This is a genomic window from Pseudoalteromonas thalassia (genome assembly GCF_049257215.1).
Lineage (GTDB): Bacteria > Pseudomonadota > Gammaproteobacteria > Enterobacterales > Alteromonadaceae > Pseudoalteromonas > Pseudoalteromonas lipolytica_C.
Genome location: NZ_JBMMUE010000004.1, coordinates 57672 through 115342, shown reverse-complemented (window position 1 = coordinate 115342; position 57671 = coordinate 57672). Strand labels below are relative to the sequence as shown.

Annotated in this window: 54 protein-coding genes and 1 riboswitch (1 of these 55 only partly in view); of the genes, 36 read left to right on the top strand and 18 right to left on the bottom strand. The window is 41.6% G+C overall.

Annotation, left to right across the window (positions count from 1 at the left end; genetic code table 11):
* Window positions 1-600 precede the first annotated feature (600 nt).
* Window positions 601-1068: a hypothetical protein gene (locus AAEU31_RS06715; RefSeq protein WP_135926052.1), complete on the top strand. Its 468-nt coding sequence runs from the start codon at window positions 601-603 to the stop codon at window positions 1066-1068.
* A gap of 10 nt (window positions 1069-1078) precedes the next feature.
* Here the strand turns inward: AAEU31_RS06715 and AAEU31_RS06710 are convergent, their stop codons facing one another.
* Window positions 1079-2440, bottom strand: a complete 1362-nt coding sequence (locus AAEU31_RS06710) for a capsule assembly Wzi family protein (protein WP_421966831.1) — start codon at window positions 2438-2440, stop codon at window positions 1079-1081.
* Window positions 2437-2919, bottom strand: a complete 483-nt coding sequence (gene coaD, locus AAEU31_RS06705) for a pantetheine-phosphate adenylyltransferase (protein WP_135926050.1) — start codon at window positions 2917-2919, stop codon at window positions 2437-2439. The genes AAEU31_RS06710 and coaD overlap by 4 nt, the downstream gene beginning before the upstream one ends.
* Before the next feature lie 226 nt (window positions 2920-3145).
* Between coaD and AAEU31_RS06700 the strand changes: the two genes are divergently transcribed.
* A complete protein-coding gene (locus tag AAEU31_RS06700) occupies window positions 3146-3799 on the top strand; it encodes a TetR/AcrR family transcriptional regulator (protein WP_421966830.1) in 654 nt (217 codons plus the stop codon).
* Between the two features lie 109 nt (window positions 3800-3908).
* Window positions 3909-5366: a tRNA uracil 4-sulfurtransferase ThiI gene (gene thiI / locus AAEU31_RS06695; RefSeq protein WP_421966829.1), complete on the top strand. Its 1458-nt coding sequence runs from the start codon at window positions 3909-3911 to the stop codon at window positions 5364-5366.
* Window positions 5367-5456: 90 nt separating this feature from the next.
* On the opposite strand, the gene AAEU31_RS06690 is transcribed toward thiI, so the two are convergent.
* The gene (locus AAEU31_RS06690; RefSeq protein ID WP_421966828.1) at window positions 5457-6350 is read right to left on the bottom strand and encodes a ketopantoate reductase family protein; all 894 of its coding nucleotides are present in this window, start codon (window positions 6348-6350) and stop codon (window positions 5457-5459) included.
* Window positions 6343-6693, bottom strand: a complete 351-nt coding sequence (locus tag AAEU31_RS06685) for a VanZ family protein (protein ID WP_138557245.1) — start codon at window positions 6691-6693, stop codon at window positions 6343-6345. The genes AAEU31_RS06690 and AAEU31_RS06685 overlap by 8 nt, the downstream gene beginning before the upstream one ends.
* A 157-nt stretch (window positions 6694-6850) precedes the next feature.
* On the opposite strand from AAEU31_RS06685, the gene AAEU31_RS06680 reads away from it, so the two are divergent.
* The 3 genes from AAEU31_RS06680 (at window position 6851) to AAEU31_RS06670 (ending at window position 9910) form a co-directional block, all read left to right on the top strand.
* Window positions 6851-7333 carry a YajQ family cyclic di-GMP-binding protein gene (locus tag AAEU31_RS06680; RefSeq protein ID WP_063703177.1) on the top strand — a complete coding sequence of 161 codons (483 nt, stop codon included), beginning with the start codon at window positions 6851-6853 and terminating at the stop codon, window positions 7331-7333.
* 122 nt (window positions 7334-7455) lie between these two features.
* Window positions 7456-7695 (top strand): hypothetical protein, encoded by a 240-nt coding sequence (locus tag AAEU31_RS06675; RefSeq protein WP_421966827.1) that lies wholly within the window; start codon window positions 7456-7458, stop codon window positions 7693-7695.
* Window positions 7696-7866: 171 nt separating this feature from the next.
* Window positions 7867-8022, top strand: a riboswitch (cobalamin riboswitch).
* A gap of 34 nt (window positions 8023-8056) precedes the next feature.
* Window positions 8057-9910: a TonB-dependent receptor domain-containing protein gene (locus tag AAEU31_RS06670; protein WP_421966826.1), complete on the top strand. Its 1854-nt coding sequence runs from the start codon at window positions 8057-8059 to the stop codon at window positions 9908-9910.
* Window positions 9911-9970: 60 nt separating this feature from the next.
* Here AAEU31_RS06670 and msrA read toward each other — a convergent pair whose 3' ends face one another.
* The 3 genes from msrA to AAEU31_RS06655 form a co-directional block, all read right to left on the bottom strand.
* Window positions 9971-10504, bottom strand: coding sequence for a peptide-methionine (S)-S-oxide reductase MsrA (gene msrA / locus AAEU31_RS06665; RefSeq protein WP_135926043.1), 534 nt, complete (start codon window positions 10502-10504; stop codon window positions 9971-9973).
* 86 nt (window positions 10505-10590) lie between these two features.
* Window positions 10591-13689, bottom strand: coding sequence for an efflux RND transporter permease subunit (locus AAEU31_RS06660; protein WP_138557248.1), 3099 nt, complete (start codon window positions 13687-13689; stop codon window positions 10591-10593).
* A 3-nt stretch (window positions 13690-13692) separates the two neighbouring features.
* A complete protein-coding gene (locus AAEU31_RS06655) occupies window positions 13693-14745 on the bottom strand; it encodes an efflux RND transporter periplasmic adaptor subunit (protein WP_135926312.1) in 1053 nt (350 codons plus the stop codon).
* Window positions 14746-14986: 241 nt separating this feature from the next.
* Here AAEU31_RS06655 and AAEU31_RS06650 point away from each other — a divergent pair, with 241 nt between their 5' ends.
* The 4 genes from AAEU31_RS06650 to AAEU31_RS06635 all read left to right on the top strand — a co-directional run bounded on the left by AAEU31_RS06650 (window position 14987) and on the right by AAEU31_RS06635 (window position 18335).
* Window positions 14987-15697, top strand: coding sequence for a DUF2982 domain-containing protein (locus AAEU31_RS06650; protein WP_421966825.1), 711 nt, complete (start codon window positions 14987-14989; stop codon window positions 15695-15697).
* A 23-nt stretch (window positions 15698-15720) separates the two neighbouring features.
* Complete coding sequence (locus AAEU31_RS06645; RefSeq protein ID WP_421966824.1) at window positions 15721-16053, top strand: hypothetical protein; 333 nt, start codon at window positions 15721-15723, stop codon at window positions 16051-16053.
* Between the two features lie 85 nt (window positions 16054-16138).
* Window positions 16139-17815, top strand: coding sequence for an Lcl C-terminal domain-containing protein (locus AAEU31_RS06640; RefSeq protein ID WP_421966823.1), 1677 nt, complete (start codon window positions 16139-16141; stop codon window positions 17813-17815).
* 4 nt (window positions 17816-17819) lie between these two features.
* Window positions 17820-18335 carry an Lcl C-terminal domain-containing protein gene (locus tag AAEU31_RS06635; protein ID WP_421966910.1) on the top strand — a complete coding sequence of 172 codons (516 nt, stop codon included), beginning with the start codon at window positions 17820-17822 and terminating at the stop codon, window positions 18333-18335.
* Here AAEU31_RS06635 and AAEU31_RS06630 read toward each other — a convergent pair.
* On the bottom strand, window positions 18323-19432 hold the full coding sequence (locus tag AAEU31_RS06630; RefSeq protein WP_421966822.1) for a tRNA nucleotidyltransferase/poly(A) polymerase-related protein: 1110 nt from the start codon (window positions 19430-19432) through the stop codon (window positions 18323-18325). The genes AAEU31_RS06635 and AAEU31_RS06630 overlap by 13 nt on opposite strands.
* A 125-nt stretch (window positions 19433-19557) precedes the next feature.
* Between AAEU31_RS06630 and AAEU31_RS06625 the strand changes: the two genes are divergently transcribed.
* Complete coding sequence (locus AAEU31_RS06625) at window positions 19558-20478, top strand: ExeA family protein (protein ID WP_135926037.1); 921 nt, start codon at window positions 19558-19560, stop codon at window positions 20476-20478.
* Between the two features lie 13 nt (window positions 20479-20491).
* Entirely contained in the window at window positions 20492-21526 is a 1035-nt protein-coding gene (locus AAEU31_RS06620) for a general secretion pathway protein GspB (RefSeq protein WP_421966821.1), read from the top strand.
* Between the two features lie 20 nt (window positions 21527-21546).
* Here the strand turns inward: AAEU31_RS06620 and AAEU31_RS06615 are convergent, their stop codons facing one another.
* Window positions 21547-22755: a cyclic di-GMP phosphodiesterase gene (locus AAEU31_RS06615; RefSeq protein ID WP_421966820.1), complete on the bottom strand. Its 1209-nt coding sequence runs from the start codon at window positions 22753-22755 to the stop codon at window positions 21547-21549.
* Window positions 22756-22936: 181 nt separating this feature from the next.
* Complete coding sequence (gene putA / locus AAEU31_RS06610) at window positions 22937-26740, bottom strand: bifunctional proline dehydrogenase/L-glutamate gamma-semialdehyde dehydrogenase PutA (RefSeq protein WP_135926034.1); 3804 nt, start codon at window positions 26738-26740, stop codon at window positions 22937-22939.
* Window positions 26741-26906: 166 nt separating this feature from the next.
* On the opposite strand from putA, the gene AAEU31_RS06605 reads away from it, so the two are divergent.
* Window positions 26907-27389, top strand: coding sequence for a winged helix-turn-helix transcriptional regulator (locus tag AAEU31_RS06605; RefSeq protein ID WP_135926033.1), 483 nt, complete (start codon window positions 26907-26909; stop codon window positions 27387-27389).
* A 52-nt stretch (window positions 27390-27441) separates the two neighbouring features.
* Here the strand turns inward: AAEU31_RS06605 and AAEU31_RS06600 are convergent, their stop codons facing one another.
* Entirely contained in the window at window positions 27442-28038 is a 597-nt protein-coding gene (locus AAEU31_RS06600) for a TIGR04211 family SH3 domain-containing protein (RefSeq protein ID WP_135926032.1), read from the bottom strand.
* Between the two features lie 214 nt (window positions 28039-28252).
* Between AAEU31_RS06600 and AAEU31_RS06595 the strand changes: the two genes are divergently transcribed.
* From AAEU31_RS06595 to AAEU31_RS06585, 3 genes are all read left to right on the top strand, one after another.
* On the top strand, window positions 28253-29773 hold the full coding sequence (locus AAEU31_RS06595; protein ID WP_135926031.1) for a CYTH and CHAD domain-containing protein: 1521 nt from the start codon (window positions 28253-28255) through the stop codon (window positions 29771-29773).
* A gap of 5 nt (window positions 29774-29778) precedes the next feature.
* Window positions 29779-30420, top strand: a complete 642-nt coding sequence (locus tag AAEU31_RS06590; protein ID WP_421966819.1) for an START domain-containing protein — start codon at window positions 29779-29781, stop codon at window positions 30418-30420.
* An 80-nt stretch (window positions 30421-30500) separates the two neighbouring features.
* Complete coding sequence (locus tag AAEU31_RS06585) at window positions 30501-30905, top strand: diacylglycerol kinase (protein ID WP_235403578.1); 405 nt, start codon at window positions 30501-30503, stop codon at window positions 30903-30905.
* A 52-nt stretch (window positions 30906-30957) separates the two neighbouring features.
* On the opposite strand, the gene metK is transcribed toward AAEU31_RS06585, so the two are convergent.
* On the bottom strand, window positions 30958-32109 hold the full coding sequence (gene metK / locus AAEU31_RS06580; RefSeq protein ID WP_135926028.1) for a methionine adenosyltransferase: 1152 nt from the start codon (window positions 32107-32109) through the stop codon (window positions 30958-30960).
* A gap of 266 nt (window positions 32110-32375) precedes the next feature.
* Between metK and tkt the strand changes: the two genes are divergently transcribed.
* The 6 genes from tkt (at window position 32376) to AAEU31_RS06550 (ending at window position 38478) form a co-directional block, all read left to right on the top strand.
* Entirely contained in the window at window positions 32376-34367 is a 1992-nt protein-coding gene (gene tkt / locus AAEU31_RS06575; RefSeq protein WP_138557258.1) for a transketolase, read from the top strand.
* 471 nt (window positions 34368-34838) lie between these two features.
* On the top strand, window positions 34839-35150 hold the full coding sequence (ppnP, locus tag AAEU31_RS06570) for a pyrimidine/purine nucleoside phosphorylase (protein WP_135926026.1): 312 nt from the start codon (window positions 34839-34841) through the stop codon (window positions 35148-35150).
* A 182-nt stretch (window positions 35151-35332) separates the two neighbouring features.
* A complete protein-coding gene (gene hpf / locus AAEU31_RS06565) occupies window positions 35333-35689 on the top strand; it encodes a ribosome hibernation-promoting factor, HPF/YfiA family (protein WP_135926025.1) in 357 nt (118 codons plus the stop codon).
* Between the two features lie 240 nt (window positions 35690-35929).
* On the top strand, window positions 35930-37162 hold the full coding sequence (locus AAEU31_RS06560; protein WP_421966818.1) for an NRAMP family divalent metal transporter: 1233 nt from the start codon (window positions 35930-35932) through the stop codon (window positions 37160-37162).
* Between the two features lie 365 nt (window positions 37163-37527).
* Window positions 37528-38184 (top strand): hypothetical protein, encoded by a 657-nt coding sequence (locus tag AAEU31_RS06555; RefSeq protein ID WP_421966817.1) that lies wholly within the window; start codon window positions 37528-37530, stop codon window positions 38182-38184.
* Window positions 38185-38310: 126 nt separating this feature from the next.
* Window positions 38311-38478, top strand: coding sequence for a hypothetical protein (locus tag AAEU31_RS06550; protein ID WP_421966816.1), 168 nt, complete (start codon window positions 38311-38313; stop codon window positions 38476-38478).
* A 121-nt stretch (window positions 38479-38599) separates the two neighbouring features.
* Here the strand turns inward: AAEU31_RS06550 and AAEU31_RS06545 are convergent, their stop codons facing one another.
* The 3 genes from AAEU31_RS06545 to AAEU31_RS06535 are packed head-to-tail and all read right to left on the bottom strand — an operon-like array spanning window position 38600 to window position 40923.
* The gene (locus AAEU31_RS06545; RefSeq protein ID WP_063703231.1) at window positions 38600-39787 is read right to left on the bottom strand and encodes a vWA domain-containing protein; all 1188 of its coding nucleotides are present in this window, start codon (window positions 39785-39787) and stop codon (window positions 38600-38602) included.
* A 1-nt stretch (window position 39788) separates the two neighbouring features.
* Window positions 39789-40637: an AAA family ATPase gene (locus AAEU31_RS06540; RefSeq protein ID WP_421966815.1), complete on the bottom strand. Its 849-nt coding sequence runs from the start codon at window positions 40635-40637 to the stop codon at window positions 39789-39791.
* A 52-nt stretch (window positions 40638-40689) separates the two neighbouring features.
* The gene (locus tag AAEU31_RS06535; RefSeq protein WP_421966814.1) at window positions 40690-40923 is read right to left on the bottom strand and encodes a DUF1653 domain-containing protein; all 234 of its coding nucleotides are present in this window, start codon (window positions 40921-40923) and stop codon (window positions 40690-40692) included.
* Window positions 40924-40986: 63 nt separating this feature from the next.
* Here AAEU31_RS06535 and AAEU31_RS06530 point away from each other — a divergent pair, with 63 nt between their 5' ends.
* Genes AAEU31_RS06530 through rpoS form a run of 11 tightly spaced genes read left to right on the top strand, consistent with a single transcriptional unit; the run spans window position 40987 to window position 48562 of the window.
* The gene (locus AAEU31_RS06530) at window positions 40987-41469 is read left to right on the top strand and encodes a DUF2947 domain-containing protein (protein ID WP_135926021.1); all 483 of its coding nucleotides are present in this window, start codon (window positions 40987-40989) and stop codon (window positions 41467-41469) included.
* A 59-nt stretch (window positions 41470-41528) separates the two neighbouring features.
* A complete protein-coding gene (locus tag AAEU31_RS06525; RefSeq protein WP_135926020.1) occupies window positions 41529-42161 on the top strand; it encodes a hypothetical protein in 633 nt (210 codons plus the stop codon).
* A gap of 22 nt (window positions 42162-42183) precedes the next feature.
* The gene (gene ftsB / locus AAEU31_RS06520; protein WP_135926019.1) at window positions 42184-42474 is read left to right on the top strand and encodes a cell division protein FtsB; all 291 of its coding nucleotides are present in this window, start codon (window positions 42184-42186) and stop codon (window positions 42472-42474) included.
* Window positions 42464-43165, top strand: a complete 702-nt coding sequence (gene ispD, locus AAEU31_RS06515) for a 2-C-methyl-D-erythritol 4-phosphate cytidylyltransferase (RefSeq protein WP_135926018.1) — start codon at window positions 42464-42466, stop codon at window positions 43163-43165. The genes ftsB and ispD overlap by 11 nt, the downstream gene beginning before the upstream one ends.
* A complete protein-coding gene (ispF, locus tag AAEU31_RS06510) occupies window positions 43162-43641 on the top strand; it encodes a 2-C-methyl-D-erythritol 2,4-cyclodiphosphate synthase (protein ID WP_135926017.1) in 480 nt (159 codons plus the stop codon). The genes ispD and ispF overlap by 4 nt, the downstream gene beginning before the upstream one ends.
* Window positions 43641-44669 carry a tRNA pseudouridine(13) synthase TruD gene (gene truD, locus AAEU31_RS06505; RefSeq protein ID WP_421966813.1) on the top strand — a complete coding sequence of 343 codons (1029 nt, stop codon included), beginning with the start codon at window positions 43641-43643 and terminating at the stop codon, window positions 44667-44669. Before ispF ends, truD begins: the two co-directional genes overlap by 1 nt.
* Window positions 44670-45434, top strand: coding sequence for a 5'/3'-nucleotidase SurE (gene surE, locus AAEU31_RS06500; RefSeq protein ID WP_135926015.1), 765 nt, complete (start codon window positions 44670-44672; stop codon window positions 45432-45434).
* Window positions 45424-46062 (top strand): protein-L-isoaspartate(D-aspartate) O-methyltransferase, encoded by a 639-nt coding sequence (locus AAEU31_RS06495; protein ID WP_135926014.1) that lies wholly within the window; start codon window positions 45424-45426, stop codon window positions 46060-46062. Before surE ends, AAEU31_RS06495 begins: the two co-directional genes overlap by 11 nt.
* Window positions 46063-46073: 11 nt before the next feature.
* Window positions 46074-46652 (top strand): YqaA family protein, encoded by a 579-nt coding sequence (locus AAEU31_RS06490; RefSeq protein WP_135926013.1) that lies wholly within the window; start codon window positions 46074-46076, stop codon window positions 46650-46652.
* A gap of 41 nt (window positions 46653-46693) precedes the next feature.
* A complete protein-coding gene (locus AAEU31_RS06485) occupies window positions 46694-47518 on the top strand; it encodes a peptidoglycan DD-metalloendopeptidase family protein (RefSeq protein ID WP_421966812.1) in 825 nt (274 codons plus the stop codon).
* Between the two features lie 60 nt (window positions 47519-47578).
* The gene (gene rpoS / locus AAEU31_RS06480) at window positions 47579-48562 is read left to right on the top strand and encodes an RNA polymerase sigma factor RpoS (RefSeq protein WP_135926011.1); all 984 of its coding nucleotides are present in this window, start codon (window positions 47579-47581) and stop codon (window positions 48560-48562) included.
* A gap of 95 nt (window positions 48563-48657) precedes the next feature.
* On the opposite strand, the gene mutS is transcribed toward rpoS, so the two are convergent.
* Window positions 48658-51231 carry a DNA mismatch repair protein MutS gene (gene mutS, locus AAEU31_RS06475; protein ID WP_421966811.1) on the bottom strand — a complete coding sequence of 858 codons (2574 nt, stop codon included), beginning with the start codon at window positions 51229-51231 and terminating at the stop codon, window positions 48658-48660.
* A gap of 21 nt (window positions 51232-51252) precedes the next feature.
* Between mutS and AAEU31_RS06470 the strand changes: the two genes are divergently transcribed.
* Window positions 51253-51750, top strand: coding sequence for a CinA family protein (locus AAEU31_RS06470; protein WP_138558391.1), 498 nt, complete (start codon window positions 51253-51255; stop codon window positions 51748-51750).
* A gap of 58 nt (window positions 51751-51808) precedes the next feature.
* Entirely contained in the window at window positions 51809-52855 is a 1047-nt protein-coding gene (gene recA, locus AAEU31_RS06465) for a recombinase RecA (RefSeq protein WP_135926008.1), read from the top strand.
* 289 nt (window positions 52856-53144) lie between these two features.
* On the opposite strand, the gene AAEU31_RS06460 is transcribed toward recA, so the two are convergent.
* Window positions 53145-55268: a TonB-dependent siderophore receptor gene (locus tag AAEU31_RS06460; RefSeq protein ID WP_421966810.1), complete on the bottom strand. Its 2124-nt coding sequence runs from the start codon at window positions 55266-55268 to the stop codon at window positions 53145-53147.
* 180 nt (window positions 55269-55448) lie between these two features.
* The gene (locus tag AAEU31_RS06455) at window positions 55449-56615 is read right to left on the bottom strand and encodes a DcaP family trimeric outer membrane transporter (protein ID WP_135926006.1); all 1167 of its coding nucleotides are present in this window, start codon (window positions 56613-56615) and stop codon (window positions 55449-55451) included.
* Between the two features lie 282 nt (window positions 56616-56897).
* Between AAEU31_RS06455 and acs the strand changes: the two genes are divergently transcribed.
* Window positions 56898-57671 carry the start of an acetate--CoA ligase gene (gene acs, locus AAEU31_RS06450; protein WP_253038308.1) on the top strand. It continues 1167 nt past the right edge of the window, so the window shows 774 of its 1941 coding nt (coding positions 1-774); it begins with the start codon at window positions 56898-56900; the stop codon falls past the right edge of the window.

Genomic DNA, 57671 nt, shown 5'->3' with positions numbered 1-57671 from the left:
AAGCATTCAGCAATCATTCGGTACTTATCTAGCCACATTTATCATGTGGAGTTTTTTGATGGCTTTCTTATTCAATTTGGTTAAGAGATCATCACTTGTTCATACAGATAAAACATTGATGTGGATTTCTTTGGCGATTTTTCTGTCTTATTTAATGACAGATCCTTTAGTGTCTATGGCTTTCGAGATAAAGTTTCTAGAAAGTGCTTCAGGCTTTATTCTCTGGTGTTTTCTAGATTTAGCATGTTTATTCATCATTATGTTCGTGACTCGAGGTAGTTCTATTGAAGATTATCCCGCTAAGTTGTATGTCATTGTTGGGCTGCTCATAAATAGCACTTTGTTCTTTTTTTTATACATTGATGTTGATGTGAATGGTAATGATGAAAGGTGGTTTTTATGGGATTTATACACGGTCACTGTTAACTTGGTGGACATAACAATGTTAGTAGCATTACTAACTAACAAGGATTTTTTTAAGTTCGTGGCATTGTTCAAGCTTGTTAGACGTAGATTATTTAAAGTTAATATCGAATGCTTAAATTAATCCAAGAAAACTTTGGGGTCTATCTCGCCGCATTTATTATGTGGGGGTTTCTGATGTCTTTTTTATATAACATGGTGAAGAAGTCGTCTACGCCTAATGGTGACAAAACACTTATGTGGATGTCGCTGGCACTGTTTATCTCTTATATGATGAGTGATCCATTACTAAATATAGCGCTAGGCTATAATATTCTAGACTCGAGCTTTGCTTATATGATCTGGGCTGTTTCGGATCTACTAATACTTTTAATTATTAGCTTAATTGCTCGTGGCAGAAAGGTAACTTTGGTGCCAGCAAAGCTCTATATTTTTACTGGGCTTTTGATCAACACATCGCTTTTTTTAGGTATGTATTATGACATCAATTATGCCTATACGGGTGATTGGTGGTTCTGGAGCTTTTATACGGTTACAGTCAATGTCATGGACATCATGATGCTCATTGCACTTTTCTCTAATAAAGACTTTTTGGGGCTGGTGCGGCTATATAAGGGTTTAACAGGTCAAGCTAGGCTAGCTTGACCTCAATTAGTTAAAAGCGGTATTCCCAGCTGGTTCTGAGGGCCGTGTTGGTTTCGTTGTTATCGTTTAATTCATCTCTTGAAATTAATCCAGTTACTTTCCAAAGACCGCTGAGTAATGCTTGTTGATAGCCTACTTCTAACTGCAATTGGCTACTCTTAATGATATTTTCACTATCAATCCAGCGTAGTTTAGCATGTCCGCCATAGCCGTTGAGGGTGTGATAATAAGCCCCAAGCACTGCTGATTTACTTTGCTCTGGTGTTGAGCTGCCAATTAAACGCGAGCGCTGGGTATAGCTGCCTGAGCCATACACACAGTCTCTGGCAATATTACATTTTTGCTGAGTATTCGAGTATTCGAGATACGTTTTTAGCAAGCTATCAGTTGTACCAAAGTAGCTTTCAAAGCCAACGGTGTAAAACGGCTCACTTGGCGCCAAACCGCTTTCGTTGCGGCCCATTAATTCACCATATACGGCAATAGGAACCGACATTAAAGTGGTTGAGTATTTAATATCAATCCCTGTTAAACGATGCGTTTGCTCGTTATTCTCAAGATTAATAGGAGCTAATTCTGGAGTTGTTAAATAGTCAGAGCCAGCTGTACTAACTGCCACTTCTAAACCATTTAAAGGGGTACTAGCAAACCTCAACGCCCAATAATCACCTTTGTCGCTTGTATTCAAATATGGCTTTTGTTTGGCATAAATACCAGTCAGTTGCCAATTACCAATAAATGATAACCAACTTGGGCCTACATATTGAGTATTCGCTCTTGTGAAACGCAAACCTTTCATGGGAGCTGCATTATTTGAAAGTAGTAACGCGTTATCGTTACTTGGTCCCCACCAATGACTGACTTGCTCGGCACTGAGTGACCAATTACCAACCAACACCGCTAAATAGCTATCTTGGTAGTTTACATGCTGTTCGTCGAGTGCATCATCTGCGTAATTAACACTCACTTTTGCACTTACACGTTTACCCGTTATTGAACCGTAGCTATTAACACCGCTTTGCTGTTGATGGCGTTTACCAAACCCTTGTTGAGTATCAGTGCTGCCATTGTAGTTTAGTCGAACCCCTGAATCTGTTTTTTGCTTAGCAATATTTAACGCGTGTTTCACATGTTGATAAGCAAATTGAGACTGTTCATCAAGTTGATTGCTATCTACAAGGCTAAGATCGCGAGCAATACCTTGCCACATCAAAGGGTAGCTATTTATAGGCTGTTTAATCACACCTTGGTTAAATAACATCTCGATTGAGGCGCGTAATAATGGATCGTCACTTTCAACCCAAGGGCCTGCTATAGTCGGTGTCGAGACCATAAAAAAGGCCCCTAGGGTAAGTATTTTTTTTAGCTTCATCCGCGAATTTTTTCCTGTAAAGCTTTAGCAACAATAGGATCAACAAACTCGCTAACATCACCATTGTGTCTTGCTACTTCTTTTACTAAGGTTGATGAGATAAACGAATTTTTTTCGGCGGGTGTTAAAAATACACTTTCTAAATCAGGGTTAAGTCGACGGTTCATATTGGCTAATTGAAACTCGTAATCAAAGTCAGAAACAGCTCGAATACCGCGAATGAGCACTTCAGCTTTATGGTCGCGAGCTAAATCTGCTAATAGTCCAGAAAAACCAATTACACTCACATTATCTAGGTGTGCCAAGATGTTATTAGCAAGTTCAACGCGCTCATCAAGCGTAAAACACGGCTGTTTACTTGGGTTGTGCGCAATAGCAACGATGACATGATCGAACATTTTCGCTGCTCGGTGAATTAAGTCAGTATGGCCATTTGTAAGTGGGTCAAATGTACCCGGGTATATTGCAGTAACGTTCATAACTATCAGCGATTTAGAAATTTGCCTGCTATATTAACAGTGTTTTAGCCTGTCTGCAGCTTAGAAAATACGCGTATCTTATTAGATTGTAAAACCCATCTAAGGTACTGCACCGATTGAGGTTATTATTTTTCAAGGTAGTATTTAATTGTCACGCATTTGTTTATACTGCTTGGCTTAGCAGGGCAATAGAATGCAATAACCACAACAACAGAGTAAACAGCATATGAGTACAAAGGATAAAATCATACACACCAGCATCGAGTTATTTAATCGCCACGGTGAGCGTGCTATTACAACCAACCATATTGCTGCACATATGGGCATTAGCCCTGGTAACTTGTATTACCATTTTAAAAATAAAGAAGACATTATCCGTCATATCTTTGCTTTATATAGTGAACATTTACATACGCATTTTAAACCCTTGTCTCCTGATGATGATGCACTTGAAAACCTAGCAGGTTACCTTGATTCGCTGTTTGAACTGATGTGGCGTTATCAATTTTTTTATGACAACTTGGGTGATATTTTATCTCGCGATGAAGTATTAAAAAAAGATTACATTGATTTTCAAGCGGCGTTGCTAGAGCAAGTGAAAGAAGTTTTATTAGCACTTCGTGCTGGCGGTATCATCTGTATTGAAGATGATGATGTCACAGAGCTTGCACACATGTTAAAAATGACGGTTAGCTTTTGGACCCCGTATATAAAGGCGCGTCGCTTAAGTGGTGAGTTAGCAAGGGAAGATATCTACAATGGTATTTTAAAAGTGCTATTGCTGTTAAAAGCGCATTGCACAGAGCAGCATTTACCACAGGTAAATCAGCTAAGGGCAAAATATCTAGCACTCAGCGAAGCCTCAGGTCCTGAACAATAACCCCAGCCAAGCAGTTTATTTCCTAGACGCTATAATTTTTGTTATAATCGCGCGCCCTTGAGGTTGGTATGCCTCGGGGCGTGTGAATCCCACAGTCTAAGAGTGAACTATGCTTAAATTTATCGTCAAATTACACCCTGAAATCGCTATCAAGAGTAAATCTGTTCGTAAGCGTTTTACCAAGTTATTAGAAAATAACATTAAGATCGTCTTACGTCGTGTTGACGAAAAAGTACAAGTTAGAAACAACTGGGATAATATTTCGGTTGTGAGCCTTTTAGATTCTGAGCAAGTTCGCCTAGATATCATCGATGGCTTAAAACGCATTCCGGGTATTGTGCAATTTATCGAAGTTACAGAAACAGACTTTGATTCGTTAGACGATATTTATCAAAAAGCCCTTGAGCTAATTGGCCACACTATCGAAGGTAAAACATTCTGTGTGCGTTGTAAGCGTTCGGGTAAACACGATTTTACTTCTAGCGATGTAGAGCGTTATGTTGGTGGCGGCTTAAACCAGCATGTTGCAGGTGCAAGCGTAAAACTATCCCATCCTGAAGTAACCATTCGTTTAGAAGTGCGAGATGATAAAGCGTATATCGTTACTGAAACTCACTTAGGTATGGCAGGCTTCCCGTTACCAACACAAGAAGATGTACTGTCGCTTATGTCGGGTGGCTTTGACTCAGGTGTAGCAAGCTACCAGATGATCCGCAAAGGCGCGCGAACTCACTTCTTATTCTTTAACCTAGGTGGGGCAGCTCACGAAATCGGTGTTAAACAAGCCAGTTATTATATCTGGAAACAGTTTAGCTCTACCCATAAGGTAAAGTTTGTCACTGTAGATTTTGAACCTGTTGTAGCTGAAATCTTAGAAAATGTAGAAAACAGTCAAATGGGTGTGGTGCTTAAGCGTATGATGATGCGTGCAGGTAGCCAAGTTGCAGAAAAGTTAGGTGTGCAAGCATTAGTAACAGGTGAAAGTATTGGCCAAGTATCAAGCCAAACACTGGCTAATCTAAGCGTGATTGACCGTGTAACTGAAACTTTAATCATTCGCCCGTTAATCCAACACGACAAGCAAGATATTATTAATATTGCTCGTAAAATTGGTACCGCAGAAATGGCAGAAAGCATGCCTGAATACTGTGGTGTGATTTCTAAAAAGCCAACGGTTAAAGCCAAAATTAAAACGATTCTTGCCGAAGAAGCTAAATTTGATTTTGACGTGTTAAATACGGTTGTTGAAAATGCCCGTGTGATGGATATCCGTGATATCGACACCGAAGCTAAGCAAGAAGTAAATGAAGCCGAGTCTGTATCTGATTTACCAAAGGGAGCGGTTGTTGTTGATATTCGCTCACCTGAAGAAGAAGACGCAAATCCACTTGAGCTTGAAGGTATTGAAGTTGTGCATTTACCTTTCTTCCGCTTAGCGACTAAATTTGGTGACTTACCAAAAGATAAAGAATATTACTTATACTGTGCTAAAGGTGTGATGAGTCAGCTTCAAGCGCTGATCTTACACGAAGAAGGCTTCAGCAACGTCAAAGTGTATCGTCCGTAAGGGATGGTGATAAAAGCGCGACAGGTTCGCGCTTTTTTAATGCCTGAAATAATTGTCAGAAGCTAGTAACTTTACTCTTTCCTCTAGTAGCTAGCTTTTTATTTTTATCATACTCAGCATGGCTTGGTTATACGGTGTTTTTACACCTAGCTTAGCGCCTTGTTCACACACATAACCACAAATTGCATCTATTTCTGATTGTCGGTTATGGCTGATATCTTGCTGCATAGAAGAAAAGTTTTCTGCAGTTGCAGTCATCACCGAGTAGGCTTGATCAAGTGCCTCGCAAAGCTTTACATCAACACCTTGTTTATTGGCTACCAGACACGCTTCACTCAGTAAATTAATGATGCGAGTGCTAAATTGCGGTGCACGGAGTTGGCCATTTTTAACGTTATGGATTGCTGTTAACGGGTTAATGGCAATATTGACTAACAGTTTTTGCCAGCGCAATGAGTGAATATCATCACTCACTGAAAAGTGTGGCAGGCTGCTAAATAGATGTTCAAGTTCATTGAGTTTTTCAGTTGCTGCTGCATTACATGCGCCAAGCACACTTTCGCCATTTCCTGTGTGGTTTACACTATAGGGCGTTGCTTTAAAGCCAGCTAAACGAGTTGTTAGAAACGATAACCCTTGAGTGTCTAACAGTTGGGCATTAAGTTCATCGACATTACCCATACCATTGTGAGAAATAACAAGTTGGCAGTTTTTAGTAAAGTAAGGTTTTATTTGCTTAAAAGCTGCTTGCACCTGAAATGCTTTAACAGTAATTAATACCAAGTCAAAGGGCGGCGATTGATTTAATTCTGCATAATTAATAAGGTGCGCTTTAATAGGGTGTGATTTGCCATTACTTGCTTGATAAAAACGCGTGGTCAGGGTTGGCTTACGAGTCAGTAATGTGATGTCATGTTGTGCAGATAAAAAATGGCTAAATAGCAGGCCTATTGCGCCATCACCCACTACTAATAAATTAGCCATTACGTTGCTTACTACCTAAATGAAAGCCAAGCTTTATAGCAAAATAGCTTACAGCACCAATAAAGTCAGCGATAAAGTCACCAACTGAGGCTTGGCGATAAGGCAGCATATCTTGCATAAATTCAATGGCGGCTCCGTAGCCTGCTAACAGTAAAATTTGTACCATTAGAGGTAACTTAAATGCCTTGTCCATCACCAAAGCGAGTATGAAGAAAATACCAAAGTGCGCTACTTTATCGACGTGAGGAAACAGGTTGCCAACCCCTTTAATTTCTTTGGCAAATAAAATCGTAAAGCCAATAATGCTGGCTAAAAAGATAACTTGGTAAACACGCCTTGTCACAATAACCCCTAAAAATGCCGAAATTGAATGGCCAGTATATCAAACAATTTTTGCATCGCACCTGAACAAATCGGATAAAAATAGAAAGAATCGACAAATAAGCGTTATAATTGCCAACCATAAACGAATTTAAAAAAGACTATGTTAGGAGAACCCCATGCCTTCATTTGATATTGTTTCTGAAGTAGAAATGAACGAAGCGCAGAATGCAGTAGATAATGCAAAGCGTGAACTAGAGACGCGTTTTGATTTTCGTGGTGTTGATGCATCAATCGAACTAAGTGACAAAGTAATTAAGTTAAAAGCTGAAGCACCACAGCAAGTGATGCAACTTTTTGACATTCTTGCAGCAAAAATTTCAAAGCGTGGTTTGGATGTATCTAGCCTTGAATTAAGAGACGAGTCACGTAGCGGCAAATACGTAATGCGTGACGTTGCACTTAAGCAAGGTATCGAAAAAGACGTAGCGAAGAAAATCGTTAAGTTAATTAAAGACTCAAAAATCAAAGTACAAGCCGCGATTCAAGGTGAAGAATTACGTGTAACTGGTAAAAAGCGTGATGATTTACAAGAAGCAATGCAAGTTGTTCGTACTGCTGATTTAGGTCAACCATTCCAGTTCAAAAACTTCCGCGATTAAAACTTATAGCTTTAAGCTGTAAGCCAGTAAGTTTCTGAGCTTTACAAGGAGCGTATCATGAGACGAATATTAGGTTACAGAGAAAAAGATATCTTCTAGCTATTTTCAGCTAGAGGATATTTATGTCAGTAAAAAACAAAACAATTGACCGTAATAAATACGGTAAAATAAACAGAAAATACACAGGTCCACACAGTACTTATTTTTATCAACAAACACCAAGTTGGTGGGTAAAAATGACGATGACTAAGCCAAGAAGATGCTTAAATAAAGCACTTTGCAAGCGTGTGATGAATGGTGCTGACCCAGAAGGAATTGTTTTTCCGTTAGGAAACTCAAAACCCCATGAGTATTTCTGGTAATTATTTGTTTGATAAAAGCCAATCACCATGTGATTGGCTTTTTTACTTTCGGCTTACGGCTTACGGCTTACAGCTTAAAACTTGTCTTTAGCGGTATAGCCGTCCATTGACATTCTTCTCCAAAATCATCACAATAGCAGCCTATTTTCAAGGTGCTTGCTGTATCTACAAAGATACGTGTTATTTCAAAGGGTGAAATAGTTGCAAGATAATCGGGAAGTTGGTGCGTTTTCAGGGAGAAAACAATGCCAACACTGCCCCCGCAACGGTAATGTGTATGCCATACATACGCAGAGTCCGGAGACCGGCCTTGAAGTAACTTACTATTTGCGTGTGCGGTGGGCACAGGCTAGGGGATATCATGCTAAATAAATCTGCGTTAGGCGTAGCGATTGCTGCTGCGTTGTCTTTTTCTGTATCTGCTGACGAGCAATCAATCGAGCACATCACAGTTACTGCCAATAAATTCGAACAATCAATTAATGATGTATTAGCTAGTGTTACAGTTATTGACCGTGCTGATATTGAGGCAAGTTATGTTCGTGACTTACCAAGCTTACTGGCAACTCAAGCTGGCTTTCAAATTAATGCCAATGGTGGTTTTGGGCAAAGCTCAGGTGTTTCATTACGTGGCGCAAGCTCTCGCCATACGCTTATTTTAATTGATGGTGTACGTACAGGATCAGCAACACTTGGCTATAAAAGTATTAGCAATATTCCTTTAAACAGTATTGAACGTGTTGAAGTAGTAAAAGGCTCACGTGCTGCTGTATATGGTTCTGATGCGCTAGCGGGTGTGATCAATATCATTACGCGTAAAGCACAAAATACGTCTTTAGATGTCACTTTTGGCTCAGATGCTTATCAAGAGTATCAAGTGGCGACAGGCGGTCAGTTTGCGGGTGTTGATGTTGCTGTTAATGCTGGCTATGAAAAAACAGATGGCTTTGATGTGCTGCAAGGTTTAGCGCCAGATGAAGACGGCTACGAGAACAAAAACCTTGGCTTTAATCTAGGTTATCAAAATGAGCAACTAGGTGAGTTTTTAGCGCAAGCACAATACTCAGAAGGCGAAGCACAATACGATAGTGCCTATAGCCCAGCAGACAGCACGGTAGAAAAAGGTGAGTTCGAAAATTACCAAGCATCATTAGGCTGGAAAAAAGCTTTCGACAAACACAGCCATGCCATCGATATTGCCATATCAACTGATAGTTCAGATGATTCACGCATTGATTACACTGGCGCGACAGTAGTCGATAAGTTTGAAACTGAGCGTGAGCAAATTGATTACAATGGTCAATACTTTTTCAATCAAGCATTAACACTAAGCGGCGGTTTAAATTGGTATAAAGATGAAGTAAACACTAACTCAGGTACTTACTTAAAAGACAGCCGTGAAGTATTCGCTGCGTTCATTGGCGCTTATTATGATGATGAACAAGTACTTGCAAACCTAACTGTTCGCCAAGATGATGACCAGCAGTTTGGTGATGAAACAACTTACACAGCCGCTGTTGGCTATCACTTAAATGACATCGCTACATTCCGTGTAAGTCAAAGTACTGGTTTTAAATCTCCAACTTTTAATGACCTATATTATCCAGGCTCGGGTAATCCAGAGTTAAATCCTGAAACATCAGACAATCAAGAGCTAGGCCTATCACTCAATGTGAATGATATTAGCCTTGATATTGCGATTTTCCGCAGCGAAATCGACAACAAAATCGCCTGGGCACCAAATGCAGCAGGGCAGTGGATCCCAACTAATATAAACGAAGCTCGCCATGAAGGTGTTGAGTTTAGCTTTAAAAACCAAGTGTTTGGCTTTGATCACAGCTTTAACTTCACTTACCTCTCTGCTGAAGATACCGAAACCGGTCAGTCACTAACCTATGTGTCAAACCACAGTGTGAATTGGTCATTACATAAAGCATGGGGTGATTTTGATGCCGGTATTGATATGCAATACCGTGGTGACCGTGATGGCAAGCTAACTCACTTACCTTCGTATACGTTATGGAATTTAGTCGGTCACTACCAAGCGACTGACAACTTAACTGTGTCTTTACGAGTAGAAAACCTATTCGATAAAGAGTATAACGCCGTTGATGCCTATGGCACTGACTTAGATGGTGACTTTATCAACGACGAGTTTTATTACTACAACACGGCCGAGCGCCGCTTGTTTGTAGGTGCCCGTTATCAGTTCTAATAATAAGGAAAATTATTAGTTCTGCGTCTAAAAGCTCGCTACCTACTTAGCGAGCTTTTTTCATTTTAGTTTATCAGCGAAGTATTGACCGAATTTCTCAAGTTTAGGCGCGATAAGGATACTGCAATAACCTTGATTCGGGTTTTCATTGTAATAGTCTTGGTGATATTGCTCTGCTGGGTAAAAGTTCGATATTGGGCTAAGTTCAGTGACAATTGGCTCACGAATTTGCTTCTGTAAAGCTGCTATCATCGTTTGCGCTTCAGCTTTTTGCTGCTCAGTATGATAATAAATAACACTACGATACTGTGTGCCTACATCGTTGCCTTGTCGATTTAATTGTGTGGCATCGTGTAAAGTAAAGAACATTTCAAGAAGGGTATTATAGCTCACAATACTGCTGTCAAAATCGAGCTGAACAACCTCAGCATGACCCGTTAAGCCAGTACATATTTGCTGATAACTTGGGTTTTCAATTTCACCGCCTGCATAGCCAGAGCTGACATTAAGCACGCCTTTCACTCGTCTAAATGCGGCATCAATACACCAAAAGCAGCCACCGCCAAAAGTAGCTATTTGTATGTTGTTATCCATCGTTTATTCCCTCACTGTTTTGCTGACTATAGCTGAAAAAACAAAACGCCGTAAAGACGGCGTTTTATTGTTGCTTAAAGACAGTTCTAAATTTCTTCCAACGGTTTGTCTTTAGCTTGTTGCTCTAACTTGCTTTGTAAATACTCAGGCGACTGAGTATTACGGGCTAGGGCAGTATATGCTGCTGGCACAACAAATAGAGTTAGTAAGGTTGCCACTATTACACCTGTAAATACCACCACACCAATTACCATACGGCTCTCTGCACCCGGGCCACTTGCAAGTACCAGTGGTACCGAGCTCATAACTGTGGTCAGTGAGGTCATAATAATCGGGCGTAAACGCTGCGTTGCCGCTTGGGTAATCGCTTCGTTAAATTCAACGCCTTTATCACGCAGTTGGTTGGCAAACTCAACGATTAAGATACCGTTTTTCGCGCTTAAACCAATCAGCATTACGATACCAATTTGGCTGTAAATGTTCAGAGTGAGATCTGTGTACCAAAGGCCAAATAATGCGCCGACTAAGCCAAGCGGAACAGTCAACATAATCACAAATGGGTGAATAAAGCTTTCGAACTGTGCAGCAAGAACTAAGAAAGTTACTGTGAGCGCAAGAATAAACACATAGGTCATTGCTGATGCGCCTTCATAGAACAGTTGCGACTCACCTTTATAGTCAATTGCACCATCGATGTCGTTTTCTTCCGCGGCAACTTGATTTAAGAAATTAAGCGCTTCTTCTAGGGTATAACCATCGGCTAAGTTTGCACTTAACGTAATTGCGCGCATACGGTTATAACGATTTAAACGCGATGCGGTGGCTTCTTCTTTTAAGCTAATTAAGCTATCTAGCGGCACTAATTCGCCACTGCGTGATTTTAAGTAGATATTTGAGATATCGGTCGGGTTCGCAAAGTCTTCTTTGGTACCTTTTAGTATCACATCGTATTCTTCACCACGGTCAATAAAGGTTGTTACGCGGCGCTGCCCCAACATGGTCTCGAGAGTGCGGCCTACATCAGACACCGAAACCCCTAAATCCGCTGCTTTGTTTTTATCAATGTTGATTAAAAACTGCGGGAATGTTTCTTTATAATCATGGTCGATTCTTACCAAGCCTGGGTTTTTCTCTGCACGCTTAATAATGCGGTCTCGCCAATCGGCTAGTTGGTCGTAATCATTACCTTGCAGTACAAACTCAATAGGACGTGATGAGCCACCGCCGCCAATACCACGGCGCATAATTGCAAACGCACGCACATCAGTTACTTCGGTCATTTTACTGCTTATCTCGTCCATCACTTCCCAGGTTGAGCGCTTACGCTTATCCCAGTCAGCCATGCCAATGATAGCAACACCACCTTGACCACCCCAGCCAGGCACACGAACAAGCACTCGGCTTAATTCGCCAGACTCTGAGTAAGGCATTAAACGTTCTTCAATTTTCGCCATGTTGGCTGCGTTATTTTCATAACTTGCACCCTCAGGCCCACTCATCATGATAAAGAAAGTACCACGGTCTTCTTTTGGCGTAAGCTCTGATGGTACTTTTTGAAATAGCATAAAGCTGGCAACACCGGCCAAAATCATGGTTAGTAGTAAGCTCCACTTACGGCCCATATTAGAAGTAAGTGAGTTACGATAAGCATTTTCGATTTTGGCGAAGGTTTTATCCATCCACTGGCTAAATTTACTCTCTTTTTCAGAAGCCTTGAGTACTTTTGAACACAGTGCCGGAGAAAGTGTTAATGCCGTAATACTAGAAAAGAACACAGCAGCACTAACAGCCATCGCAAACTCGGTAAATAAAGCACCAATACGGCCATCCATAAACACCAGCGGTACGAACACAGAGATGAGGACGAGGGTAGTGGCAATAATCGCAAAACCAACTTCACGAGCACCACGGAACGCAGCCAATAAAGGTGGCTCGCCTAACTCAATGCGGCGGTGAATATTTTCTAGCATAACAATCGCGTCATCTACCACTAAACCGATAGCCAATACCAGTGCTAGCAGAGTTAATAAGTTGATTGAGTAGCCCATAGCAAGCAAGAACATAAAGCTACCCACTAACGCAACAGGTACTGTCACAGCAGGGATAAGCGTTGCGCGAATATTACCTAAAAATAAGTAGATAACTAACACTACCAGCGCCATTGAAATCGCAAGCGTTCTATATACTTCGTCAATTGATTCTTTGATGAAAATTGATGAGTCGTAGCTGTCTTGAATAGTGGTGCCTTCTGGCAAATTACGCTTAATTTTTTCGAGCTCAGCACGGGCGTTATCAACCACGGTAAGCGTGTTCGCTTTGGCTTGTTTTACAATACCCAAACCAATCATGTTACGGCCATTACCACGGAACAGGCTTTCGTCGTCAGCGGCTTCTAAATGAACATCAGCTACCTCACCTAATCGCACTAAATAGCCATCTTCACCACGTTTAATTACTAAATTTCTAAAATCTCGCTGATCTTTATAACTACGCGCGGTACGTACTGTAAAGTCACGGTCGATAGATTCAATTTCACCGGCGGGTAATTCAACGTTTTCTGTACGTAATGTATTTTCAATATCGCTACTGGTAATGCCGCGTGCAGCCATCGCTTTACGGTTTAACCAGATTTTCATAGCGTATTTACGCTCACCACCAACGCGCACGTTAGAGACACCATCAACAACGGCTAATCGATCAACAATAAAGCGTTGTGCGTAATCAGATAACTGCAATGAATCCATGGTGGTACTGTTTAGTACGAACCACGCGATTGGGCTTTCATCACTGTTTGATTTAGAGACCTCAGGCGGGCGAACCTGCTCTGGTAAGCTATCAAGCGCGCGGGCTACACGTTCGCGTACATCGTTAGATGCGGCATCAATGTCGCGGCTGATATTAAACTCAATGGTGATGTTAGAGCGACCATTGCGGCTTGATGAGTTAATGCTTTTGATGCCCTCAATACCCGAAATGCGATTTTCGAGTACTTGGGTGATTTTAGTTTCGATAATTTCTGCACTGGCACCGGTATAGTCAGTGCTTACACTAACTATTGGCGTTTCAATATCAGGGTATTCACGCAGTGGTAGCATTGAAAATGCCACCAAACCAAAGGTGAGTAATAACAGGTTTATTACGATCGCAAAAACCGGGCGTTTAACGCTAGTATCTGTAATTTTCATGGTTTATCCCTTGATACTAACTTTACTGCCGGTACGAATTTTAATAATGCCCTCGGTCACAACTTGTTGACCATTTTCAAGACCTTTATCAATAGCAACCCAACCATCATGACGACCAGCAACATGTACTTCTACTTTGTTTGCTACACCGTCTTCAATTTGGAATACGTAGTGTTTGTCTTGTTGAGGGATCACGGCTTTTTCTGGCACCATTAATGCCTGACTTGAGCTTAGCTCCAATGCGGTGTTTAACAGCATACCAGGTCGTAATAAACCGCTTTCGTTAATAAAGCTTGCGGTGACTTCAACGCTGCGAGTAACAGAATCTATGCGCGAGCTGATGTGGGTCACTTTACCTGTGAAGGTTTTATCAGGATAAGCATCATTTTGCGTCATCACTTTCATACCCAGTTGTAATTGCGCTAAGTACTTTTCAGGTACTTTAAAATCAACTTTAATGATGCTGATATCATCAAGGGTGGTGATGTTGGTAGTGTTGTTAACGTAAGTACCGATAGAAATTTCGCGCTTGCCAAGTAATCCTGTGAAGGGCGCTTTGATGGTCATTTCAGCAAGCTTTGTTTTTGCACTTTCAAGTTGTGCTTCGGTTGCGTCTACGCGTGAAAGTTGCTCTTCTAATAACGATTTAGCGGTTGCTTGCGAGCGTGAAAGCTCGGTTAGACGGTCTAATTGGCGTTTTTCTTCGCGTAGGTTGATACTTAACTCTTTAACGGCGAGTTCTTCTTCTTGTGCTTGTAATTGTACGAGTTTTTGACCTTTACTTACTAAGTCGCCATCATTGAAAAAGATGTCAGTAACATAATCGTTTTGAGCGCTTCGTATGTAAATAGCCTGATTGGCACGTGCGCTACCTATTGCTTCAATAAGGACTGCGTTTTCTTCAGCGGTGACTGTGTGTGCTTTTACTTGCGTTGTGCGATCGCCAAAATTTGATTGCTCGCCTTGACTTGAAGGTAAGTACAAATAAATACATAACCCTAGCAATAGTGTGATAATAAAAGGAAAAAGAGCTTTACCGGATTGTGTAGAATACATCATCGTGTTACCAGAAAATTAGTTGAGAGTAGTGTACAAAATTAGTACGTGCCACGTATGTCAGATATCTCGTTTATTTGTGAATTTGGCGTAAAAGTTAAAAGTTCGGCAAATTTGTTCCTTTTATGAGATGAAAAGAGAGGTTTTGGTGTGGGTAAAGAACCAAAGTGTAACTATTGTTTAACGATCCGAAAGATAGTTTTGGTCACTATTGTTATGTTTATTTTTTATTTTTCGTTTTATGGATAAGCAAACCCCTATTTTGCGAGTGCGAGCCCAAGCATCTCGACATGGTATTGAATGTTTACTTGTTGGGGGCATTGGGTTGGTGTTTATTATGTTGATTAACCTGCTTAGGCCAGGTGAGATCAGCATTATCGAAATATTTTTAGCAACAAGTTGTATTGCCGCTATTTTCATTGGCTTTTTAAAGACTCAAGAACCATATTATAGTTTTACTTTTTCTGGGAAATTACTTATTTTTCATCATAAAGCTGGCAATTGGCAGCTGAATCGCGATAATTTTTACCAAAGTGGTATACCAAAAGTGCATCTAGACCTCGAATACCTTGAGTTAAACGCAGTTGGTATTAAACTCAATAATATAGATGAATTTTTAACGCAGCTCCCTCCCAGAATTGCCGGGCGATTATTGATAGAGCAACGTCATTTATTTATGCAAGTTATTAAAAATCATTGCAAAAATGGCGATTGCCCATCAGAATGGCTTATAGAAGACACGGAATACACTGCCCCAAGTGGTCAGCTTTACAAAGGATTGATTGCTATGTTTGCTAATCGCACGCAGCATTTAAGGCAATTGACTGGATATGATTTATTATTGCCTGCCAATGTTCTTGATACTGACATTTGGCAATTTAGTGCAGATTTAAATCGTTGGAAGTTAAACCCAAACAAGTTTATTAATACTCGCTTAAATAATAAGCAGTAGGTGGTAGTAAGTAGGAACAGGCTATGAGTCAAGAACGTGCTTTTATTAAAAGCGGTCGCAACACGATTATTCATAAAGATAAGAAGCTCGACTTGGTGATCGTCAATGGCGACACTCACCCACGAATTAAAGTGACCCAAAATGGCCTAGAGCCGTTCAAAGATGAACTGCCAAAAAACCGCCGTGAAGCCAAAGAACGTTATTTAGAAATGGTTTATATTTCAAGCACTGATGTGTTTGCAGAAGAAAAGCGATTACTGTTTATTCAAGCCCTTGATGGCAGAGAGTACAAAGTAGACTACAGTAAAGTCGGTACTAAATTGTTTGTCCGTATCCACCAAGAAAGTTACCTATAACCCTTAGCTTGGCACTTAATTTGCTTATTACTTCCTTATTTGTCAGTTCCTAATAAATTGGCGTGGTTAATTTAAGGTGGTAAATATGAGATTAGTGCTTCTTACCTTTGTTGCATTAACGGCACTATCGGCCTGTGGCGGAGGAGGTGGTTCAACTGAAACCCCACTTGCAGCGACTGTTAATGCAGGTCTTGATCAGCAAATTATCGAAAAAAGTGAGTTTACGGTTTCTGCGAAGGGCTCTCCCGCTGATGGTACGTTTACATGGCAACGCGTCAGTGGTCCTGTTATTGAAGGCTTTCCAGCACAAGGAGCTGAGCAAACACTGACTGCTCCCGATATTAAATTAGATTCAGAGCTTATTCTGAGAGTTAATTATCAAACGACGGATGGGCAACTGGTTTCTGACGAGGTGAGTATTTTTATTACCTCTAATAATCAATTACCTGTCGCTGTAATCACTCAAATTGCCCCGGAAGAGCTGCCATCACAATATAACGACACAATCGTACTTAGTGGTGCAGAGTCAATCGATATTGACGAAAATGGCTCCGTTGACAGCTATCTTTGGAATAAACTCGATGGCCCAGAGCTCATCGTTGATAGCTTTGAAAATCAAACAATCAGTTTTACCCACCCATTACTTGAATCAAATACGCCAATTACTTGGCGACTCACGGTGACTGATGACGAAGGCGGTTCAGCCAGTACCGAGCAAACATTTACCTTAAACAAAACTCTTGAAGTGATTATTGCCAATGCCGGTGAAGATCAACAAGTAATTGAGTTTGATATGGTCACTCTTGATGCCAGTGGTAGCGAAATTGTTACCGCAACAAAAGAGTGTTTTTGGCAGCAAATGAGTGGCGAAACAGTCACTCTTGCTAATCAAAATCAATGTATTACCACTTTTGTTGCCCCTGATGTTGATACCGATACCGAGCTTAGCTTTGAAGTAACAGTAACAGACAGTAAATCGCGTAGTGACACCGACACAGTGACTATCGATATTAGCCCAAAACCGCTTGGTTTAATTAACGATACTGGCATGAGTGATTGCTATAACAATTCACAAAAAATAAACTGTAAGAGCGGTGATTTTCCAGATCAAGATGCGGATCTTGGTCGCGATAGCGTTGCAAACCAACTGGATAAAATTGGTCAGGGCGATTTAGCATTCGATTTCACAAAAATGAATGAATTTGCTGATGAACTACCTGATGATGCGACCACATTTAGTTGTGTTCGAGATAACGTTACAGGATTAATTTGGGAAGTAAAATCCCCAAGCACAGTGCTACCTCCAGCCACAACAACTCGCGCTGCGACTAACCACTATACTTGGTATTTAACGACTTCAAACGGCATTCAAGCAGGCAGCGTTCAAGGCGCTGCAAATTCAACTTGCCCAAGTGCAACATCGTGTGGTTTACAAACTTATGTGAATGAAGTGAATGCCACTGACTTCTGCGGCGGAACGAATTGGCGTGTTCCTACTTATACTGAGTTACTCGGGTTACTCGATTATGCTAAACAAGGTGGCACAAGTTTACTATCAACTGAGTTTTTCCCCAATCAGCCAAATGCAATGCAATTAAGTACTGATGGCAGTGCATTCATGCCGTACTGGACTTCACAAACTGCAGCGGATGGTACCAGTTTGTCGCAAGCGTATATCATAAATATGAGTAACGCGAATGACTTAGCTTATCCAAAAGGCAACACGGCTTTTGTGCGTTTAGTAAGAACTCCGGGAGAGTAAAATGATGAAATATCTATTTGCAGCCGTTACTTTACTGGTTAGTGTACCGAGCATTGTCAGTGCTCAGGTTTGTTATGATGCAGCAACCGAAACAACCCCAACAAGCCGCTTTGTCACGCATATCGATGGTACTGTTAGCGATATTAAAACGGGTTTGATGTGGCAGCGTTGTACTTTTGGGCAAAGCTATAATAGCGATATTGATGCATGTGAAGGCACCAGCCAGCAATTAACATGGGGTGAAGCGCTACGAGGTGCTAAAAATGCTACATTCGCTGGTTATTCTGATTGGCATGTTCCTAATATTAAAGAACTGGCAAGCATCTTAGAGCATAGTTGTGTGCAGCCTAGCATTAACGAAACAGTATTTTTATCAACTAAGCTGCAAAACTACTGGAGTAGCACATCCGGTATAACTCGCAGTGATTTAGCGTGGGTGTATCAGTTTGATAAAGGTATCAACAGTTTACATGCTAAAACATCGGATATTTATTTACGCCTTGTACGTTACGAGAAGTAACGACTAATGGCGCTGAGCCGCGCTTGTTCGAGCGCGGTTTTTATATCGGCCCCTTTAATACCTTGTGCGATAAATTGCTGAGGGTTAACAGCCTTTGCTTGATTTGCTGCAAGTGTTAACGACTCATGGCATGGTACGGGGTGCTGTAAACTGATTTCTAACACTTTAAGTACCTGTTGAAAACGCTCTGGGCGTCGCCATAAATCAAGCTGGTTAAAGCAGTTAAAAACCTCGTCGCAACTAGGCTGTTCGCTAGCTAAAACCGCTTGATGGGTTTGCGCGTTAATAGCCAGATCGCGTACTTCATTCGGTAAGCGAATTGTATTTGCGATACTGTTAATTTCCTGACTAGATAAACTTAGCGTTACTTGGCTGAATAAGAGTGCAGTATCATGCAACTGATGGTTATTAGCATAATCGAACCGAGCTTTGAGTGTTTTATAAATATCCTCATTCCACTGTTTTTCAAGCTCTGCACTGATCACACTCAGGCCACCAATACTTGCAAGAACATTTAAAAAATCGCTAAATGCACCATCGCTTAATGACTTTTCACACTCTAACCACACTCGCTCTGCAGTGAGAGTTGTAAGCTCACCCGCTTTAACCATAGCAATGAGCAACTGTTTAGTTTCGGGGGCAATGGTAAAGCCCAAGTAATGATACCGAGCAGCAAAACGCGCTACACGCAATATCCGTAATGGGTCTTCGCTAAATGCATCGGATACATGACGTAATACACGCTTTTTGATGTCATCTTGGCCACCGAATGGGTCAACTAAGCTGCCATCTTCGGCTTGAGCAATGGCATTGACGGTTAAATCACGGCGAATTAAATCTTGCTCTAGAGTTACGTCTGGAGTGAAATCACAGATGAACCCTGTATAGCCTTGCCCTTGTTTGCGCTCGGTGCGAGCAAGCGCATATTCTTCTTTGGTTTTTGGGTGCAAAAACACCGGGAAATCTTTGCCAACTTGTTGGAAACCTTGGTTTATTAGCTGTTCAGGTGTGGCGCCGACAACCACATAATCGCGTTCTTTAATTTCACGACCAAGTAGAGCGTCTCTGACTGCTCCACCGACTAAATAAACCTGCATAGATCACCTTCAATTTTGTGTTTTCAGTATTTTACGTTATTTGTTCAATAAAATGCGAACAAGGTTTTAAGTAGCGTTGTTTTTTGCCATTATAGGCGGTGATTTTAAACGCAAGGAATATCACGGTGTATTTAAGCTATTTCGGCTTGTCAGAAAAACCTTTTTCGATTGCCCCCAATCCTGAGTATTTATTTCTGAGTGAACGCCATAAAGAGGCGTTGGCACACCTTACTTATGGACTCGGTGAAGCGGGTGGCTTTGTGCTATTAACAGGTGAAGTCGGTACAGGTAAAACAACATTAATAAGAAGCCTGCACGAGCAGTTGCCTGAAAACACCCAAGTAGCGCAAATCCATAATCCAGCTTTGTCGCAGCTAGAGTTGCTTGCCAGTATTTGCGACGAACTGAAAATTGATTACGACAGTGACAACGCGACATTAAAAACCCTCACTGATGTGATTAAAAAGCACCTTGAGGCAAATAACCAAGCTGGTGGCCATACCATCTTAATTATTGATGAAGCGCAATTACTCGCACCAGATGTGCTTGAGCAGTTGCGCTTACTGACCAACATCGAAACCGATCACAAAAAGCTGCTGCAAATTGTGTTAGTAGGGCAGCCAGAGCTACAGGAGCTTTTAAAACGTACTGAACTTCGACAACTTGCCCAGCGTATTACGGCACGTTACCACCTACTGCCACTGACTGAAGGGCAAGTATTTGCCTATGTAAAGCACCGCTTGTTTAAAGCGGGCACTGAGCAAGCCTTGTTCTCAGGTGATGCGTTAAAAGCGATTTATCAAGTTACTCAAGGCGTACCTAGATTAATCAATTTATTGTGTGAGCGTTGTTTGGTGGGGGCTTTTTCGCAGCAAAAACTTACCATAGACAGTGAGCTTGTGATGCGTTCGGCCGAAGAGGCATTGCCGCCGACGAGCACTGAAGTTATACCTAAAGGTGCTCGAGAGCCGAGCTATGTATGGCTTTATCCTGTTTCATTTTTAGCCGTATTAGGAATGGGTATTGGTTTATCCTACCTAATTTAACGAGTGATCAATTATGTCATTACTTTTAGATGCAATAAAACAATCGGCTCAACATGAGCAAACAGCCGTTGATCACGATCAGGCTGCTTTACAGCTTAAACAGCAGCAAGAGTTAACACGCTATAAGCGTTTAGCCTTTTCATTTGGGTTATTACTGGCTGCAATTTTAACGCTAATGGCTGGTTTTTCGATTGGTAAGTGGTTACAGCAAAGTAAGCCATTTGCTGAGCAGCCAGTACTAGCAAATGAGAATGAAAAAGTACCCAGTGCGACAGCTGAAAATGTGGCGGGTTCTAAAGATCAAGAGCAACTTCAAACAGATAACTCTGTAGCTAAAGTACCGTCTGGTTCGCAACCTGTGGTGGCACAACAGCAAATGATGCAACAACCCCCTCAGCAACAAACCATGATGCAGCAAGTTCCTGTACAAGGTGCTCAGCAGTACCAGTGGGTACAAGTGCCTGTAAACACAGTGCCAGTTTATGCAAATCAAGCACAGCCGCAATATGCTCAGCCAGTGTATCAAAATCAAGCCGCTTATCAGCCGCAGCCACAGTTTTCGCAACCGATGCAAATGCAGCAAGCTGCACCACAACCGACAAATAGTAATGGCATTGATTACAGTAAATACAAGGTACTTGGTAAGCCTCTTGATGAGAACGCCAATAATCAAACTAAGCAAGCTGAGCCAGATGATGAGTTAAACGAAGTGTCGGATTCGTTAAAAAAAGCTTTTGCGCAAGCGGTTCAGGATGTTGACCAACAACGTTCTTCGCAGGTAACGCATAGTACTAAAAATTCGTCTTATGCTGATCCGATAGAGCTGCTCCCTGAGTCTATTCAAAATGCAATTCCAACACTTAAATACCAAGCGCATATCTACGCATCTGAGCCATCAAAGCGTTGGATAAAACTCAATGGTCGTGAGCTTTATGAAGGTGATAATATCGGTGTGTTATCGTTAATCGAAATCACGCCAGAGCAGAGTTTACTTAGCTATGATGGCTATGAATTCACTTTAAAAGCACTGCAAGACTGGCCTGAGTAGCCAGTCATGACGAGTCAAGCTTAAGGTAGAATAGAGCTTTTGAAAAAACGGATCAGATCGATGTTAAATTCACTCGGTCTGACCGCTGCTTCAAGGCTGTCGTGGCAGCGACTGTTTGCTAAATCGATATCTTGTACTTCTGTATATCGGGTATGTTTAGCGTGATAAAAGACTTTCACTTGAGGTTTAAGTGGGCTTGTTGGGTTGCTGCGAGTAACCACACCAAGTTTTTGGCTTTCTAGCCTTACCAATGTGCCAACTGGGTGAATACCAATGCATTGAATAAATTTAGTGACCAAATCACCATCGAAACTATCTGGGCAGCCATCTTTTAATATTTTGAATGCTTTGATTGGCTCCATTCCTGCCTTGTAGACTCTTTCCGCGGTCAATGCATCATACACATCAACAATCGAGGCCATACGTACATACAGGCTTATTTCATCGCCACTTTTACCAAAAGGATACCCACTACCATCTAAGCGCTCATGGTGAAAGCCTGCAATATCAACTGCAATACCACTGAGGCCAGACTGCTCTAATATTTCTTTGCTAAAGCGCGCATGATTTTGAACGAGTTGGTACTCTTCATCAGTCAATTTACCCGGTTTATTGAGTATTTTATCGGGGATATTAATTTTGCCGATATCATGAAGTAATGCACCGGTGGCAAGTTCTTGAATAATCGATTTTTCGATACCTAAATGCTTTGCAAAAATGCTGATCAAAATAGACACGTTAATTGAATGCTCAAGTAAGTAAGCATCTTTTTCTCGCATGCGAGTGATACAGGTTAATGCATCTTGATTTCTAAACACAGAATCGATAAAACCGCTTGCTAGCTCTTGAAAAGGGGCAACATCAATTTTGTTTCCTTCTCGAATGTCTGCAAATGCTTTGCTTTGGAGTGATTTGGCTTCTGTATAAAGACTATTTGCTTTTGTCATCTCTGCCGACATACTGTGCGTAGTGTGCCATGGATCGAATGGCTCAGAAGAGATGGCTGGTGCTGCAGGTTTTGGTTTTTCAGTGATTTTATTGTCACTATCAAGATTTAGCGTTTTATCAGGATCGATTTCAATTTCTAAAATACCAGCTTGCTTAAGCTTATCAATACTGCCTTGTGTTTTTACCCAACCTTGGTTTTTTATACGGATCTTGCCTGTCTGTTTTGTCACGCCGTGAACAAACATGCCAGGTTTAAGTTGATTGATAGGGAGTGTTTTCAAGGCCTTTACTTCTGCTCAGATACAATACTATTAAACTAGCAGAAAATGTGTATTTCAGTAAATATTAATAGTACTTAATGGTGTTTTAAACTGCAGGACAACCTTAAAAACGACTATAAAAAAAGCCCCCAGCTGACAAGCTGGAGGCCCTTAGAAGTGACAATAAGTTAGATAAACTTATTTACTCGTCGTCTTCAACCAATGTCATAAGTGATGTGTTACCACCTGACGCTGTCGTGTCGATACTGATTGTTTTCTCAGTTAGTAGACGTTTGATTAGCGTATCGTAGTACTCAGAGCTGATCACCGGCAGGATTGCACCTTTACGTTGTGCTAACTGCTGGCTGAAATAGCCTAAGCGAGATGAACGCGCAGCAACAACGGCACCAGCAAGGTGAGGATGCGCTAAAATAGCTTGTAACTGATTAGGTTTAGCTACTTGGAATACACCCTCTGCAATACCTGTTGAGATAAACTTATCTTTAAACGCCACAGCTTCGTCATAGAACAACTCTGAAGCAACAGTGATAACAGTATTACCAGCCGCAAGTGCAGTGATAATAGAAATTGCCCAGAAGTTAAATGACGTACTCTTATCTGCATAACATACTACGCAACCACGTGGTTCTAAGTGTAGCGTGTTTGACTCACCCGTAGGCCCAGGCAACACAGTGTGTTTACGCATGTGCTTTTCAAGACGGTTAAGCTGCGCACGTGCATCAGCAAGGGTTAATGCTAAGTCATCAGCAAGCTCATCAATGATTTCAACGGTTGCAACTTTAGCAAGTAATTGACGCACAGCCGAAACTCGGTCATTTAACGGTGTTGAACGCCAGATCTTCTCATCACGTAATGAGTTTTCCATTAACTTAGCAACTTGCTCAGCCGCACCTGAATAGTGGTGAGTATCTAGCTCATCAGGTGTTAGGTTTGTCATTTGCACGTTATCTGGTGATGCTTTCTCTTTCACTAGACGTTGTAAGTAGTTAGGGCCACCTGCTTTCGGACCAGTACCTGATAGACCACGACCACCAAAAGGTTGAACGCCAACAATCGCACCAATCATGTTACGGTTGATGTAAACGTTACCTGCACGCGACATTTTCGCTAAGTATTCACAACGCTCTTCGATACGTGAATGCACACCCATCGTTAAGCCAAAGCCAGTGCCATTGATTTGATCAATCACGTTATCAAGCTCTGTACCTTTGAAACGGATGATATGTACACAAGGGCCAAATACTTCACGTTTAAGCACAGATAAGTCTTTGATCTCATATAGACGAGGAGCAAAGAAATAAGCGCCATTTTCGTTGTTATCAGGAATTTCACACTCATAATGAAGTGTTGCGTTACCTTTTAGGTATTCAACATGTTCATTTAAATTTTTCAGTGCTTTTTCGTCGATTACAGGACCAATGTCAGTCGAAAGTAACGAAGGATCGCCAACATGTAGCTCTTTTAATGCGCCTTTAAGCATTTCGATGATGCCATCAGCAACATCTTCTTGTAAGAACAACACACGTAGTGCAGAACAACGTTGACCGGCACTTTGGAAACCTGAGCTGATCACATCGTCAACAACTTGCTCTGGTAGAGCCGTTGAGTCAACGATCATACAGTTTTGACCACCGGTTTCTGCAATTAGTGGTACTTGAATATCGTTACGCGCAGCAAGTGTTTGCGAAATAAGCGTACCTGTTTCTGTTGAACCTGTGAACATAACAGCTTGAATTCGCTCATCAGGAACAATTGTTTTACCTACATCGCTACCACGTGCGATAACAGGTTGTACAACGTGCTCAGGTAAACCAACAGATAACATAAGCTCGATAGTACGTAAGGCTATTAAGCTTGTTTGTTCAGCAGGTTTTGCAATAACTGTGTTACCAGTCACGATTGCAGCAGCAACTTGGCCTAAGAAGATAGCTAATGGGAAGTTCCATGGGCTGATACATAAGATCACACCACGTGCTTCAAAACGCTCATCTTGTGCTAATTCTTCAGCTCGAGCTGCGTAATAGCGGCAGAAATCAACGGCTTCACGAACTTCATCAATACCATCTTTGGTAATTTTACCCGCTTCTTTAATACAGATAGCAACTAGCTCATCGTGATGACGTTCTAGAATATCAGCAATACGGCGTAGTAAGTTAGCACGCTCTTTAACCGGTGTTTGTGACCATGATTCAAATGCTTTTTCTGCATTTTCTAATAATGCTGTCATCTCTTCAGAAGAGTGAAGTTTTACATGACCAATCACTTCTTTGTGATTTGCTGGATTCTTCACTGCTAGAGAGCCTTCAGGTACATCATTTAAATCAATACGATGCTCTGCAAACCATGCATCTAGATTTTCTTTAAATGGAGTGATGACATTGATATCAGTTAAGTCCATGCCTTTTGAGTTAGCACGTTCTTCACCATATAAATCAATTGGCATTTTAATTTGCGTGTTGTACTTGTTACGTAAACCTTGCAGTGTTTCTACTGGGTCAGGTAAAAGTGATTCAACAGGCTTAGTAGTATCAACAATCGCATTTACGAATGATGAGTTAGCACCGTTTTCTAATAAACGACGAACTAAGTATGCAAGTAAGTCTTCGTGTTGACCAACAGGCGCATAAACTCGACATTGAATTTTTTCTTGGGTTACGATTTGGTCGAATAACGACTCACCCATACCGTGTAGGCGTTGGAATTCAAAGCCTTCGTGGTCGCCTTTAGCAACTTCTAAAATAGTTGCTGCAGTGTAAGCATTGTGTGTTGCAAATTGCGGGTAAAGCACATCACGTGCTTCAAGTAGCTTGATAGCACAGGCTTTGTAAGAAACGTCAGTTGTCGCTTTACGAGTAAATACAGGGTAGTGATCTAAACCATCTTGCTGAGTAGTTTTGATTTCTGTATCCCAGTATGCACCTTTAACAAGGCGAACCATTAATTTACGGCCAACGCGACGAGCAAGATCAGCAACCCACTCAACCACAAAAATAGCGCGTTTTTGGTATGCTTGAACAGCTAAACCAAAACCATTCCAGTTACCTAAATCGTCATCACTAAATACAGCTTCAATAACATCTAGTGAGATATCTAAACGATCAGCTTCTTCAGCATCAACAGTGAAGCCGATGTCGTAGCTTTTCGCTGCAAGGGCAAGTTCTTTTAACTTAGGTACGATTTCAGCGATTACGCGCTCGCGATGAGTGAATTCATAGCGTGGGTGAATTGCAGAAATCTTAACTGAGATACCTGGGCTCTTGATAGGACCACGGCCATTTGCCGCTTTACCAATTGCATGGATAGCCGTCATGTAGCTGTTGAAGTAACGCTCTGCATCTTTCATTGTGCGAGCGCCTTCACCTAGCATATCGTATGAGTAAACGTAGCCTTTTTGTTCTTTATCTGCCGCACGTTCAATCGCTTCGTCAATGGTACGCCCCATAACGAATTGCTTACCCATGATCTTCATCGCGAAGTTCACAGATTTACGAATAACAGGCTCACCTAAGCGACCAATGGTCTTTTTCAGCACACCAAATTGTTGTTCTTTAGACTTGTCGCTATAGTTAACCATTTTACCAGTTACTAACAGACCCCAAGATGATGCATTTACAAATAATGAGTCACTGCTACCTAAGTGCGAACTCCAGTCACCTTTTGCAAGCTTGTCACGAATTAGCGACTCTTGCGTTGCTTTATCTGGTACGCGTAGTAGTGCTTCAGCTAGACACATTAAAACAACGCCTTCTTCACTTGATAGTGAAAATTCGTTAAGTAGTGCATCTACACCGCTTTGACCATCCTGATCGCGACGGATATTTAAAACCATTTGACGAGCACGTTCCCACGCTCGGCTACGCGCTTTCACGCCTACTTCAGCCAAAGGCAAAATATGATCAATTACCGCGTTTTCATCAATACGGTAAAAATCACGGATTTTTTGTCTTATTGGACATTCAGTTGTCAAATCGCCATTAAATAGCATATGTAACCCTCTGGTGTGTGGAGTCGAGAAATACAATTAACGCATTTCTTGCCATTGATATATTTCGTGCATTCTAATTAAAATCCAGCAGAATATGCTGGTTATATTTTTCGATTTACGATAATTTACAGGGCATACCGTTAACTTAGCCGCATAAAATTCTGTTATGACTAGTCCGAATAGATTACGCATGTTAGATCGCATCGATTTAGCAATTTTAGACGCTCTGCAAAAAAATGGCAGAATATCTAATGTGAACCTGGCAAAACAGGTAAATTTAAGCCCAAGTCCATGTCTTGACCGTGTAAAGCGTCTTGAACAAGAGGGCTATATTGAAGGCTATTATGCCAAGCTAAGTGAAGCAAAACTAAATCAAAGTTTATTAGCGCATGTACAGGTATCACTTGTCACATCGAATACATCGGTGTTTAAAGTCTTTCGCGAATATATTTTAAATATCCCACAAGTTGTTGAGTGCGATATGGTCGCAGGTGGCTACGATTATTTATTAAAAGTACGAGTTTCAGATATGGATGAATATCGTCAGGTATTGGGGGATTTAGTTGATATACCGGGGGTAGGCACCCATCACACTTATATGGTGATTGAGAAAATCAAGCAAGACAGTGGTTTGCTCTTTGATATCTAAATTAAACAGACAATAAAAAAGCACCTAACGGTGCTTTTTTATTGTTGATAGATTATGCCCAGCCATCATATCGCTTACGGCGCGACAACATAATGGTAAGGATAATACCTAACAATAAACCAATAAATGCAATTGCGCCGCCATAGGTAAGTAGCTGACGTTTTTCTTTTGCACTGGCTGTTTGTTTAGCGTTGCGCTCAGATTCAATTGTGTTTTTAAGCGCTTGGATTTGCTCACTTAGTGCTTGGTTTTGCTCTGTGAGGGTTTTATTTTGCTCTTGTAACTGAGGCAGTTCAATTTCTGCTTGGCGTAGTTGCTCTTGCATTAAAGTCATATCATTACTTAATGCTTGAAACTGCTGTTGAATACCTGCATTTTCAGTCACAAATTTTGCTTCTACCCAGCCTTCACGATCTTTGTCGTCACGGATTTTAAAATAACCATTATCTTCAGCTGACAGTAAAGTAACTTGAGTACCTGCATCAACCGAACCTAAAATACGGTAGTTTTTACTCGGACCAGAGTGCATAAAGGTGTAGAGGTTATCGACTATGTATGCGGTGTTTTCGTTACTGCTTGGCGCTTCTTCTGCGTAACTAATAAAAGAGGTGGCCGCTAGGAGCAACCCAAAAATACACTGTTTTAACATCAATCTACCTTGTTAACGTAACCATTGCCTAGAAATGGCCAAATTTATAATTTCTTTATGTATAGAGATAGTAGGGATTTCAACTATTAATAGCAAGGAAGATATTGTAATCCATAGCCAAGCTCAAGATTAAAATTCAGGAAAAAGTTTGCATTAAGTAGCTGCTTTGTTTATTTTGATCACTTAATTATTTTAAATGTACTCCGCAAAGCGAATGGATACTGAGATAGAACTGAAGTTTTTGGTGTCAGATGCCGTTGTTCCACTGATCCCCGCATTAATTACTCAATTTGCAAAAACCGTTACAAACAAGCCCTCACGTAGCTTACAAAATGCTTATTACGATACACCAAGCCGAGAATTGCGCGCATTAGATATTGGTTTACGTACGCGTTGCTGCGATAACCAATGCGAGCAAACCATTAAGCTTGCAGGCGAAGTAGTTGGTGGTTTACATCAACGCCCTGAATACAACTTACCGCTTGAGGGTACACGCCCTGATTTACTTGCTTTTGATGCTGCAATTTGGCCGCATGGTATGCAAGTTGGGTCAATAGCCGATAATCTATACCCAATTTTTAGTACTAATTTTATTCGCCGTACTTGGTTAATCGAAACTGACAGCGGTGCAAAGATTGAAGTAGTGCTTGATAAAGGTGAGATTTCTGCGTCGGGCAAAGTTGAACCCATTTCTGAACTAGAAGTTGAGCTAGTAGAAGGTAGTCGCCAAGAGTTATTTGCTTTAGCCGATAAGCTAGTGCGCGAAAGTAATGTGCGTTTAGGCTTATACTCTAAAGCAGCTCGTGGTTATCGCCTTGCTGATGACAATCCGTTAAAAGCAAGCAAATCAATTGGTTTTGTGCCGTTAAAGCGTGATGCAACGCAAGAGCAAGCGCTTATAGAAAGCATCAACTATGCAATTCGCTTTGTGCAAAAACATGAAGCTTGTTACTTCATCAAGCCAAGCCTAAAAACCCTTAAACGTGTGACCGATGGAATTCGTTTGATTCGCCACACCTTCTGGTTGTTTGATGACATAGTAAGTAAAGATGACACTGATTTATTACGTACAGAGCTAAAATGGCTGCTAAGCGAACTAGCGTGGGTAGAAAATGCAATTCAGTTAAAAACCTACACGTCTAAACGCCACGCTTATTATAAAAAAATTAATAGTGCGCCAGAACTCACGCAAGTTATCAACGACTTAAAACAGTTACAACCAAGCATCGAAGATGTACAAGAGCTGTTTCATAGTACTCGCTATAATCGTTTATTGTTACAACTAACTACATGGTTGATAGAAAAACAGTGGCGTAAATCATGGGGACAAGCTGAGTTTAAAGCGGCTGAAGAGCCCGTTGCTGATATTGCAAAACGTTTATTTGCTAAAGATTGGCACGATATGCATGAGCTCATTCCAGAGCAAAAAGTGTTTACAGACAAAGATTACTTAGCACTGCGCACGCGCCTAGAAAATTCTCTGCTTAGTGGAAATTGTTTAGGAGCGCTATTTAACAAAGACGACCGTAGTGAGTTTCGTATTCCATGGTTAGATATCTCTCATGGTATTTATGAACTAAGTACACTTGAGTATCTAAAACAGCTGTGTGCTGGTCATGAAGATTTAGAACTTGCAAAAATACAGTCTTGGTTGGAGCAAAAATCTGAATTTTTAGTAAGTGCAATGGAGCAAAGCCGTCACGCTACATTCGACACAGACCCTTACTGGCTATAAATAAAGTGCGTCTTTGCTTAATAGTTGGGTTAGCTTGGCTGAGTTTATCTGCCTGTGCTAACCCGATTGAATGGCAAATCTACAAGCAACAAGACGACATCAAGGTTAGTTATAAAAAGCATGACACCGGCATTATAGAAATTAATGCTTCTGTGCTGGTTAAAAACGCCAAAGCGAGTGACTTTATGGCGTTATTAAGTGATACAGAAAACGCGCCTAATTGGCTCGAAAACGTGAAAAGCGTAACCTTAATGGAGCGCTTAAGTCCCTCAGAAACTCTTGTTTATACCCACTTTAACTCGCCTTGGCCGGTATCAGATCGAGACTTGGTGAGTTACTCTTGTTATCGCGCTTTAGGTGAGCATAAAACTGAGCTACAAATTAAAAGCCAGCCCTATGCAAAAGCAGAAGTGGCAGGGGTTGTACGAATTAAAAACCTCACTGCATATTGGCGCTTAGTGCAGCAACAAAGTAATTTGTTGGTCAGCCATCAAGCTTATGCAGATCCGAGTGGCTCTATCCCTTATTGGTTAAGTAACAAAGTGTCATTAAAAAGTGTTTATAAAACACTACAATCGCTCAGAGAGCAGTTAACTAATAATCAGTTTTCGCGCACCAAAACCAGCAGCATCCCCGGTAATTGCTAGCAATTAAAACAAGAGTCTTATGGTGACAGTGTAAGAGTTTATTATTATGATCAGGTTAATTCTGAGGCAGTAGGTAAAAAATGAAAGAACCAAAAATCCCCCTGGTCAATAAGCCAAATGGCCTTGGTGTTGGACGCATTTTAAAAGCAACTAAATGCTCGATTAAAGGCTTTAAAGCGGCGTTTAAAGAAGAGTCTGCATTTCGTTCTGAAATTTATTTAGGACTGTGTTTGTTACCCTTGTCGGTCGTATTGGCGCAGTCACTTAATCACTGGTTAGTGTTGTTTATTCCCTATTTATTATTATTAATCGTCGAGTTACTTAACTCATCAATAGAAGCGCTGACTGACCGAGTTGGCATTGAGTATCATGTATTATCTGGGCGAGCCAAAGATATGGCCTCTGCGGCAGTGACATTGTCGCTGGTGGTTTTAGCCTTGGTATGGGGTGTGGCTGTTTACGAAAAAATAGTTTCCTACCTTTAAATCAAATACAAAAAAAGCGCCAAACGGCGCTTTTTTCATTTTATTTAACCTATTACAGGCCAGCAGCTGCGCGAAGTGCGTCTGCTTTGTCTGTGCTTTCCCAAGGGAACTCATTACGACCGAAGTGACCGTAAGCCGCTGTCGGTTGATAGATAGGACGCTCAAGATCAAGCATTTGGATTAAGCCGTAAGGGCGTAGGTCGAAGTGCTCACGCACTAATTCGATTAGACGTGCTTCATCTAATTTACCTGTACCAAATGTTTCGATGCTGATAGATGTTGGCTCTGCAACACCGATAGCGTAAGAAACTTGTAGCTCACACTTGTCAGCAAGACCAGCAGCAACCACGTTTTTAGCAACGTAACGTGCAGCATATGCAGCTGAGCGGTCAACTTTTGATGGATCTTTACCAGAGAAAGCACCACCACCGTGACGAGCCATACCACCGTATGTATCTACGATGATTTTACGGCCTGTAAGACCACAGTCACCCATAGGGCCACCGATTACGAAACGGCCAGTTGGGTTGATGAAGAACTTAGTCGCGCTTGAGATAAGCTCAGCAGGAAGAACCGGCTTAATGATAGTTTCCATTACCGCTTCAACTAAGTCGTTTTGTGAGATTGAATCACAGTGTTGAGTTGAAAGAACAACTGCATCAATACCAACAGGCTTGCCATTTTCGTATGCAAACGTTACTTGAGATTTTGCATCTGGACGTAACCAGTTAAGCTCACCGCTCTTACGAACTTCAGCTTGACGCTGAACTAGACGGTGTGAATAAGTGATTGGTGCAGGCATTAAAACGTCAGTTTCGTTACATGCATAACCGAACATTAAACCTTGGTCACCAGCGCCTTGGTCTTCTGGACGAGCACGGTCAACACCTTGGTTAATATCTGGAGATTGTTTACCGATAGTGTTTAGGATTGCACACGAGTCAGCATCGAAACCCATGTCTGAGTGCGTGTAACCGATTTCACGTACAGTTTTACGTGTAATTTCTTCGATATCTACCCAAGCGCTAGTAGTGATTTCACCACCAACCATAACCATACCAGTCTTTACGTATGTCTCACATGCAACACGGGCATGAGAATCTTGCTCTAAGATAGCATCTAGAACCGCGTCAGAGATTTGGTCCGCGATTTTATCCGGATGACCTTCAGAAACAGATTCAGAAGTAAATAAATGTTTTGCCATTGTATTTCTGCTCACAAATATTGCGCTCCACAAACGTCGGTAATAGCGCTAAAAAAATAAGGGGCGTATTTTATCTAAAACAAATATGTTTGCATAGTAATTTTACGCCTAGACGTCCATTTAAAATTACTAATAACGTATTGTTCTTAACAAACGCCCATAAACGGTGCATTTAATGCGGATTTTTAATTGCACTGTACCCTTACAATAAGTAAGAATGGAGCTTCATAAACAACCAGCGCAAATACATAAAGGTAGGAGAATTCATGCCATCACGCAAAGAACTTGCAAATGCTATTCGCGTCTTATCAATGGACGCAGTACAACAGGCCAAATCTGGCCACCCTGGCGCCCCTATGGGCATGGCAGATATCGCAGAAGTACTATGGCGCGATTATCTAAAGCACAACCCTACGAATCCAGAGTGGGCAGACCGCGATCGATTTATTCTTTCGAATGGTCACGGTTCAATGCTGATCTATTCTCTACTGCACTTAAGTGGCTATGACTTACCACTCGAAGAGATTAAAAACTTCCGCCAAATGCACTCAAAAACACCGGGCCACCCTGAATATGGTTATGCGCCTGGTATTGAGACCACTACGGGTCCATTAGGTCAAGGGATCACAAATGCTGTGGGCATGGCAATTGCCGAGAAAGCACTTGCTGCACAGTTTAACCGTGAAGGCCACGATATTGTTGATCACTACACCTATGCATTTATGGGTGATGGCTGTTTAATGGAAGGTATTTCTCACGAAGCCTGTTCATTAGCCGGTACATTAGGCCTAGGTAAACTAGTTGCGTTTTGGGATGACAATGGCATCTCAATTGATGGTGAAGTAGAAGGGTGGTTCAGTGACGATACACCAGCGCGCTTCAAAGCATACGGTTGGCACGTAGTAAGCGATGTAGACGGTCATAACCCTGATGCAATTCGCGCCGCTATCGAAGAAGCACGTAGCATTACTGATAAACCATCACTAATTTGCTGTAAAACAATCATTGGTTACGGTTCACCTAATAAATCAGGTAGCCACGACTGTCACGGTGCACCACTAGGTGAAGACGAAATCAAAGCATCTCGTGAGTTCCTAGGTTGGACAGGTGATGCATTTGAAATTCCAGCTGAAATCTACAGCGAGTGGGATGGCAAAGAAAAAGGTAAGCAACTAGAAGCTAGCTGGGATGAAAAATTTGCCGCTTATGAAAGTGCATACCCAGAGCTTGCAGCTGAGTTTAAACGCCGTACAAACGGTGAGCTACCAGCTGATTGGGCTGAAAAGTCACAAGCTTACATCGAAGAGCTACAAGCAAACCCTGCAAACCCAGCAACACGTAAAGCATCACAAAATGCACTAAACGCGTTTGGTCCGTTACTACCAGAATTCATGGGCGGTTCTGCTGACCTTGCTGGTTCTAACTTAACACTTTGGGATGGCTCAAAAGGCTTAGAAGCAAACGATGCAAGCGGTAACTACATTTTCTACGGCGTACGTGAATTTGGTATGTCAGCGATTATGAATGGTATTGCACTGCATAAAGGCTTTATTCCTTACGGTGCTACATTCTTAATGTTCATGGAATACGCACGTAACGCAGTACGTATGGCTGCACTAATGAAGCAACCAAGTATCTTCGTATACACGCACGACTCAATTGGTCTAGGTGAAGATGGTCCGACGCACCAACCAGTAGAGCAAATTGCAAGCATGCGTTTAACGCCTAACCTAGTGAACTGGCGTCCATGTGACCAAGTAGAGTCTGCGATTGCATGGCAACAAGCTATCGAGCGTAAAGATGGCCCAACGTCACTTATTTTCACTCGTCAAGGCCTTGAGCAACAAGCGCGTACTGCACAGCAGTTAGCTGATGTGAAAAAAGGTGGTTACGTACTTAGCTGTGACGGTGAGCCAGAGCTTATTCTTATCGCAACAGGTTCTGAAGTACAGCTTGCACAAGATGCAGCTGCAGAACTGCGTTCACAAGGTAAAAAAGTACGCGTGGTATCTATGCCTTCAACTGATTTATTTGATGAGCAAGACGCTGCATATAAAGAAAGCGTACTACCAGCAAGCGTTACACGCCGCGTAGCAATCGAAGCGGGTATCGCAGACTACTGGTACAAGTATGTAGGCCTAAATGGCGCAGTAGTAGGTATGACGACCTTCGGTGAGTCAGCTCCTGCTGATGAGCTATTCAAGCACTTTGGTTTCACTGTTGAAAACATCGTAAACAAAGCAAACGCTTTGTTCTAAGCTTAAGCCACTAAAATTTAAAAGCCCGCCCTGTATGCCACAGTGCGGGTTTTTTTATGCCGGTTTTGGGATCGGAATGAATCCAACACACTCAGAGCTGTTAGGTTGGGTATAACGGATTGAAGTCCAACACATTCTAAGCTGTCAGCTTTCAGCTATGATATAGTCCTTAATACCAATAGATACCTAATTATGGTATCAGTTGAGCATGGATGTGAGGTGTGTAACAAAGCGTTCAAGCCATATTTTTGAACTCAAACTAAAGCAAGAATAATGCATTGGATGAGGTAAAGTAATGTCGTCGCTTATCATGCAGATACTCGCGCTAAAGCACGACCTACCACCATTGCACGATCGGCTTAAAACTGACAGCTAACCCGACTTGATTATTTCTCACCCAGCCACTCTTGAATGCTAAACCGACAACTGGCAATGTTTATACGTTAATAATAAAACATAACAGGAGTAAGTATGACTCAGTTTGACAGTGTAAGTGTTGTAAAAAAAGCGAATGTCTATTTTGATGGTAAAGTTTCGAGCCGTGTTGTGCTATTCGCCGATGGCAGCACTAAAACATTGGGCTTTATGCAGCCGGGAGAATTTGAGTTTGGTACAAATCAGAAAGAGCATATGGAGTTACTAGCAGGAGAGTGGCAAGTATTACTGCCTGGCGAAACTGAGTGGCAAGCCATGAAAGCTGGAGATTCATTTAACGTAGACGCACACGTGACATTCCGCGTGAAGGTATCAGACTTTGCTGACTACTGTTGTTCGTACACTTAATGAACTGTTGTTAACCTTTATAAAAAGCCCGTGTGATGCGGGCTTTTGCATATTTTATCCGCAACGCATGATCTAAATCATCTGTGGTTACAATCAATTACTAATTATCTGCAATTTTCGCTTGTGTTAATTCAATTCGCCCCCAATACTAACTGTGAGGTAACAAGAAAAAAGGATACCCTATGAAGATTAATATTTCTGGTCATCATGTTGACGTTACTGAGGCTGTTAGAGCTCATATCAACGAGAAGTTCTCGAAAATTGCTAGCCATTTTCCATCATTAATATCTCTCGATATTATTCTTTCAAAAGAGCATCACAAATACCAAGCTGAGATAAGCACGACCTATGAAGGCGCACGCTTATCAGTAAAAGGTGAAGACGAGGTGATGTACCCAGCAATTGCAAATGCTGCAAAAAAACTAGATGCATCATTGAAACATCGTAAAGGGCAAATGAAAGCCAAACTACACGAAAAGCCGGTCAGTACAACTCCGGAAATTGCCCACGAAATTATTCAGGAAATGGATTTAACTTAATTTTACTTAATAAAGTGCCGCGCTAGGTTTAGCTAGAATCTAGCGTTTACAATCAAACTAAGAAAGCCAACCGTTGTGAAACGTTTGGCTTTTTTGGTTTTAATATTCAGCCGTCAGATTGAAGTTCCAAAAGTTAGCGAGTTACTTGATTCGTTAGCTAACTTGCTAACGTGCTCTGCTTCCAATCTCACCTAAAACGCTGTAAGTTGCTTGTTACTAAGAATAAAACACACAAAGCATATGCAATCAGCAGTATCAAATTGGCAATCTAAATTAAATGCATTAGGGCCGGGTATTTTAATGGCCACAGCTGCCATTGGTGGCTCACACTTAGTGGCATCAACACAAGCAGGGTCGTTATTCGGTTGGCAATTATTTTGGCTAATCATAGTAGTTAATGTATTGAAGTACCCATTCTTTCGATTTGGCATGGAGTACACCCTTGCGACCAAACAAAGTTTAGTTGAGGGCTACAAGCAAAAAGGGCCGGGGTATTTCTATAGTTTTATTGCGCTTAATATTGTTGCCGCTGTGGTGAACACCGCTGGAGTTTTATTATTAACGGCCAGCCTGCTGCACTACGCATTGCCTGTTACGGTTTCTGTAACGCTATTATGCTGGCTGATTTTAGCTGTGTGTTTGCTTATTTTGTTGTTGGGGCATTTTAAGGCGCTCGATAATGTTTCAAAGCTAATTATGGGGCTGTTAACGGTTACCACCTTAGCTGCGTTAGTTGTCGCTATTAATAATGGTCCTATGGCTCCTGTTGACTATGTGGGCCCATCGCCTTATGAACTTGCCATGCTTGGCTTTATGGTGGCACTTATGGGCTGGATGCCAGCACCTATCGAAATTTCAGCGATTAGCTCGTTATGGCTAAAAGAAAAGCAACATCAACAAGCGGTGACAAAACAACAAGGCTTGTTTGATTTTAATTTGGGTTACTGGCTTACCGCAGCACTGGCGTTAGTGTTTTTTTCATTAGGTGTGTTGGTGCAATATGGTCACGTGCAGGCAGTTCAATTAGGTGGCGTGGCGTTTGCCAAACAGTTGATTGATATGTATGCACTCACCATGGGGGAGTGGGCAAGGCCGCTGGTTTCAGGTATCGCTTTTTTATGTATGTTTGGTACCACGCTGACGGTACTTGACGGCTACGCCAGAACATTAAATGAGTCGCATAAACTGCTACCGATTAAACAGTCTAAACACAGTTTAAATATGTGGTTATTACTGCAAGCATTTGCTGGCATGGCTGTGATTTTATTCTTTAAATCGGCCCTTGGCCCAATGCTTACTTTTGCTATGACCCTCGCTTTTGTTACTACTCCAGTATTTGCGTGGCTGAACTTTAGTTTAGTGCGCTCAGAACCCAGCATTCATCACTCACCTTTATTACGCACCCTAAGCTGGCTAGGCTTGGTTTATTTGGTGGGCTTTGCGCTGGTGTTTTTGGTTTGGAAGATAATGTAGGTTAGTTTGAGCGAAGCGAAACCCAACGATGAAGCAGTCGTAAGCCTTAAGTTTTAAGTTATTAGTAAAGTTTGCGCGATGTAAAATCGCGCCTACAATCTTAACTCAACTCCCTTACCGCAGTACTGATCTTAGCTAGGGTGCATATATGGCGTTGTGTATAAACTGTTTTATAAAGTCATGATGGCCGTTGCAAATTAATTATCCAGTTCTAATAAGTTGTTTGGAAGCTTTGTGTTTAGGCCAGTTAAAAAGGTACAAAAGTACATAAAATAGATATAAAAAAGATATTCAGATCGTTTTTATTTAAAGTAAATGAAGCTAATGTCTGGGTTCTACTCAATCTTGTCAAAGGGAAAATTGTTATGTCTATTTCTTCAAAAATTTTATTTATTCTATGTCTATCAATATCTTTTGTATCTTCAGCAAGCGAGAAGCTTGAGCGAACCTCTTCAACTTACCATGCACCTAAGTGGATGGCACAATTGTTTAACGAGCCAATGCAATATGATCCGAACGTAAAAGTAAAAACGATGAATACTGTCAATTCACAAAGTGGAATTGTAATTAAAGAAGGAACGGGAAAAGGGGTGCATTTACTGGGTAATAGTTATTGGCGAGTTAGCCCTGCTGTAGAAGCGATATCCCAAATAGATAACATATCGGAATCAGGGTTAGCAGATAGTGATAGGTACTTTTATGTTTTATCACGCGCTAAAACTGATGAGCAAAAGGCGGCTGTGATTTCTTTAAAAATAAGGTTGCGTTTAAGCCGTGAAAAAGATTCATATGTGTACTTTGATGGTACTAATTATCACTTAGCAAAAGTAGCAATCCATGAAAAGTCTTTTTTAGGAACCAGTTCGGACCCTAAAAAGCTAATACAAAACTACGTAAATAAAACAATAGTTAAAGTAGCATTGATCACTCCTGAGTTATTAGATCCTAAAATTAATAACCTCGATAACATCATGCACCTTGTTGAAAAACAACTGGTTAATAACCACTACGCTTTTTCATAAAATGAAAAAAGGCATAACCAAATTTCCTACATTCAATATAACAGCAGGCTTTTTAATAGTGATGACGAAGATGACGATTCAGTAGAAGATGACTTAGCGGATTGGTATGAAGAGGTTGATGATTGAATGAATGCTTATGAGAGAGATCTAAATGCTGATTATTTTTATTGGGGGGAATATGAAAACGATTTTGGTGAAACATGTGGCTTAGTCTTATACGAATATGATTTAGACGGTGATGGAGATATGGATGATACATTTATTGAGGATGAGTATTTTTGTGAAACATTTTAATTAACATTAAACCATCAGTTAGTTTTTTCTTAAGAATTCAAGTTAAGTTTAATTATCAAGAGTATAAGATATAAGGCCTATCATAAGGTTAGCGTTGAACGCTAAACAAAAATTCACAGCCTTAACTCAATTCCCTAATTGCATTACTAATCCCATCTAGCGTGAGTGGATACATACGGTTATCCATTAACTGCTTTATAAAATCAATTGATTGATAATAGCGCCAATGTTCAACGGGTTGCGGGTTGAGCCAAGCGACTTTATCAAAGTGATTAGTTATGCGGTTTAGCCAAGCGCTGCCGGGTTCTTCATTCCAATGCTCAACGCTGCCACCGGGGTAGGCGATTTCGTAGGGGCCCATGGTGGCATCGCCAACAAAGATCACCTTGTAGTCGCTGGTGAACTTGTTAATCAAGGTCATGGTATCAATTACGTTTGAGTGACGACGCTGATTATCTTGCCAAACATGCTCATACAAACAGTTATGAAAATAGTAAAACTCTAGGTGCTTAAATTCGCTATGAGCGGCGCTAAATAGCTCTTCGCAGGTATGAATGTAATCATCCATTGAACCGCCGATATCAAACAGCATCAATACTTTTACTGCATTGTGGCGCTCAGGTGCCATTTTTACATCGAGCATGCCGCCTTGCTTTGCAGTTGCGCGGATGGTTTCGGTTAAATCGAGGGTATCGCTGGCACCAGTACGGGCAAATTTACGCAGTTTTTTTAGGGCAAGCTTAATTGTGCGTGAGCCAATTTCACGGTCGCTATCAAGGTTTCGGTAGCTGCGCTTATCCCATACTTTAACGGCACGGCGATGTCGGTTACCGTCTTGACCAATGCGCACACCTTCAGGGTTATAACCATAGGCGCCAAATGGTGAAGTGCCACCGGTACCGACCCATTTATTCCCCCCCGCATGGCGCTTTTGCTGCTCTTCAAGGCGTTGCTTGAGGGTTTCCATGAGTTTATCAAGGCCGCCCATAGCTTGTAGTTGCGCTTTTTCTTCTTCGCTTAAGTGCTTTTCAAACTCTTTACGCAGCCAATCATCAGGCAAGGCATGTTGCTGTTTTAAGCTTTCGAGCAGATCAAGGTCGGCCACGCCACTAAAGTAATCTGCAAAGGCTTTATCAAAGCGATCAAAGTGGGTTTCATCTTTAACCATGATGGTACGCGCTAAGTAATAAAACGCGTCAACATCGGCAAAAATAACCCCTTGCTTGAGCGCATTGATCAAATCAAGTAGTTCTCGCAAACTAACAGGTAAGCGGTATTCGCGAAGCTTAAAGAAAAACGCAATTAACATCTTAACGGCGGCTCATAAACGCAAGTTTTTCGATTAAGCTAATGTCTTGCTCGTTCTTTAATAACGCGCCAAACATTGGCATTAAACCGCCTTTTTGGCTTTTATCATGCAATGTTTTAGCGTCTATATCTTCAGCCATCAGTAGCTTTAACCAATCGAGTAATTCACTGGTAGATGGTTTTTTCTTAATGCCATTAACTTCACGAAGATTAAAGAACACCTCAAGTGCTTGGCGTACTAAGTCTTGTTTAACATGCGGGTGATGCACATCAATAATTTGTGCCATTTCTTCACTACTAGGAAAATCAATGTAATGGAAAAAACAACGACGTAAAAAGGCATCTGGCAGCTCTTTTTCGTTATTTGACGTGATGATCACAATAGGACGTTGCTTAGCAACAACGCGCTCACCGGTTTCATAAACATGAAACTCCATTTTATCGAGCTCTAATAGCAAGTCGTTGGGAAATTCAATATCGGCTTTGTCAATTTCATCAATCAATAACACAGGGCGTTTGTTATATTGCTCACCATAAGTAAAGGCTTGCCATAGTTTCCCTTGTACAATGTAGTTGCTGATATCGTGCACACGCTCATCACCTAATTGACTGTCGCGAAGACGAGATACTGCATCATACTCATACAGGCCTTGCTGCGCTTTAGTGGTTGATTTGATGTGCCATTGAATTAGCGTGGTGTCTAAGCTTTTGGCAAGCTCTTCGGCCAGCATGGTTTTACCTGTGCCGGGTTCACCTTTTATAAGCAGGGGCTTTTCGAGCAAGATAGCTGCGTTAACCGCTTGTTTTAATGAATTACTGGCAATGTAGTTATCGGTTGAATTAAAAAGCACGATGTCACCTTATCTGGTCTGAGCAGTGATTAATAACGTCATGATGCCACAGTTAGTCGGCGTCTGAAAGGTATGCAAAGCGTGGTACGGTTTTACCCTCTACTGTGACCGTTTCTGTAAACATACTAAGCGGGCGTGCCCACATACCAAATTCTCCGTATAGCGCTTGGTAAATAACAAGTGGCTCATTGCTTTCGCTGTGTGTGGCAACATACTCTACTTTGTATTTTGGGCCTTTATAATGTTGGTAAATGCCGGGTTTGATTGTCATGTGTTTATCTCGCATCTTGGAGTCATTTGGGTATAATTGCAGTTTGCACATTTTACCCTGAAACAAACTGCCTAAACTATGAATTATATTTCGTTAGATGAATACAAAAAAGCCTGGGTTTTTCGTCATAAAGATATGCCGATAAGCGCAGAAGATGCCGCACAAATAAAACCAATGACAGCTGAGCGTGCAGCGGTTTTATGGACCACTATGGTAAGCCGTGAGCATGATCACCCTGACTTTTTTGATAAAACAGATTGGTGCGGTAAAGATGACAGTTTTTCTGAAACTGTTAACTGGGAAAATGCATGGGAAGCGGGTGATGAGCAACTACCTGAAGAAATCCTTAACCATTTAGAGTGGGAAGCCAATACGACCGTGTATTTTTGTATGGCGCGCGACAATATTATCGAAACCAGCTTTGCCGTATTTAAGCGTTGTTGGCAAAACTTTATGTTTTTAGCCGATGGTAGTTTATTGCTAGGTAAAAAGCGTGATGCTGTGGTGCAGTTTTTAGAATCTGGTAATGCAAAACTGGGTAAAAAAGGTGCAGTAAAGTAGCGCTCAATAAACGCTCTATGCTATAAAACAGTCAAGCAATTGTTTTATAAGAGCGCGCATTGTCTATTTCTCATTCACAAAGTGAAACGTCACAACAAGCTGAAATTTGGCAAACAGATGCCGAACGAGCATTGTATGCACAGTTATGTAACGCGTTTTATGCTCGTGAGATCCCACGGTTAGTTGATGAACCTGATGCAGCAAGGCTAAAACGCTTATTAGCAAGTTTGCCTTACTACATAGAGCGTTTAGCGATGCGTATCGTAAGCGGTGATGCACCATTACAACTTGATTCGCAAAATGGTAGTTGGCTCGAGAAACAAAAGGCATCGCCTCCGGTCTACAGTAAAGAAGACTCAAAAAATTTTTACACTAAATATGCTAAGCGCGGGTTAATTGTTCCTGTGTTAATTAATGATGAGCAATGTACAAGGGTGCGCATAGACAGCTTAGATCAAGTAAGCGACAATAAGGTACATTGTAATGAGCTAGGTTGGTTTGATGTGTCGGGAGAGTCACTAGAACACATACCAGCGCAAATATTAAAGCCATCAAAATTGGTTATGACAGCTGCATGCTGTGGTCATCAGTGGCAATACAATAAGCGCATAACACCTAAGCGTTTGTCATTAAGAGAAATGCTACTAGCAAGTAATATAAATTGGCGTAATCTAAAACGCCCTTTGACTTAATTTAACCGCGAAGGAGTGTTCAATGCGGGTTTTTCAATTCGCCTTGTTATGTTTGGCATTATTTATTCAGTACCGTTTGTGGTTTGGCCATAATGGAGTGCAAGATTACACTCGTTTAAAACAAGCAGTAGCATCACATCAAGATACGAATGCTAAATTATTAAAACGTAATACGGTACTAAAAGCCGACATTAAAGATTTAAAGCTTGGTCAAGAGGGTATTGAAGAACGAGCGCGTAACGAATTAGGAATGATTAAACCTGGTGAAACCTTTATTCGAGTATTACCAGGTCAGCAGTATAATGAACAATAAACAAATTATTACCGCAATTGTTCCCGCTGCGGGAGTAGGGAGTCGAATGCAACATTCGGCGCCTAAACAATATATCGAGCTTGCGGGTAAAACTATTTTAGAGCATACCTTAAGCAAGCTTGCTGAGCTTGAATGCCTTAATACCATAAAAGTCGCTATTAGTGATGATGATGGCTATTTTGCCGATTTACCGTATATAGATGCGCGAATTGAACGTGTGAGTGGTGGTAAAGAACGCGCCGATTCAGTGCTAAACGCTTTGCTATCACTTGCCGATAATCCACCTGACTGGGTACTTGTTCACGATGCGGCAAGACCGTTAGTGTGCTTGGCAGATATTCAGCGTTTAATCGCTGAATGTACTGCTGCCAATGAAGGCGGTATTTTGGCATCAAAAGTAAAAGACACCATTAAGCGCGGTCATACCCACAGTGAGCAAACAGTGCCACGTGACGATTTATGGCAGGCGCTAACCCCTCAGTTTTTCCCTTACAAATTGCTGACCGATGCGCTATCAAATGCCCTTCAAAGTGGTGTGACTATTACAGATGAGGCATCGGCAATTGAATGGGCCAAACAGCCTGTTAAGCTGGTTGCTGGTCGCAGTGATAATATTAAAATCACCACCCCTGAAGATTTAGATTTAGCAGCATTTTTATTGCAAAAACAACAAAACGAGAGTACCTCATGATTCGAATTGGCCATGGCTTTGATGTACACAAATTTGGTGGCGAAGGGCCACTGGTGATTTGTGGTGAAAAAATTGATTATCCACAAGGCTTTTTAGCACATTCTGATGGTGATGTGGCAATTCATGCTTTATGCGATGCAATATTAGGTGCACTTGCAATGGGCGATATTGGCAAGCACTTCCCTGATACTGCGAGCGAATACGAAAATATTGATAGCCGAATTTTGCTACGCCACGTGGTTGGGCTTGCTAAAGAGCAAGGTTACGTTCTTGGCAATGCCGATGTCACGATTGTTGCTCAAGCCCCCAAAATGTTGCCACATATTCAAGCAATGCGTGAAAACTTATGCCAAGACCTTGAAGCAGATATTTCACAAGTGAATGTAAAAGCAACGACTACAGAGAAGTTGGGCTTTGAAGGTCGTAAAGAAGGTATCTCAAGCCATGCTGTTGTAATTATGAGAAAGCAAGATTGATGAGTGAACTAAATTACCTTTACGGCAAACCTCTTTCGAAAGCTGATTTTAAAACCACTGCCGAAGATTTTATGGTTGATGAAGACTTGGGCATTGAGTTTACAGGCTCTGGTGAGCATGTCTGCTTACAAGTGGTAAAAAAAGGTGAAAACACTCAGTTTGTTGCTAAACGTATTGCTGAAAAAGCCGGTGTTTCCCCGCGTGATGTGAGTTATGCGGGCTTAAAAGACCGTCATGGTGTATGTACACAATGGTATAGTGTGCCAGTGCCAATTAAAAAGCATATTGAATTTAGTGAACTGAATAACGAGCAGTTTTTTGTTATTTCGCAACAGCGCCACAATCGCAAACTCAGAACTGGCTGCCATAAAGGCAACCGCTTCACCATCACTTTACGTAATGTGACTGAACCACTGGATATTTTATGCCGTATTAACGCGGTGCGTGCCGGTGTGCCTAATTACTTTGGTGAACAACGCTTTGGTCATGGTGGGCACAACCTTGAAATGGCAAAACGCATGTTTGCCGGAGAGCGTATTCGCGACAAAAAATTACGAGGTTTAGTGATCTCTGCAGCGCGCTCTTATGTGTTTAATGAAATTGTGAGCTTGCGCGTTGCTGAACATGGCCTTGCGAAAACCATGCACCGCGAAGTATTTATGTTAAGTGGCAGCAATGCCTTTTTTGAAGATAACATTAGCGACGATAATATTGCCCGCTTAGCGTCTGGCGATATCGTGATGTCGGCCCCTATGGTTGGTAAAGGTGAAAAAGGCCTTACCGAGGCCGAAAAAACGTGGCTCGAACCTTATCAGTCTTGGATAGCTGGCCTTAGCGAACTTGGTCTTAAAAACGAGCGTAGAATGTTACGTTTGATCCCAGATTCATTAGCGGTTGAAACCCTAGACGAGACAACCTTAAAGCTGAGCTTTGGGTTACCAAAAGGGTGTTTTGCCACAGCCTTGTTGCGTGAGCTGGTGGACTATCAAGATGCCAGCCCAAAAGAACAAAAACAAAAGGATGCGTAGATGAAAATTTTATTAAGTAATGATGATGGTGTAAATGCAAAAGGGATCGCAGTTTTATATCAAGCCCTGACCCAAATTGCTGATGTGACACTTGTTGCACCTGATCGTAATTGCAGTGGTGCAAGTAATTCATTGACCTTAATGAATCCACTGCGTGCAACAACCTTAGAAAATGGTTTTATTTCAATTAATGGCACGCCAACTGATTGTGTGCACCTTGGTGTCAATGAGTTAATGGATGAGCAGCCGGATCTTGTGGTTGCAGGCATTAATCATGGTGCCAACCTAGGTGATGATACTTTGTATTCGGGCACTGTTGCTGCTGCAACCGAGGGCCGCCATTTAGGGCTTCCGGCTATCGCCGTATCTTTGTGTTCTAAAGAAGGGAATCATTTTGAAACCGCCGCCGCTGTTGCTGTGAGTATCATTAAAGAATTAGCTTCGCACCCGTTACCAAAAGATCAAATTATCAATCTAAACGTACCTGACGTGCCACTTGTTGAATTAAAAGGCGTGAAAGTAACACGCTTAGGAGCACGCCATAAAGCCGAAACCATGACTAAACAGCAAGATCCATGGGGCCGCGATATATACTGGTATGGTACCTTGGGTGCTGAAAGTGATGCAGGGGAAGGCACTGATTTTTATGCCATTAATAATGGCTACGCATCAGTCACACCACTTAGTGTTGATATGACGGCTAAAGAAAGCCTACAAGCCGTTGATAGCTGGTTAGCAAATATGGAGATTAATGGTGCTGACTAATTATAATCGCAGTGCACTTGCATTAGCTGAATTATTAAAGCGCGAGGGTGTCGAAGACAGTGTCGTGCTAGAGGCAATTGCAACAACGCCTCGCCATATCTTTGTTGATGATGTTTTACAGCATAAAGCCTATCAAAATACCGCATTACCAATTGGTCAAGGGCAAACTATTTCGCAGCCTTACATTGTTGCACGTATGACAGAGTTACTTCGTTTAGCTGGGGTTCGCGATAAAGTGCTTGAGATAGGCACTGGGTCTGGCTACCAAACAGCGATTTTAGCTAAAACCTTCACCAAAGTGTGCTCAGTTGAGCGCATTAAAGCACTACAGTGGCAAGCGAAGCGCCGCTTACATAAGCTTGATTTATACAATGTCACCATGAAGCATGGCGATGGCTGGCAAGGGTGGCAGTCACAAGCGCCTTTTGAGGGGATCATTGTCACTGCTGCGGCAGCAACAATGCCGCACGGATTACTTGAACAACTTGCTGATGGTGGCGTGATGATTGCACCCATTGGTGAGCAAGATCAGCAATTAATGATGGTTGTTAGAAATGGCGACACATTTACAGAACATAAAGTTGCACCAGTGAGATTTGTACCTTTGGTGCCTGGTGATATTGAATAGGACCTAATACTTTGAAGTTGTTTACTAAGTTATATGATATGGCGCTTGTATGGGCTAAACACCGACATGCTGAGCGTTATTTAGCAGGGATGAGTTTTGCTGAATCTGTTTTTTTTCCGGTGCCGCCTGATGTCATGCTAGCACCGATGTCGCTTGCACAGCCAGATAAAGCATGGCGCTTTGCTAGTTTTACCACAATTGCTTCTGTGATTGGTGGTATTTTAGGTTATTTACTTGGCTTTTGGTTATTCGAACCAGTCGTTGAACCTCTTATTGCGCAAATGGGTTGGCAAGCTAAATTTGATACAGCCCTAAGCTGGTTTGAAAATTACGGTGTTTGGGTGGTTTTCTTAGCTGGATTTTCGCCTATCCCCTATAAGGTATTTACCATAGGCGCAGGTCTAATGCAGATGGCATTTTTACCATTTTTACTTGCTTCTGCTGTTGGTCGTGGGGCACGTTTCTTTCTTGTTTCGGCACTAATGAAATGGGGTGGAGTTAAAATGGAGCAAAAATTACGTCAATATGTTGAAGCCCTTGGCTGGGGATTGGTTGTTTTAGTGGTGGTTGCGTACTTTTTACTACGATAAGCCATAAAACCATTAGTTAGTACGATAAGGAGCATTTTACGATGAGCAGGCAGATAACAGTCTATGTTACTTTGTTTACTAGTATTTTGCTCTTTGGCTGTACGTCTCGCGAAGCACCCGCTCCGGTCAGTAGTTTAGATAATCATGTAAAGCCGACGACGCGCAAAGTAAATATCACAGGCTCAAAATACACAGTGAAAAAGGGTGATACTTTATATTCAATTGCCTTTAGTTCTCAACGAGATTTTCGAACCCTCGCAAAAATAAACAATATTCCAGCACCTTACACTATCTTTCCCGGCCAACGTATCTTGATTACAAAGCAGGAACAAAAATACAAAAAGGCGAAAAAATATACGAATTCGAGTAAAAAGTCTACTTTTTCCACACAAAAAAATAACAAAAAATTAAAGAAAGAGCTTGATCAGCCAAAACAACGAGAGTATGTTCAGAAACAAGCCAACAAAATAATTAGTGACAAAAACGGTAATTCTAATTCTAAAGTTGTATGGAGCTGGCCGGCTAAGGGCAAGGTCACGCGACGCTTTTCTAATAAAGAAAACGGCTTTAAAGGGTTACAGATCACTAACAAAGAGGGGGCTTCTGTTTTAGCTGCTGCACACGGAACTGTGGTATACGCGGGTAACGCGTTGCGAGGTTACGGTAATTTAATTATTTTGAAACATAATGATGATTACCTAAGTGCTTACGCGCATAATTCAACGTTGCTTGTAAAGGAAAAACAGGAAGTAAAGGCAGGGCAGAAAATAGCAGAAATGGGCAGTTCAGACTCTTCGGTTACGGCTTTGAGATTTGAAATTCGTTATCGGGGTCAAGCAGTCAATCCTGCTAAGTATCTACCTTAGCCATTAGGGTATTGATAAAAGTGATTTAGCTCAATCACATATTTGCTCGGGAGGACGCTTATGGGTCACACAGCAAAACTAGAGAAAACAACTGACGCGATTGACGATAAATTTGATGACACGGTAGTCGAAGATGATGCTTCTGAACTATTAGAAGAAGTTGATAACGAAGAAGATATATTTGCAAAAGACGAAGTTGCTAAAAACTTAGATGCAACCCAGCTGTATTTAGGTGAAATTGGTTTTTCTCCACTGTTAAGTGCAGAAGAAGAAGTATTTTTTGCTCGCAAAGCATTGAAAGGCTGTGAAGCCTCTCGCAAGCGAATGATTGAAAGTAATTTACGTCTAGTAGTGAAAATTGCCCGCCGTTATAACAATCGTGGCCTTGCACTACTTGACCTTATTGAAGAAGGTAATCTAGGCCTTATCCGAGCTGTTGAAAAATTTGACCCAGAACGTGGTTTTCGCTTTTCAACCTATGCAACATGGTGGATCCGTCAAACCATTGAACGCGCCATCATGAACCAAACACGTACAATTCGTTTACCAATTCACGTAGTTAAAGAACTAAATGTGTATTTAAGAACTGCACGTGAACTAACCCAGAAGTTAGACCACGAACCAACCGCAGAAGAAATTGCAGAGTGCTTAGATAAGCCGGTTGAAGACGTGACTAAAATGCTGCGTTTAAATGAAAAGATAACTTCAGTTGACACTCCTATTGGTGGTGAAAACGATAAAGCTCTGCTTGATATCATAGCCGATGAAAAAGGCTCTGGTCCTGAGGGAGAAGTACAAAATAACGACATTAACAAACACATTGTTGATTGGTTAGGTGAGTTAAACCCTAAACAACGCGAAGTACTCGCTCGACGTTTTGGTTTACTCGGTTATGAGCCATCAACTTTAGAAGATGTTGGTCGTGAAATTGGCTTAACACGTGAGCGTGTAAGACAAATTCAGGTGGAAGCATTACGTCGCTTAAAAGACATTTTGCAACATGAAGGTTTAAGCACTGATAGCTTATTTGATCAATTCACTTGATATATAGCAAATTAGACAACAATACATAGGCTTTAGGGTCTAGAACACACAAAAAAGCTGACATTGCGTCAGCTTTTTTTATATCTATATTATACCTACAGTAAATCTTTTAATTGATACAGTAGTTGGTGTGCTTGTCTTGGCGTTAGGCTGTCTGGATCAAGTTGTTTTAAGGTTAATTCAAGCTCAGACGGTTCATCATCAAAACTTAATGTTTGCTGTTGCTGCTCAATGGGGGCCGTGACAGGTTGGTGGTTTTCGAGCATTTTTAGCTTTTGTTTGGCTTGTTGGATCACCGCTTTTGGAACACCGGCCAAGGCAGCAACTTGTAGGCCAAAGCTTTTGCTTGCTGCGCCTTCAAGCACAGTATGCATAAAGGCAATTGTGTCGTTATGCTCAATGGCATCTAAATGCACATTTACCAACCCTGTTTTCTGCTCGGCCAGCTCTGTTAATTCAAAATAGTGAGTTGCAAATAAGGTTTTAGCGGCAATTTTTGAAGCTAAATAGTCAGCTGTTGCATAGGCTAGCGATAAACCATCATAGGTCGAAGTACCGCGACCAATTTCATCCATTAGCACCAGTGATTGTGCTGTGGCGTTATTTAAAATAGTTGCCGTTTCTGTCATCTCAACCATGAAGGTTGAACGCCCTGATGCTAAATCATCGCTTGCCCCAATACGTGTAAAGATACGGTCAATATTTCCGATTTCAGCACTATCTGCAGGTACATAAGAGCCAATGTGTGCCATTAGCACGATAAGTGCAGTTTGACGCATATAGGTTGATTTACCACCCATATTTGGGCCTGTGATAATCAACATTTTACGGTCGTTATTAAGCTCCACTGGGTTGGCAATAAACGGGTCTTTCATTACCTGTTCAACCACCGGGTGGCGACCTTGTTTAATACTGATATTATCGTTATCGCACAGTGTTGGCTTAGCATAATTAAGCGCTTGTGCTCGTTCTGCCAAATTATTTAAAACATCTAAATCAGCCAGTACGGCAGCCATAGTTTGTAACTGTTCAATGTGCGGAGCAATAAATTCGAACAGTTGCTCGTAAAGCTGTTTTTCAAGCGCAAGTGCTTTTGATTGGCTACCGAGTACCTTATCTTCATGCTCTTTTAGCTCGGGGATAATATAACGCTCATTGTTTTTCAACGTTTGGCGACGAATATAATCTGCAGGCACTAAATGAGAATTGGCGCGGCTTACTTCAATAAAAAAGCCATGCACTTTGTTGTAGCCAATTTTTAAAGTGCTAATGCCAGTGCGCTCTCGCTCACGCTCTTCAAGCTTTTCAAGAATATCGGTTGCACCTTGGCTTAGTGCACGCCATTCATCAAGCTCACTGTTGTAACCCGGGGCAATAACGCCACCATCACGAATAAGTACTGGTGGGGTTTCGATTACAGCACGTTCGAGTAAATTTTGTAGTTCAGGTAACTGTTGCGACTGAGCAATGATTTGGCTAATACGCGGGTCATTAGCATCCGTCAGTAATTCGTGTAGTGGTGCTAGTGCTTGCAGTGCACTACGCAGGCGCGTTAAATCACGCGGTCTTGCGGTACAAAGTGCTAAACGGGCAATGACACGTTCAATGTCACCAATTTGTTTCAACGACTCTTGCAGTTCACCACATAATTGCGCATCAATAATGGCGCTAATAGCGTTGAGTCGAGAGTTGAGCTCTGTTTTACTGCGCACCGGTGTATGAATACGGCGTTTTAATAAGCGTGAACCCATCGCTGTCGCCGTTTTATCAAGTACTTGCGCAAGGGTATTTTCGTAACCGCCTGATAAGTTAACTGTAAGTTCAAGGTTTTTACGGGTTGCTGCATCTAAGATCACTGCATGTTCGTTTTGCTCAAGGGTAATGGCACGAATATGCGGCAGGGCAATGCGCTGCGTATCTTTTACGTATTGCATTAAACAGCCCGCAGCCACTAAAGCGGCATGTGCTTTGTCTACACCAAAACCAACCAGATCTTTAGTGCCAAATTGGTCGCACAGTAAATGCTGCGCAGTATCTAGATCGAATTCCCATTCAGGGCGACGACGTGCACCTTTAATGTGCTCAATTAAGTGCACATTCGCAAAGGTTTCACTATAAAGTAGCTCTGCCGGTGCTAAACGCTGTAATGTTGAGCTAAATGCTTCATCAGTATTAACTTCTAATACATTGAATCGACCAGAGTTTATATCAAGATAGGCAACTCCATATAAGCCTTGCTTGTTTTGCCAAACACTGGTCAGAAGGTTGTCTTGGCGCTCTTGTAGTAACGCTTCGTCAGAAATTGTGCCAGGGGTAACAATACGCACAACTTTACGTTCCACCGGGCCTTTGCTGGTGGCGGGGTCGCCAATTTGCTCGCAGATAGCTACTGATTCACCCATTTGTACAAGGCGAGCTAGGTAGTTTTCAACGGCATGATAAGGCACACCTGCCATTGGTATTGGATCACCACCGGCTTTACCGCGATGAGTTTGAGAAATATCAAGAAGTTGCGCTGCACGTTTAGCGTCATCAAAGAAAAGTTCGTAAAAATCGCCCATACGATAAAACAATAAAATATCCCGATGCTCGGCTTTTATTTTTAGATACTGCTGCATCATAGGGGTTTGTTGTTTTATAGTGTGCGGTGCATAAAGATCAAACGACATGTATTTACCCAAAGGCTGAATATGGAATTACATCAAGAGATTAAAACACTTGCTGCGAAATTAGGAGCTATTTTAACGGATAAACGCTTATGGATCACTACCGCAGAATCATGCACTGGTGGTGGCGTTAGTTATGCGTTAACTGATACCCCCGGCAGTTCGAATTATATTGACCGTGCGTTTGTTACTTATAGCAATCAAGCAAAACAGCAATTAATAGGTGTTAGTGAGCAAACATTAAACAATTTTGGTGCTGTCAGTGAGCAAACCGTGCTTGAAATGGCATCGGGTGCTGCAAAAGCTGCAAACGCAGATATTGCAATTGCTATCTCAGGGATTGCAGGCCCCGGTGGTGGAACACTGGATAAACCTGTAGGGCTGGTATGGTTTTGTATTCATTTTGCCGGAAAAAACTACCCAAGCGAACAGGTTTTCTCAGGAGATAGAGCTGAAGTTAGACTGCAAGCTATTGTTTATTCATTAAAAACTGTAATTGAATTGATAAAATCAGAAAATTAGCTTGATACTGTGATTTCATACAGTATACTGTCTGCATTAGCCGGATTTGGAGAACAGAATGAACGATAACAAACAAAAAGCCTTAGATGCTGCTTTATCACAAATTGAGCGTCAATTTGGTAAAGGCTCAATTATGAAACTGGGCGACAACAAAGCCCTAGACATTGAAGCTATCTCAACAGGTTCACTAGGTATCGATATCGCATTAGGTATTGGTGGTTTACCTACGGGCCGTATTGTTGAAGTGTATGGTCCTGAATCATCAGGTAAAACAACGCTTACTTTACAAGTTATCGCTGAAGCTCAAAAGCAAGGTAAAACCTGTGCATTCGTAGATGCTGAGCACGCTCTGGATCCTGTATACGCTCAAAAACTGGGTGTAAACATTGACGAATTACTTGTTTCTCAACCAGATACTGGTGAGCAAGCATTAGAAATTTGTGACATGTTAGTTCGTTCAAGTGCTGTTGATGTTGTGATTGTCGACTCGGTAGCTGCTTTAACACCTAAAGCTGAAATCGAAGGCGACATGGGTGATTCACACATGGGCCTACAAGCTCGCTTAATGTCACAAGCACTACGTAAGCTTACAGGTAACATCAAGCGTTCAAATACGCTGTGTATTTTCATCAACCAAATCCGTATGAAAATTGGTGTTATGTTTGGTAACCCAGAAACAACAACCGGTGGTAACGCGCTTAAATTCTACGCTTCAGTACGTATTGATATTCGTCGTATTGGTTCAGTAAAAGAAGGCGACGAGGTTGTTGGTAACGAAACCCGCGTGAAAGTTGTTAAGAACAAGGTTGCGCCGCCGTTTAAACAAGCTGAATTTATCATCATGTATGGTGAAGGTATTTCTAAGCAAGGTGAGCTAATCGACTTAGGTGTTAAGCATAAGATTGTTGAAAAATCAGGTGCTTGGTACAGCTACAATGGCAATAAAGTTGGTCAAGGTAAGGCAAACTCAATTAAGTTCTTAAAAGATAACCCTGAGATCGCAGATGAGATCGAAGGTAAGTTACGTGAGATGCTATTACTACAGGCAACTGTACAACCAGAAGATGGTGAAGATGCAGGCCTAATAGCTGAAGACGAGCTATAAACACTACTAAAGAGTACAGTTAAGCGTGATTTGACCCGCACTTAACACAAAAAAGACCGCTACATTGTTAGCGGTTTTTTTATGGGTGCTTATAGCTGCGATTTTATATCGCGTTTAATCACTAAATTGTTGGCGGTATTCTGTGGTCGCGTGTAGCTTTTAGCTGTCAGAATACGCGATAGTGCCTGTAACTTTCCCCTTTCTAACTTTACTCTTGCAACTCTTGCATGAAAAAGCCGCAGATGATGCGGCTTTTCAGTACTTAAGCTTTAAACTTCTAGCTCAAAGCTTATAACTGCCAGTTGAAAGACACTGAGTAGTTACGTGGTGCGCCGTAATAGCCTTGTGCCCAGAACAGGCTATGAAGATATTTTTCATTAGTGACGTTGTTGATATTAAGGTTAACACTTACATTATCATTGATGTCATAAGTCGCCATTAGGTTTAATAAGCCATAAGCATCTTGAGTTGTGGTAATGAGAGGGGCATTAGTATCAGCATCACGAACTTGTACACGCTTGGTGTCGTCTTGCCATTGATAATTTAAGCCAAAAGTTAAGCCATCAACTTCAGGTACTTTGTGTGTTACAGCAAGTTTGAATTGATTTTCTGGTGTGTAGTCTTTAACTAGGTCATCACCATCAATATTTAAATTACTGTAACTGAAACTCGCACTCAAGGTATCATTAATTTGACCGCTTAATTCTACCTCAAAACCATCACTGTTTATGCCATCAGCACCATAATAACGTGTATCATCAGGAAGTGAGCCTGGCACGGCAACAGCAAGACCTTCCTGTTTAGCATCAAAATAGGCAAGAGTAACAAATAAGTTATCATCAAGTAGCTGTGCTTTTACACCAATCTCGCTGCTTTTACCTGTGATTGGGTCTAAGTAATCGCCATTGATGTCACGTTCAGTTTGTGGCACAAAGGTTTCAGTGTAGCTTGCGTAAGTTGATAAGCTTTCGTTGATATCATACACAGCACCGAAGTAAGGCACAGTTTGCTCACTGTCTTTATCTTTTGCTTTACCATATGACTCGCCCTCTGTTTCCCAGTTTACTTGGCTTACACCAGCTAAAATACTGAAAGCATCTGTGGCACGGATACGTGTTGAAATATACGCAGAACGTTGACGGCTGGTGATATCAGCACCTGTTAAACCATCAGTAAGCGTTGGCACTGGCGCAACACCATTCCACCCACCTAGCTCCGGCATTGCAGGAAAACCATTACCAGTCGTGTAGTCATACAGTGATTTATCTTTGTAATCTATATCTGCTTGGTTTACGCCAAAAGATAGGTCATGTTCCATACCAAATAAATCAAATTTACCCGTTGCGTAAATATCTAAAATGTCGTGCTTGTCTTTGTGGTCATATTCACTTGCATAACCTGTTAAGCCAAGACCTGTTTCTCTGTCTGGGGTACCGTAAACATAGAAAAGTTCTGAGTCTTGCTCATTTTCTAAGTGTGCGTAGCTTGCTTTTAAGAACCAAGTATTGGTAATTGCTTGCTCAATTGATAAAAACAACTGCTCTGTTGTGTTATTCCAATATGACCAATCAGACGCTGTGCTGGTTGATGTATCAAAGTTTGTTGCAGTACCATCGCTATAATAAAGCGGTAGCGCGCCCCAAAGTGGGCTGTCGGCATCTTTCTTTTGATTTACATAGTTAGCAGTTACAACTGTGCTATCAGTAAGCTGACCTTCGTAGGCTAGGTAATAAATTGTTTTATCTTGCTCGTAACGGTCAAGGTATGACTCTGTTTTGTGCTTGGTGAATACAGCACGCACTGCATGGTTTTCGTTGAGAGCAGTTGATGCATCAAGCTCTAGACGTTTGTTATCCCATGAACCATACGATACAGATGCATTTACTTGTGTTTGGTAAGTAGGGCGCTTTAGAACCATGTTGACGGTTGCAGATGGGTTACCAGCACCTGTCATTAAACCGTTGGCACCACGTACAATTTCAACACTATCAAAAATAGAAGTATCTAGAGTACCTTGTATTGAACCGTTATCTTGTGGCATACCCATGCCATTAACTTGGAAGTTAGTGATCTCAAAACCACGGGCTTTAAAATAAGTACGGTCAGTTTCGATTTGTTCAACAGTCACACCAGGAGTGCTTTCTAATACGGCATTTAGGTTATCGAGGGAAAAATCATCCATTAATGCACGTGAAACAACAGAGATTGACTGTGGTGTTTCTTTAATTGTTAGTCCTAACTTAGTTGCTGACTGTGCTTCTTCGGTGATGTAATTTTTATGATGCTGGCCATAAACAGCTATTTTTTCAATAGCTTGTTCTTCTTTTTGTTGTTCAGCTAAAGCGTGTCCACTAAGTAGTGCTGAGGTCACTAGGCTTAACTGCGATAAGCGCAAAAATTTTGTTGATGACATGCAAAGTTCCAATTAGTTCAATTAATAATGAAATTAACGCGTAATCTAAACTAAATGAGAACGATTTACAATTAAGTTTTTATGGGGCTTGAAATGTTTTTAAAAATGCAACGCAGGAGAATCCAAACGCTTGATAAAAAAAAGCGGCCGAAGCCGCTTCAGGAAGTAAAACTTTTAACTTTAAAACACGTATTTTGCAGAAAATTGCAGACGATCCATATCGCCATCAGTGCCACTTTCAAGCTCACGTTCTGCATGTTTGAATTCAACCCCAAAAGTCAACTTTTTAACTGGTGAATACAATAGGTTAGCGCTAAAGCTTTGGCTTGTCTTTGTTGGGTCAATAGACATAGCTAATAAGTCGGTATTGTTATCAGCAGAGAAGAATGAATACAGGAAGGTTGAGCGCCATTGGCTGCTCCAGTTTTGTTGATAAGCAATAAAGCCAGATGTTGAATCAATCGCATCTAGATCATCGCCATCAAGTACTGCACCATGAGCAACATTTAAACCAACATAGCGGCCTAAACCAGAACCTTGTGTAAGCATAAATTTAAGATTATTTTCACCAAAATTTACTTTACCTGATGCGCTGATACCAAACGATGATGTATCCGCATCAATGCCATTTTGTTTATAAGTAAGCTGGCGTGCCAGACCTGTTACAACAAGTTCACCCCAATCAGCCTTATGGGCATAACGTGCTGTAAAGTCAGGCATTGAAGCATCATCAGTCGCCACACGAGCACCACCTACAGTGACTGTGCTTTCAGGGTTTTCAACAGAGAATGACCAGTTACCTGTTGTATAGCGAATTTGTGCTTGGCGAGCAAACACAGTACCCTCTGCTGGGCCAACAAAGTCTAAGGTTTCAGGAAGGGCGCCAACGTTTTGGAAGTTTGACCAAGCTTGACCAAATAACCATCCATCATAAGTTACAAATGCTTGGCGTATACGCGGTGCATAAGAGTTTGTAACACGCTCATTTCCACCTGGTGCAGAAGCAAGGAAATCGATTTCTATTTTGGTTTTAATTGTTTTCCCATCATCTAATTTAGTTGCTGTGCCTAGGCTAAATCGAGACTGGCGAGCATGCATATCAAAGACAGCATCACTGTCGCTGTCTGCGCCCACGGGGGTTGTACTTGGGACATAGAAGTCGCGGCCAATGCTGCCACCGGCTGGTACACCTGCAGAGTAATCACTCCACATCGCATCTAGTTTTACATAGCCACCATAAGAAACGTCGGTGTTACCAATGGTTGCAGCGTTAGCGGTACCTGCAAGTGCACATAAAACAGCCGAAGCTGTCAGTGTTTTTAATGCGGTTACTTTTGTTGTTGTCATAATGTGTATTCCTGTCGAAGCTACTTGTTGATTGCATTAATGTTGTTGTATCACTGTTGTTTAAGAAATGACTTCTCTCAATTATCTATTGGTCTATTAGACTAAGGTGGTAAGCGACTCAAAATCGCTTACCTGCGAACATTGGACTAGATTATAGAAGGCGATTTCGAAGTTTTTTGTGAAATGACAAGATATACAACTAAGGTCTAATACTTTCAGGGGCTTTGCTGAGTGATCCTTGAGGCAGGCCGAAGGCAAGTAATTAAAATGGAGACGACAACAATGTCAGAAAGTATCTATCCAGTACCAGCGCATATCAAGAATGCAGCATTAGTTGATAACGATAAATATAATACAATGTATAAGCAATCTATCGATGACCCTGAAGGATTTTGGCGAGAGCACGGTAAACGCCTTGATTGGTCAACTCCTTATAATAAAGTAAAGAACACCTCATTCGACAAAGGCCACATCAGCATCCGCTGGTATGAAGACGGCCAACTTAACGCTTCATATAACTGTATTGACCGCCACCTTGCTACTAAAGCAGATAAAACAGCCCTTATTTGGGAAGGTGACAACCCTGAACACAGCGAAAATATCAGCTACCAACAACTTCACGACGAAGTAGCAAAATTGGCAAATGGCCTTAAAAAGTTAGGCGTATCAAAAGGTGATCGCGTTGCTATTTACATGCCTATGACACCGCAAGCTATTTACGCTATGCAAGCATGTGCGCGTATTGGTGCGATTCATTCTGTGGTATTTGGTGGTTTCTCTCCATCAGCGATTGCTGACCGAATTAATGACTCAGGCGCTAAAGTGGTAATTACTTCAGACGAAGGTCGCCGTGCTGGCAACTGTGTACCACTTAAAGCAAATGTTGATGAAGCGGTATCACAAGACTCAGTAACTACGGTTGAACACGTTATTGTGCATCAGTTAACCGGTGGTGAAGTTGAGTGGAATAGCCACGATATTTGGTGGCATGAACTTGTCGCTGACTTACCTGCTGAGTGTGAACCAGAGCCAATGAATGCGGAAGATCCGCTTTTC

Excerpts from the sequence above, each read along its gene's own strand:
- AAEU31_RS06715 (WP_135926052.1), top strand. The coding sequence starts at position 601 with ATGTCTTTTTTATATAACATGGTGAAGAAGTCGTCTACGCCTAATGGT.
- AAEU31_RS06710 (WP_421966831.1), bottom strand. The coding sequence starts at position 2,440 with ATGAAGCTAAAAAAAATACTTACCCTAGGGGCCTTTTTTATGGTCTCG.
- coaD (WP_135926050.1), bottom strand. The coding sequence starts at position 2,919 with ATGAACGTTACTGCAATATACCCGGGTACATTTGACCCACTTACAAAT.
- AAEU31_RS06700 (WP_421966830.1), top strand. The coding sequence starts at position 3,146 with ATGAGTACAAAGGATAAAATCATACACACCAGCATCGAGTTATTTAAT.
- thiI (WP_421966829.1), top strand. The coding sequence starts at position 3,909 with ATGCTTAAATTTATCGTCAAATTACACCCTGAAATCGCTATCAAGAGT.
- AAEU31_RS06690 (WP_421966828.1), bottom strand. The coding sequence starts at position 6,350 with ATGGCTAATTTATTAGTAGTGGGTGATGGCGCAATAGGCCTGCTATTT.
- AAEU31_RS06680 (WP_063703177.1), top strand. The coding sequence starts at position 6,851 with ATGCCTTCATTTGATATTGTTTCTGAAGTAGAAATGAACGAAGCGCAG.
- AAEU31_RS06675 (WP_421966827.1), top strand. The coding sequence starts at position 7,456 with ATGTCAGTAAAAAACAAAACAATTGACCGTAATAAATACGGTAAAATA.
- AAEU31_RS06670 (WP_421966826.1), top strand. The coding sequence starts at position 8,057 with ATGCTAAATAAATCTGCGTTAGGCGTAGCGATTGCTGCTGCGTTGTCT.
- msrA (WP_135926043.1), bottom strand. The coding sequence starts at position 10,504 with ATGGATAACAACATACAAATAGCTACTTTTGGCGGTGGCTGCTTTTGG.
- AAEU31_RS06660 (WP_138557248.1), bottom strand. The coding sequence starts at position 13,689 with ATGAAAATTACAGATACTAGCGTTAAACGCCCGGTTTTTGCGATCGTA.
- AAEU31_RS06655 (WP_135926312.1), bottom strand. The coding sequence starts at position 14,745 with ATGTATTCTACACAATCCGGTAAAGCTCTTTTTCCTTTTATTATCACA.
- AAEU31_RS06650 (WP_421966825.1), top strand. The coding sequence starts at position 14,987 with ATGGATAAGCAAACCCCTATTTTGCGAGTGCGAGCCCAAGCATCTCGA.
- AAEU31_RS06645 (WP_421966824.1), top strand. The coding sequence starts at position 15,721 with ATGAGTCAAGAACGTGCTTTTATTAAAAGCGGTCGCAACACGATTATT.
- AAEU31_RS06640 (WP_421966823.1), top strand. The coding sequence starts at position 16,139 with ATGAGATTAGTGCTTCTTACCTTTGTTGCATTAACGGCACTATCGGCC.
- AAEU31_RS06635 (WP_421966910.1), top strand. The coding sequence starts at position 17,820 with ATGAAATATCTATTTGCAGCCGTTACTTTACTGGTTAGTGTACCGAGC.
- AAEU31_RS06630 (WP_421966822.1), bottom strand. The coding sequence starts at position 19,432 with ATGCAGGTTTATTTAGTCGGTGGAGCAGTCAGAGACGCTCTACTTGGT.
- AAEU31_RS06620 (WP_421966821.1), top strand. The coding sequence starts at position 20,492 with ATGTCATTACTTTTAGATGCAATAAAACAATCGGCTCAACATGAGCAA.
- putA (WP_135926034.1), bottom strand. The coding sequence starts at position 26,740 with ATGCTATTTAATGGCGATTTGACAACTGAATGTCCAATAAGACAAAAA.
- AAEU31_RS06605 (WP_135926033.1), top strand. The coding sequence starts at position 26,907 with ATGACTAGTCCGAATAGATTACGCATGTTAGATCGCATCGATTTAGCA.
- AAEU31_RS06600 (WP_135926032.1), bottom strand. The coding sequence starts at position 28,038 with ATGTTAAAACAGTGTATTTTTGGGTTGCTCCTAGCGGCCACCTCTTTT.
- AAEU31_RS06595 (WP_135926031.1), top strand. The coding sequence starts at position 28,253 with ATGGATACTGAGATAGAACTGAAGTTTTTGGTGTCAGATGCCGTTGTT.
- AAEU31_RS06585 (WP_235403578.1), top strand. The coding sequence starts at position 30,501 with ATGAAAGAACCAAAAATCCCCCTGGTCAATAAGCCAAATGGCCTTGGT.
- metK (WP_135926028.1), bottom strand. The coding sequence starts at position 32,109 with ATGGCAAAACATTTATTTACTTCTGAATCTGTTTCTGAAGGTCATCCG.
- tkt (WP_138557258.1), top strand. The coding sequence starts at position 32,376 with ATGCCATCACGCAAAGAACTTGCAAATGCTATTCGCGTCTTATCAATG.
- ppnP (WP_135926026.1), top strand. The coding sequence starts at position 34,839 with ATGACTCAGTTTGACAGTGTAAGTGTTGTAAAAAAAGCGAATGTCTAT.
- hpf (WP_135926025.1), top strand. The coding sequence starts at position 35,333 with ATGAAGATTAATATTTCTGGTCATCATGTTGACGTTACTGAGGCTGTT.
- AAEU31_RS06560 (WP_421966818.1), top strand. The coding sequence starts at position 35,930 with ATGCAATCAGCAGTATCAAATTGGCAATCTAAATTAAATGCATTAGGG.
- AAEU31_RS06555 (WP_421966817.1), top strand. The coding sequence starts at position 37,528 with ATGTCTATTTCTTCAAAAATTTTATTTATTCTATGTCTATCAATATCT.
- AAEU31_RS06550 (WP_421966816.1), top strand. The coding sequence starts at position 38,311 with ATGAATGCTTATGAGAGAGATCTAAATGCTGATTATTTTTATTGGGGG.
- AAEU31_RS06545 (WP_063703231.1), bottom strand. The coding sequence starts at position 39,787 with ATGTTAATTGCGTTTTTCTTTAAGCTTCGCGAATACCGCTTACCTGTT.
- AAEU31_RS06535 (WP_421966814.1), bottom strand. The coding sequence starts at position 40,923 with ATGCGAGATAAACACATGACAATCAAACCCGGCATTTACCAACATTAT.
- AAEU31_RS06530 (WP_135926021.1), top strand. The coding sequence starts at position 40,987 with ATGAATTATATTTCGTTAGATGAATACAAAAAAGCCTGGGTTTTTCGT.
- ftsB (WP_135926019.1), top strand. The coding sequence starts at position 42,184 with ATGCGGGTTTTTCAATTCGCCTTGTTATGTTTGGCATTATTTATTCAG.
- ispD (WP_135926018.1), top strand. The coding sequence starts at position 42,464 with ATGAACAATAAACAAATTATTACCGCAATTGTTCCCGCTGCGGGAGTA.
- ispF (WP_135926017.1), top strand. The coding sequence starts at position 43,162 with ATGATTCGAATTGGCCATGGCTTTGATGTACACAAATTTGGTGGCGAA.
- truD (WP_421966813.1), top strand. The coding sequence starts at position 43,641 with ATGAGTGAACTAAATTACCTTTACGGCAAACCTCTTTCGAAAGCTGAT.
- surE (WP_135926015.1), top strand. The coding sequence starts at position 44,670 with ATGAAAATTTTATTAAGTAATGATGATGGTGTAAATGCAAAAGGGATC.
- AAEU31_RS06485 (WP_421966812.1), top strand. The coding sequence starts at position 46,694 with ATGAGCAGGCAGATAACAGTCTATGTTACTTTGTTTACTAGTATTTTG.
- rpoS (WP_135926011.1), top strand. The coding sequence starts at position 47,579 with ATGGGTCACACAGCAAAACTAGAGAAAACAACTGACGCGATTGACGAT.
- mutS (WP_421966811.1), bottom strand. The coding sequence starts at position 51,231 with ATGTCGTTTGATCTTTATGCACCGCACACTATAAAACAACAAACCCCT.
- AAEU31_RS06470 (WP_138558391.1), top strand. The coding sequence starts at position 51,253 with ATGGAATTACATCAAGAGATTAAAACACTTGCTGCGAAATTAGGAGCT.
- recA (WP_135926008.1), top strand. The coding sequence starts at position 51,809 with ATGAACGATAACAAACAAAAAGCCTTAGATGCTGCTTTATCACAAATT.
- AAEU31_RS06460 (WP_421966810.1), bottom strand. The coding sequence starts at position 55,268 with ATGTCATCAACAAAATTTTTGCGCTTATCGCAGTTAAGCCTAGTGACC.
- AAEU31_RS06455 (WP_135926006.1), bottom strand. The coding sequence starts at position 56,615 with ATGACAACAACAAAAGTAACCGCATTAAAAACACTGACAGCTTCGGCT.